Here is a 57,671-nt window from a genome sequence, read left to right on the forward strand (position 1 = left end):
ACGCTCAAACTTTTCTTTTGCCATGACGACCTCGGTGCGGGCACCCAACGAAGGAGTGCGGTTATAACGGTTTGGTGCTCATGGGCAGGATCGAACTGCCGACCTCTCCCTTACCAAGGGAGTGCTCTACCACTGAGCCACATGAGCAACTTTCTATTAAAGCCTGGAGCGGGTGAAGGGAATCGAACCCTCGTCTTAAGCTTGGAAGGCTTCAGCTCTACCATTGAGCTACACCCGCACACCTTGTACACCCCTTTTCAGAGGCGCACTCGGTTAAACTGCTTGAATTCTTGGTGGAGAGAGTTGGATTCGAACCAACGTAGGCGTAAGCCAACAGATTTACAGTCTGCCCCCTTTAGCCACTCGGGCATCTCTCCAAAAGAGAACCCCGGATTATGGATGCTTTTTTAAATAACGTCAACACCTCATGCCCCCTTTCCGTCTTATTTGTATATTAATTCTTGGTTTTTCGAGCGGACTGCCCCTTGCTTTGACAGGAAGCACCCTGCAGGCGTGGCTTGCGGTTGAAAATGTGGACATCAAAACCATTGGTTTGTACGCGGTGGTGGGATTTCCTTACACCTACAAGTTTTTGTGGTCGCCCTTTCTTGATTATTTGAAACCTGGCTTTTTTGACCAAAGGCGTGGCTGGATTGCACTCATGCAATTGGCCTGTGCCGGATTGATTGCGGCCATGGCATTTGTTGATGCGCATTCTGCCTGGACAGTGGCTGCGGTTGCGGTGGCAATCGCCTTTTGCTCATCCACCCAGGACATGGCCATAGATGCTTACCGCACCGACTTGCTGCCCGCTACTGAACGCGGCCTCGGGGCGGCCTACTATGTGACTGGCTATCGAGTGGCCATGCTGGTTTCCGGCGGACTGGCACTGATACTGGCCGGCGAGTACTTGGGCTGGACCGGTACCTACCTGCTGATGGCTGGGTTAATTGCCGCCTGTGCGGTGATAACAGCCTTGAGCCCCACAGCTGACACCCCCGAGGACCTCGCCAGGCGTGAAGCAAAACGGAAGCTGTTTGACATTGTTAAAGAATCAACGCGCAACTTCTTGAGCAAGGAAGCGGCAATCTGGATTTTGGTGCTGATTGTGCTTTACAAGGTGGGAGATGCGTTTGCGGGATCTTTGACCACCGCATTTCTACTCAAGGGACTGGGCTTTACCCTGACTGAAGTTGGCGCCGTGAATAAGACAGTGAGCCTGATCGCGACATTGCTGGGTGCATTTTTGGGAGGCGCCCTGATGACACGGATGGGGCTGTATGGATCGCTGATGCTATTTGGTATTTTTCAAGCGGTGTCCAATTTGTCATTTTGGGTGCTGTCTGTGATGGAGCCAAGCATTTGGGCAATGGGCGGTGCGGTGTTTGTTGAAAACCTGTGCGGTGGCATGGGCACAGCTGCGTTTGTGGGTTTGTTGACCAGCCTGTGCAGCAAGGAGTTCTCAGCCACCCAATACGCTCTGCTGTCCTCGCTGGCGGCCATGGGGCGTGTTTACCTGGCCGCGCCTGCAGGGTATGTGGTGGCAGCTTACGGATGGAGCGACTTTTTTGTGTTTTCGACTGCAGCAGCAATTCCCGGGCTAGTGGCGCTCTATCTGCTTCGATCGAGCATCCAGAAACTGGCGAGGTGAGCAGTTGTGCCATTTCTGAAAGGCGTGGATAAAAGCCGAGGGCGATGAATAGCCCAACCGGGCCGAAACCTCGGACACGCTGAGCCCGGTGGAACTGAGCAGTTCTTCGGCCATGGTCTGGCGGACCTCCGCCAGGAGGTCGCGATAACTGGTGCCTTCATCGGTGAGGCGCCTGCGCAAAGTGCGCTCGGTCATGAAGTGATCCGTGGCAATTTGCGCAAGGCTTGGAGACGAGGACAGGTCAGCCAACAATTTATTGCGCAACCAAGCCGACACGCCGCCCCGCTGCATGCGGCGTGACAGCAAATTTTCAAGTTGGGTTTCACAAAAACGGGCGCTGTGCTCGTTGGCTTTGGGCAGAGGCAAGTTAAGCCACTGTTCATCAAATGTGGCCCTGTTGACGGAGGCATTGAACTGCGGAATGCAACCGAACATGGCTTCGTATTGAGCCATGGGTGCATTGGGTGCGAAGGCAAATTCAACAACGCGCAACGGCAAACTGACACCAAACAATTCTCGCTGCAAAACCTGAATGGCAGAACAATCGCGCTCAGCCACGAACGAACGCACTGCCGGGGGCAAATGATCGACAGACAAGATCATGGACGCCAACCCGTTGCCCAAGGCCAATTCAACTTTGGAGAAAGCAAATGTAAGGTCGAGATACCTCAAGCCCAGCTCGACGGCTTGCCGGAAGGTGGGGCTGGTAATGAGTGCATAACCCCAAATTCCGTAGGTGGTGAGGTGATACTCGGAACCAGCCATCAGCCCAAGCCCGGGTACTTTGCCATGCAGGCGCACCAGGTTGTGAATCACCTGCAGCTCTTGATCAGGATCAATTTCGAGATGAGGGTCATCAAGCTGGGCCGGCAAGATCGAGGAGCCCGTGAGCAGCGCGCTGCGGGTTGAGCCGAGCCTTATGCCCAGTTCACAGAGGATTTTCACGCTGACAACAGTTCGACGAGCTGGCATAGGAGTGCTGGATTTGTCCGGAAATATCAACCACCATTGATTGTAATCAAGTTCGCGCGCGGCGTGGGGCTTCTACACTGTCATGAATAAAACCCTGGGAGACATCGATTGAGTGGATTATTGAATGAGTTTGGATGGGCAGGCCCGGACAGGAATACGCTGATCGAGAAACATGCGCTGCCAACATCGATGTTTCTGGAGTGCATGGGTCTGAAAGTGCACGTGAGCATCGAGGGCAGCGGACCCGATGTAGTCATGATTCACGGCTTTGCTGCCAGCCTGCATACATGGAGTGATGTCTGTGCGCAGATGAGCAAGCAATTCCGGATCATTCGGTTCGATTTGCCACCATTTGGTTTGACGGGGCCGGCACTCGACGAACAAGGGCAAGTTCGAAAAATGGACGTTGCTTTTTATCAGCAGTTTGTAGATGCCGTTCTGGACGAATTGCAGATTAAAAAATGTGTGATGATCGGCAATTCATTTGGAGGATTCTTGAGCTGGGATCAGGCGCAAAGGCATCCAGAGCGCGTGCGTGGCTTGATCATTTCTGATGCGGTGGGGTATCAGCAACCGCTGCCGATTTACATCACGCTGTTTACGATTAAACCGATTGCCTGGATGACTCGACATGCAGTACCGGCATTTTTACTGCGAATGGCGGTGCGTGATGTGTATGGTGACAAACGCAAATTAAAGAAAGAAGTGCTGGACAGGTACCTCGAGTTGTTTATGCACAAACCAAATCGAAGCGCAGTGGGTCAGATGGTCGGTGTATTTACCGATGGAGAACTGGGTTCGGAACGTTTGCCTGAAATTCAGTGCAAGACGTTGATTGTATGGGGCGGGGATGACCGATGGGTGAGCATTGAAATGGCGGGCCGATTCAACCGGGATATTCCAAATTCGGAACTGAAGGTGTATCGAGGGGTGGGTCACATTCCGATGGAGGAGACACCCGAACGTTTCGCCGGAGATTGCATCTCTTTCATTGAAAATCTTTGATCTCAATTCTGGAATAGATTATGAAAAATAAAGTGGTATTCATTACTGGCGGCGCAAGGGGCCTTGGTGCTGGATTGGCAGCAAAAGTGCTCGGAAAAGGCGGGAACGCTTTTATTGTGGACTTGAACGCAGAGGCGGTGTTTGAGCAAGTTGAAACACTGGGCGGAGAACGTATTGCTGGCTGTCAGGCCAATGTGTGTAAACCCGCAGACCTTGAACTTGCCATGGCGGAATGCAAAGAGCGCTTTGGCAAAATTGACGTGGTAGTTGTGAATGCGGGAATTCTGAAAATGGGCTCAATCGAGCATATGAATCCGGCTGACTTTGACGCAGTGATGCAGGTGAATGTACACGGTGCATTCAATACTATTCGCGCTGGTATTCCTTACCTGCGCGAAACAAAAGGTTACCTACAAGTTATTTCCTCATTGGCAGCAGCAATTCATACGCCACTGATGGGTCACTATGCAGCCTCCAAGGCGGCAGTTGAGGCGTTGGCGGATGTGGCCCGGCAGGAGCTCGCGCTGGACGGGATTGATGTGGGTTGTGTGCACCCCACCTTCACCAACACTGCAATGATCAAGGAAGTGAATGCTGGTGTGCTGTGGGGAGGGCACAAGGGCGCCTTTGCTGCGGTGGAACCTGAACAGGTAATCGATGCGATGTTCCGTGGCATCGAGAAGCGTCAGCGTAAAATTATTGCGCCCAAAACCATTGCACCTTTGATACTGGCACCCGGCTTGTTTCACCGGGTGGCTGAGGGACTGGGGCGACTGCAGGGCTCAGAGCAGGCCCTGAAAAAATTCAAGGCTGAAGAGGCAGAATCGCTTACTCGACGGTGACCGACTTGGCAAGGTTACGGGGTTTGTCCACATCCGTACCCTTGACCAAAGCCACGTGATAAGACAACAACTGCAAAGGCAAGGTGTGCAAGATGGGAGACAAGTGCCCGGCGTGATCAAGCAAGTTGATAACGTGCACACCATCGGCTTTTTCGATCTTGGTGTCACGATCTGCGAAAATATACAGCTCGCCACCCCGTGCACGGACTTCCTGCAAATTCGACTTCAACTTTTCAATTAAGGTGTCTTTGGGTGCGACGGCAACCACTGGCATGTCCGCATCCACAAGCGCCAAGGGACCGTGCTTTAACTCCCCAGCCGCATAGGCTTCAGCGTGGATGTAGCTGATTTCCTTGAGTTTCAATGCACCTTCCATAGCAATGGGGTAATGTACGCCTCGCCCTAAAAACAAGGCGTGGCGCTTCTCGGCAAAACTGAGGGCCAGTTCCTTGATTTCCGGCTCGAGCGCCAGAATATTCTGCATGGCCGAGGGAAGATGACGCAGTTGCGTGAGCAAGGTTTTTTCTTGTTCAACTGTGAGTTTTCCGCGCAACTTGGCCATGACCAGCGTGAAAGTGAAAAGCGCAGCCAGTTGCGTTGTAAATGCCTTGGTTGAAGCCACTCCGATTTCGGGACCTGCACGCGTTAAAAATTTCAGGTTACTTGCACGTATGAGTGCGGACTCTGGCACGTTGCATATGGACAGCGCATTGACCATGCCTTGTGACTTGGCGTGCTCAAGTGCAGCCAGGGTATCGGCAGTTTCGCCGGATTGTGAAATAGTGATGACCAGTGTGTTGGGCAGGCTGACGCTGGTGCGATAGCGATACTCACTTGCAATTTCGACGTTGGTGGGGAGCGCTGCAATCGACTCAAGCCAATAGCGCGCCACGGATGCGGCGTGGTAGCTAGTGCCACATGCCAGAATAAGCACTTGCTGAATGCCGGGAAGAATATTGCCCGCTTCCGCACCAAACAATTCGGGTTTGACCGCCGATGCATTGCTGACCATTTCCAGCGTGGCAGCAATAGCACCAGGTTGTTCGTAAATTTCCTTTTGCATGTAGTGGGCGTAAGGGCCCAGTTCAACCGCATCGGCTGACAGCTGACTTTCAATAATGGGCCGATCAACCTGAAGGCCCTCACCGTCAAAAAATGAAACCCCGGTAGTTTGAAGTTCGACGACATCGTTTTCTTCAAGGTAGGTAATTTGTTTTGTGTAGGCCACCAGTGCGGAAGCATCGGAGGCCAAAAAGTATTCCCCCTCGCCGTGGCCCACCAAAAGCGGCGCACCTTTCTTGGACGCCAGCAAGGTAAGCGCCGCCGTGTTGCAAATCACTGCGATGGCAAAAGCACCTTCCAGCTTTTTCACTGTGGCCTGAACGGCAGCTCGCAACTCGAGACCCTGAACCAAATGCTTGTGGGTGAGGTGTGCAATGACTTCTGTATCGGTGTCGGATTGAAAAACATAGCCTTCCGCGGTGAGCGCTTTTCGGATTTCTTCGTGATTTTCAATGATGCCGTTATGCACCACGCTCACTGAGACGCCCTGCCCTTCACTAATGTGAGGGTGTGCATTGCGCTCACTGGGCACGCCATGAGTGGCCCAGCGCGTGTGAGCGATGCCCATGCGTGCACTGAGGGTTTTGGTGCTGGAGTCAAGTTCAACCACACGCCCCACGCTGCGCGCACGGTGGATCGATTGGTCGGTATCAGACTGAATGGCCAGTCCTGCCGAGTCGTATCCGCGGTATTCGAGTTTCTTCAGGCCATCGATCAACACTGGCACGCTGTTGGTTTTGGAGAGTACGCCGACGATTCCGCACATGGTGTGAGGTATTCCTTTATTTTTTGGTTGATTTGACCGGGCGTTTCCAGCCCGTGATCGTAATTTGTTTGGCACGCGAGACGGTGAGTGCGTTCTCTGGCGCGTCTTTGGTGAGAGTTGTTCCCGCACCAAGTGTGGCGCCCTTCTTCACGGTCACGGGCGCTACCAATTGGGTGTCTGAGCCGATGAAAACATCGTCCTCAATGATGGTGAGGTGCTTGTTGGCACCATCATAATTACAGGTAATGGTGCCTGCTCCCACATTCACCCGCTCACCAATTTGCGCGTCACCAATGTAGGCCAGGTGATTGGCTTTGGATTGATTTGCAATGCTGGCGTTTTTAACTTCAACAAAATTGCCAATGTGCACTTCATTGCCCAATTTTGCACCGGGGCGCAAACGCGCATAGGGGCCGATGACGGCCTTTTCGCCCACAGTGGCGTCAGTTAGATGGGAATAAGCTTCGATGCGGGTACCCGCGGCAATAGTGACGTTGTTAAGCACACAGTAAGGGCCGATGGACACTCCGTCACCCAAGGTGACCTCACCTTGAAAAACACAGCCCACATCGATGGATACATCTGCGCCACAGCGCAGCGTGCCACGCACATCGATTCGGGCGGGATCGAGCAGCTGCACACCTTCGATCATTAATTTTTCAGCCTGATGAAGTTGCCAGATACGCTCAAGCTCGGCCTGTTGAACTCGGGAATTGACGCCCGACACTTCCCAACTGTGCGTGGGCTGACAGGTGCGCACCAGCAGCCCATCTTCATGTGCCATCGCGATGATGTCGGTGAGGTAATACTCACCTTGCGCGTTGTTGTTACTCAGTTTGCCTACCCAGTTTTTTAACTGCGCGGTGGGGCAAGCAAGAATGCCGGTGTTGACTTCGGTGATGGTGAGCTGCGAGGGAGTCGCGTCTTTTTGTTCGACAATGCCAACCACGGCCCCCTCGATATCGCGAAGTATGCGGCCGTAACCATGCGGATTGGACATGTTCAGGGTCATCAATCCCATTTGACCAGCCAGCGCGGCTTGAACCAAGGGTTGCAAAGATTCAAATTGAATGAGAGGGACGTCGCCATACAGAATTAGGGTGACCGGATGATCAGCCAAGGCCGAGCTTGCACACTGAACCGCATGACCCGTGCCCAGTTGCTCTGACTGAGTGGCAAACCGAATACCAGGCTGGGAGGACAAATGATGCTGAACCGCCTGGGCACCGTGCCCGACCACCACCACTACATGCGGGTTTTCAAACTGCAAAGCTGTACCCACCACACGGCCCAGCATTGATTGACCGCCCACAGGATGCAGCACCTTGGGCAGGGCGGACTTCATGCGAGTACCCTTGCCTGCTGCGAGTATCAAAATATTCATGTCAATAATCAAATTTAAAAAAATAAGGCCAGGACACCGGTGTAACCGTACAGGGCTCCACGGAAAATTTCACCGTTTGCTGAGAAACCTATAAGAGGAATGTCCCCCAATTGTTCTCGGACAATTTGCTGTTCGACGCCCTGCAGTCCGAACAATGCGGCACCCCGCCCATTGCAAGCAATGTACACTGCGCCACGAGGTTTGCGCTGAGAATGGATTCCAGAAAAACCGGCAGCCTGAAGTTCATTGAGTTTGGGTGCAGGTGCATCCAGATCTTCGCGCAGTTCAGCGCACATTCGCGTCAAGTCGACCCGAGCGGAATTCTCATCGCGGGTGCAGAAAGACAGGCGATCACCTAACTTGAAGTCTTCAGCTACAGCCAAGGATTTTTTGTTCGGATCCATGCCGACCACAGGACGTACTTTCAACTGATGCGCCTCGGAGCGGCCAGCCGTATAACCTTTTAACGCAATAGATTCGGCAAGTGCCCGGTCTGTTAACCCCACAAACAGGCCATGTGCAAAACGTTTGGCCAACACCTCGGCGGCCTGGCTTGCGGGATCGCCTTCGTCCGAATCGGGCTGTAGACCCAAATCTGCGAGCAACACATCTAGCGCGGGCAAACCATCAAGTTCTTCGACAAAATTACCTCGAAGCCCAGTAATTTCATGCTCGACGCCCACCACTTGAACGCCCTGAGTCATGCGTACCTCGATGGGTAAACCACTGGCAAACACCACACCTGACACACCACCGGAAAGCGGTTCAAGCGCAATGTGGGTATTGGCTGTACCAGCGCAGACCAGACCACCAAAAATTTGGCGAGTACTGACTTTGAGCGACAGATCATCAAGCAGATCGTCAATGTCCTCAGTCAGCGGATCGATGTGGATTAGCGCGGAGTGCATGGCGTCCCGCCCCGAAGCGGTAACTGTACCTGGCTTGGGCAATGGCAATTTGCCTGAAAAAACGCGCGCAGAATCGGCAGGGAACTCCATCAACATGACGGCCAGTGCCGGCTCTTGGTAATACTCAACACCACTGCTGCACACACCGGGCGCCAACCCGCCAACCCATTCTTTGATACCCGTTCTCTGGCGCAACCCATGAAGAATTTGCGGCATGCTCTCGGCGAAGGCTTCTGTGGCGTAAATCAAACCCAGCTTTTGTGGCCGGGAAATGTCGCTTGCGAACTGCTCCAGTTGCATTTGGCCTTCGAGTTGCACCAACACGAGTTCAAGTGCTTCTCTCCAGTTGGGGTGTGTGGCGTGGCCAAAACGAAACATCTAGGTCCTTGTGCGCGCGGGGCGGGTGCTGCTTGAAGTTTTCTTGCGAGGCGTAGCCGCGCGCTTGGCTTTGGGTTTAACTGGTTTTTTGGATGGTTCAGCATCATCGGGGCTAACATCAGCCCCAGAACCTGTCATGGCTGCGGTGGCAACCACTTTGTTGAATTGGTCTTGAAGCAGACCCCACCAGGCAGTGGCATTTGAAACAATGGCCTTTGAGGACTCCTGGGCCGCTGCATCGCTTGGTGTGGTAGCTGCTGGCTCAGGATCGGGAATTTTGGGCGCAACCGGCTCAACACGAGGTACGGGTGGCGGAGCCACCGCAGCCTGCATGGCATTTCGGATGATTTCCTCGTTCACGGCTTGATTAACATCGCTGGCCCGGTCACCACCCAGACCAAGATTCGAACTGAAGGACTTTATGGTGGCGATGGTGCCGCGCTGCACTTCCAGCCCCTGGATGGTGGCCCGAAGCATACTGAGGTTGACATTCAACCACTGTTCAACAGCTTTAAGATCGGAGATGCGCTTGTCGAGCTCATCGAGATCGGTGGTTGGATTCATCACGCTGGGGATAGGCAAACTTCCCCAGATTTTTTTTACAAAATCAAATCCATCGGTGACCGACAAATTGGATATTCTTTTGTTCGACATGCTTCCCCCTGCGTTTGGCGCGGATTGCCCTGCTGAGCAGCTCAGTAAACGGGAACTCAGTGACTACGAATCATGGTGCCCACGCCCTGGTCTGTCAGAATTTCAAGCAGAAGGCAGTGAGGAACACGGCCATCTACCACGTGAACTGAGTTTACTCCGCTTTTCGCTGCCTCAATCGCAGAAGACAACTTGGGCAGCATTCCGCCCGAAATGGTGCCATCTTCGAACAATTCATCAATTCGTTTGGCGGTCAGGCCTGTGAGCAACTTACCATCTTTGTCCAAAACCCCTGGGGTATTCGTCATCATGATGAGCTTTTCAGCCTTCAGGATTTCGGCAATTTTACCGGCCACGAGGTCGGCATTGATGTTGTAGGCCATGCCGTCTTCACCAAAGCCAATCGGTGAGATGACAGGAATAAAGGCGTCGTCTTGCAAGGCCTTCACAATGGCAGGGTCGATGGATGCGATTTCGCCCACGAAGCCAATGTCGTGGAACTTGCCTGGTTCGCTTTTGTCCGCCAGCTTCATTTTGCGAGCCTGAATCAGCCCACCGTCCTTGCCCGTCAGGCCCACTGCCTTGCCGCCATGCTCGTTAATCATCATGACGATGTCTTGCTGTACCTGACCACCCAAAACCCACTCCACCACTTCCATGGTTTCTTCGTCGGTAACACGCATGCCTTGAATGAAGGTGCCTTGTTTGCCAATGCGGCGCAAGGCTTCATCAATTTGGGGACCACCCCCATGCACTACAATGGGATTGATACCCACCAGCTTGAGCAAGACGACATCGTGAGCGAAGGATTTTTGCAGATTCACATCAGTCATCGCGTTGCCGCCGTACTTGACCACCACTGTTTTGCCATGAAAGCGGCGGATGTAGGGCAAGGCCTCGGACAGAACTTTGGCTTTGATTGCGGAGGTTAGATTGTCTGTGGTCATGAGTTGTCCGGGTAGAAACAGGGCACAAAATGCATTTTAAAGCGAATCTACCCGGACAACGGTGGCGAGAATGCCGATCGACGGATTCTAGAGAATGAATTGGGCAAGATCCTCGGATTTGGCCGCCTCGCCGAGACGGGAGTCGACAAACTCGGCTGTGATTTTCACTGGTCTGGGTTGACCATCGGCCTCGAATGCCACCTCTTCGAGAAGACGCTCCATGACGGTGTACAAGCGACGCGCTCCGATATTCTCGGTTTTCTCGTTCACGGTGAATGCGATTTCGGCCAACCTGCGAACGCCTTCGTCGGTGAACTCGAGCTCGACGCCATCCGTCGCCAACAGGGCTTTGTACTGCTCGGTAAGACAAGCATCGGTGCTTGTCAGGATTCGTTTGAAATCATCAACGGTCAATGACTCCAGTTCAACCCGAATCGGGAAGCGCCCCTGCAGCTCAGGAATGAGATCGGAAGGACGCGACAAGTGGAAGGCGCCACTGGCCACAAAGAGGATGTGATCTGTCTTAATCATGCCGTACTTGGTGTTGACCGTGGTGCCCTCCACCAGCGGCAGCAAATCGCGCTGAACGCCCTGGCGTGAAACATCGGTGCCTCGCCCATCGGCCTTGGTCGCAATCTTGTCGATTTCATCGAGAAATACGATTCCGTCCTGTTCTACCCTGGCTATTGCCTTGGCTCGCACTTCTTCCTCATTCACGCGCTTGGCGGCCTCTTCATCCTGAATCGCCTTGAGCGCCTCGGCCACTTTCATTTTCCGCAGCTTTTTCTTGCCGCCAGAAATATTCTGAAACATGGACTGTAATTGCCCGGTGAGTTCTTCCATGCCGGGCGGGCCGACGACATCTAGCGAAGGTGACGCTGCAGCCACCTCAATCTCGATTTCCTTGTCGTCAAGTTCGCCAGCGAACAACTTCTCGCGAAAACGAATTCGAGTGCGGTTCTCATCGGGCTCAGGGGCTTTCTCGGTGAAACCGAAATCGCGCGCAGGGGGCAGCAGCGCATCCAGCACCCGATCAAACGCAGCAGACTTGGCTTCTTCGACCACGCCAAGCTGCGCCTCTTCCCGAACCTGTTTCAAGGCTATTTCAATCAGGTCACGAATGATGGTGTCTACATCGCGCCCCACATAACCCACTTCAGTGAATTTGGTGGCTTCAATCTTGATGAAAGGCGCGTTGGCCAACTTGGCCAGGCGACGTGCGATTTCTGTTTTACCCACGCCGGTTGGGCCGATCATCAGAATGTTTTTGGGTGTAATTTCCTGACGCAGGGGCATGGGCACCTGCATGCGACGCCAGCGGTTGCGAAGTGCAACCGCGACAGCTCGCTTGGCGGCATCTTGGCCAACGATGTTCTTGTTGAGTTCTTCAACAATATTTGAAGGTGTAAGTTGAGTCATGTTGTTAACCTTTGCTGCCAGATGCTTCGGGAGCACCCAACACTTCAATGGTGTGATGTTGATTGGTGTAAATACAGAGTTCGCCCGCAATGGTCAGGGATTTCTTGACAATTTCTTCAGGCAACAGCTCGGTGTTTTCCAGCAAGGCTTTCGCAGCAGAATGCGCATAGGCGCCCCCGCTGCCGATCGCAACCAGCCCTTGTTCGGGCTCGAGTACGTCGCCGTTACCGGTGATAATCAGGGAATGATTTTCGTCGGCAACCGCCAGCATGGCCTCAAGCCTGCGAAGCATACGGTCAGTGCGCCATTCTTTGGCAAGCTCGACTGCGGCACGCAACAAATGCCCCTGATGCTTCTCTAGTTGAGCTTCAAAATGCTCAAACAGCGTGAACGCGTCAGCCGTACCGCCGGCGAAACCCGCCAGAATTTTGTTGTGATGAAGACGCCGGACTTTGCGGGCCGAACCTTTGACCACGATATGCCCGAGTGTTACTTGCCCATCGCCACCCAGCGCGACGTGCTTTCCTCTGCGTACTGACAATATGGTGGTGCCGTGATATTGCTCCATGCCTTTCCTTTAATTGGGGGTTGCGCTTGGTGCGCCGATGTCCCGATATGGGGGCAATCAGGGCAGGATCAAGTCTTGTTTGATAACCGGCTGAACCTGTACAAAGGCGCTAAGTTCGATTGCGGCCTCGTTGGCTTGATCAATACTGCTGAATGGGCCCACCAAAACGCGGTGAACCCCCGATTCAGAAAGGATCTGGCTGACTTTGCCAAACGCCTCGTGATTGGAGGACACTTGCGACACCAAGGCCTCTGCATTGTTTTTGTTGCCGAAAGCACCAATTTGAAGATACAAGGGTGTTCGATGGACAGGCACGAGTGTGGAGGCGTTGTTAAGCGCAACCTGTTCTACCTGCACACCATTCTTGCCCACCACCGCGCCATTTTTTTCAGCATGGTACTGAGCGATTGCATCCGGTGTCATTTTCTCGACCAGCACCTCAGCGCTGCCCTGCTTGATGTAATCGAGCTGATAGGCAGCCGCGTAGCTGAGATCAATAATTCGGCCACGCAAAAAAGGCCCACGGTCGTTAACGCGAACAATGACTGACTTGCCGTTGGCCAGATTGGTGACTTTGGCATAACTGGGCAAAGGCAAGGTTGGGTGCGCAGCTGTCATTTGGTGCATGTCGTAAATTTCACCATTGGCGGTTTTCGCGCCATGGAACTTCTTGCCATACCAACTGGCCCGCCCTTTCTGACTGTAGGGCTCTTCAAGTGATGTTTGTGGTGTAAAACTTTGCCCCATCACGGTGTAGGGCCGGGTGTTGCGGATTGCAATGGGTTCAAGCTGTGGGGTGGCCGATGGTAAGTTATCCAGATTGGCTGGACGCAAATCGCCCGGGCCATCGTCCAGGTAGTAACCACCGCCCTGAGGTGCCGGCTCCCAGTTTTCATGTTTAACAGGGGGCGGTGCGGATGGCTTGGCCACCGTTTTTGCCGGCGGCGGCGAAACGGGTTTGTCCAGAGGAACACTGGAGCAAGCGGCAAGAATCAATGACAGTGACGCATACGCAATAAACCGGATCACACCACTGTGCATAGAGGCCTCCTTCATTGTTCCCCCAGCAGTTTAGGCTTGACGCTGTCGTCGAATCAAGGCTTCGGCAACACGAATTGCATTGTCTTCGGAACCCGCGATGGATGCGGAGGTGAAGAATTTTCCATCAATCCCCAACGTTGGAACACCGTCGGCACCGTACGCTTCGAAAATCGTTTTGGCTTGGGCACATTTTGCGTTGACGCCAAATGACTTGAATACATTGGCGAATTCTTCGCGTTTCAAACCAATCGATTCGGCAAAATCGAAAATTTGTTCGTCGTTGGCCAACTGCTTTTTGTCTTTGTGCATGGCTTCGAACACTTTGCTGTGTGCCATGTCGAGCTTACCCATGGCTTCGAGTGTGTAGTACAGGCGCTGATGCCCCTGGAAGTTGACACGCTGGCTTTGGTAAGCGATCGGGATTTTCGTGAATACGACGTCACTGGGCAGCTTTTTGTACCAAGCATTGACCTTGGGCTCAAAGTTGTAGCAGTGAATGCAGCCGTACCAGAAAAATTCGACCACATCGATTTTGCCCGGAGTAGAACGGGGGACTTCCCGACGGACTTTTCGGAACGCGCCGGCATCTTGGGCAAAGGCTGGGGATACACCACCGAAAGCACTCGCCAGGCCCAGGGCCACGGCACTTTGAATCAATTCACGACGCTTCATTTTTTTACTCCTTAACCACAGTTGCCTCGAATCCGCCTTTCGTCAGGGGGATTCGAGCCTGGTAGGCTTCGTTCGCACTGCCAAATGGCCCCACACGAACGCGGTTTACAACATTGCCGTTGACCTCGCCCACGGCAATTTCGGATTCAGTGCCCACAAACGCAAGTTGAGCCCGCAATTGTTCAGCGTCTTCACGATTGCGAAAACTGCCCAATTGCAGAAAGTAAATGGTTTGGGCCACAGGTTCAATTTGATCAGTTTGAGTGGCGTCACCGGCCTGAGGTTCCGTACCTTGCTGAAAAGGATCGATGGTGACCACATTGCCTTGGTTGACATTGGCTTTGCCGTAAATAGCGCTGTTAGGATCAGGCGGGCTATTGCCTGGACCGGGCGACACATTGGGCACCGCACCCTGGGTTTCAGCACCGGAGAATGGCAGTTGGGACTTGCTCACAAACAAAGCAACACCCAACGCAATCAAAAGCCCGAACACCATACCGAACACAAAAGCGGGAATGGTATTGCCAAGAGATTTTCTAACTTGAGGTTTCGCTTTGGATTTTGATGATTTTGTAGATGCCATTGGGGGTTTGAACCTGTCCTTGAGAAACTGAGCCTAAATTATGCCCGAAGGCGACCTGCAGATGCGACCCAAACGCGCAAGCCGGCTTTTGGGATTGCCCTCATGCTGTAAAGTGTAGCCTTCATGGGCAAAAGCTCGAAATTTGCTTAAAAATCTGCAATAAATAGGTGCTTTGTGGGTCTTGACTATCTAAAACGCATACTGACTGCCAAGGTTTACGACGTGGCCATTGAAACGCCATTGGAACGCGCCCACTCCCTGTCCGTTCGCACTGCCAATGAGGTGCTGCTCAAACGTGAAGACATGCAAGAGGTGTTCAGTTTCAAGCTGCGTGGTGCCTACAACAAGATGGCCCACCTTAGCCCGATACAACTGGAACATGGCGTGATTGCTGCCTCCGCTGGCAACCATGCCCAGGGCGTTGCGCTTTCTGCGGCCAAAATGAAATGCCTGGCCACCATTGTCATGCCTACCACCACGCCAGCGCTGAAAATTGATGCCGTGAAACGTTTTGGTGGCGACTGGGTGAATGTGGTGCTGTTTGGCGACAGCTACAGCGATGCAGCCGGGCATGCCGCCGAACTTGCACAAGCAAAAAACCTGACCTTTGTACACCCCTTTGACGACCCTGATGTAATTGCGGGCCAAGGCACCGTGGGCATGGAAATTTTGCGTCAGCATCAAGGCCCGATACACGCCATTTTCATCGCGATCGGCGGGGGTGGACTGGCAGCTGGCGTAGGTGCCTATGTGAAACAGTTGCGCCCGGACATCAAAATTATTGGTGTACAAACCGTGGACTCTGACGCGATGGCGCAGAGCATGGAACAGCACAAACGAGTCACCTTGGCGGAAGTGGGTTTGTTTTCGGATGGCACCGCAGTGAAACTGGTGGGAGAAGAAACATTCCGGCTGTGCGAAAAATATGTGGACGGCATTGTGCGGGTGACCACCGACGAGGCCTGTGCTGCAATCAAAGATGTTTTTCAGGACACGCGCAGTATTCTTGAACCCGCAGGTGCACTGGCTGTGGCTGGCTTGAAACAGTACGCTGCGGAAATGGGTTTGCAAAACCAAACACTGGTCGCAATTTCTTGCGGCGCCAACATGAATTTCGATCGCCTTCGCTTTGTGGCAGAACGCGCAGAGGTCGGCGAGCAACGCGAGGCGATTTTTGCGATCACTGTGCCGGAAGAACGCGGCAGCTTCCGGAAGTTTTGCGACTTGCTGGGCCCCACCAATGTGACGGAGTTCAACTACAGAATGTCAGACTCCACGAAAGCCAATATTTTCGTGGGCATTCAGATTGGAAACCGGGCACAGGCCGATGAATTGCAGCAACGCTTTATCGCATCGGGTTTTGATGCACTGAACCTGACTGACGATGAAATGGCGAAGCTGCATTTGCGCCACATGGTGGGCGGGCGTTCAAACCTGGCTGACCATGAACTGGTGTATCGCTTTGAATTTCCGGAACGCCCAGGCGCACTGACAAAATTTTTAACTGCCTTGAACCCGGGCTGGAACATCAGCCTGTTTCACTACAGAAACCATGGCGCTGACTATGGCCGTATCTTGGTAGGCATTCAGGTTCCACCTGCTGACCACGCTGAATTCGACAAGTTTGTGAAACAACTTGGCTACCCGGCGGTGAATGAAACCGAGAACCCGGCGTACAAACTGTTTTTGAAGTAAAACCGAGCGCCAGTGCGAAGTAGTTGCGATGAAGGTGCTTGCTTAGCTTAGCACTCGTCATCTGCATCAAACGCCTTGTCGCCGGCACCGTCTTCCAGTACCGCGCCGGGGCGAATGGTTTCAAACGGAAACAGCTTGCGATCCATGAGGTGCGAGGGCACCACAGTGGACAGCGAAGTGAACAGGTTTGCGATCCAGCGCGGGTTGTGTTTTTCCCACTGCTTGAGCAACGCAGCCATTTCCTTTCGCTTCAGGTTTTCCTGACTGCCGCACAGGTTGCACGGAATAATCGGGAAGCTCTTTTCCTCAGCGTATCGCGCCAAATCGCTTTCTCGGCAATAGGCCAGGGGGCGAATGATGGTGTGCTCTCCGTTGTCGCTGACCAGTTTGGGCGGCATGCCTTTCATGCGACCGCCGTAAAACAGGTTCAGCAACAAGGTTTGCAAGATATCGTCCTTGTGATGACCCAAAGCCACTTTGGTAGCACCAAGTTCAGACGCCACGCGGTACAAAATACCGCGACGCAAACGCGAGCACAGGGAACAGGTAGTTTTACCCTCAGGAATGACGCGTTTCACAATTGAATAGGTGTCTTGTTCCTCAATGTGGAATGGCACATTGATGCTGCGCAAATAATTGGGCAAAACTTCTTCGGGAAAGCCTGGCTGTTTCTGATCGAGGTTCACGGCGACGATATCAAAGTTGATAGGCGCACGTTGACGCAGCAGCAACAAAATATCGAGCAAACCATAGCTGTCTTTGCCACCTGATACACACACCATGACCTTGTCACCTTCTTCAATCATATTGAAGTCGGCTATGGCCTGGCCCACTTGTTTGGTGAGACGTTTTTCGAGCTTGTTGAATTCGAAGGCTTCTTTTTGTTCGGCCTTGTTGGGAAAAATCGTGATGGTTTGCATGATTAAAACGGCTTTCTAGGATTTGAAGCGGAATACCTCGACGCCTGCGGATTCGCAGTCGGGGTAAACCTCGGATTTTTCAGCGCGGACACGGGCGGCCACCACCTTGGGATGCTCAAGCACCAGCGCCAGGGTTTTGTCGACCAAGGTTTCAAGCAGGCCGATATGTCCAGACTGAATGAGCCCATGAATTCCGGGGCGCACGAAGTCGTAATCGACCACATCGACCAGCAAATCGCGCTCGGATGGTGTGGACGCGCATTTCACCCAGAAGTCGATATTGATGCGCACGGCCTGCGTGCGACCCAATTCCTGGGGAAATACGCCAATGGCGGCAGACACGTCGAAATCGCGTATGAATACGCGCCGGCAGTCGGCAAGGCGGGGATCAAAAAACCAGTCTGTCATGGTGTCATCATGCTGAAATCGCGCGCCATGGGCACCAAATGCTGCCCACCGTCCACAAGAATGGTGGTGCCAGTAATTGCGCGGCTTTGCACCAGAAACAGCACCGTGTTGGCGATGTCCTGGGGCTCGGAAGATTTGTTCAAGGGCGAAATTCGGTGGGTACTCTCGAATTGCGCATCAGTTTGCAGGTGTGAAATCAAGGTAAGACCGGGGGCCACACCCACCACGCGCACTTTCGGGGCCAATTCCATGGCCAGCATGGTTGTGGCTGTTTCAAGCCCGGCTTTGGTCAGCGTGTAGCTGAGAAAGTCAGGATTCAGGTTCTTTAGTTTCTGATCCAGCAAATTCACCACCACCGCCTGTTCATTGTCGGGCACATGCTGATACAAACGCTTGGCCAACTGAATGGGTGCAGCAAGGTTGGAAGCCATGTGTCGGTGAAATAGCTCGGGCTGAAAAGTTTCGCCAGAGTCAAATTCAAACAACGAGGCGTTATTGACAACACACCGAATTGGGCCCGCTTTTTCAGCGGCGTCAAACAGCGTTTCAACTTCGCCGGGCTTTTCAAGATCGGCCTGAAACACCACGCACTGCACGCCCAGCGCTTCAATTTGAGCCGCGGTGTCACGAGCCTCTGCCAGTGATGAACGGCAATGCAGCACAATAGACCAACCGGCGCGCGCCAGTTCAAGCGAGATGGCTTTGCCCAGTCGCTTGGCTCCCCCGGTTACCAGGGCATATTGTGGATTGGCATGTGTCATTCGTGCGCCATCGGTTAGAATCTGAAAAAATCAGTAGCAAACTACCATCAAGCAAACAAGGGTTTACTTCAAGGCTTTGATTTTTATAAGAAGAACCCGCTATTCTAAACCAGACCCGCCTCATGCTGTCGAATTTTAATCAAGCCACTCGCTTTGACGAGTTCATGCGATTTGCGCTGTATGACCCCCAACATGGCTACTACGCCAGAGGCGAGCAGATTTTTGGTCGTCAAGGCGATTTTATTACCGCCCCGGAATTGAGCCCGCTGTTTGGACAAACACTGGGCAAGGCCCTGCGGGAGGTGCTGCCACGGTGCAACGGCGTGGTGTATGAATTTGGAGCCGGAACCGGGCAACTGGCTTGTGACATTCTTCAAACGGCTGGCGATTTAATTACCCAATACAACATTGTGGATGTGTCGGCCGGATTGAAGCCTGTGCAATTGGCCAAGTTAAAAGCACTGCATGGCCCGCAAGTGGAACAAAAAGTACGGTGGCTGGGACAATTGCCCACAGAGCTCGGTGGGGTAGTTTTGGGCAATGAGGTGCTGGACGCCACTCCGGTTCGTCGATTCAAATGGCAGAAAGACAACCCGCAAGAAGCATGGGTACAACACCTGAACGGTGAACTGCGTTGGGTATGGAAGCCTGCCGACCCGGTGTTCGCCACCACTATTTCGAATTTACAGGCCGCGCACGGGCCATGGCCTGAGGACTACGAATCGGAAATTGCGGAGCAAAGCACTGCATGGGTCAAAACAATCACAGAGCGCCTGAACGGTCTGGCGCTGATGATTGATTATGGTTTTCATGAAGCCCTGTACTACCACCCGACACGCAACAAGGGCACTTTGCGCGCGACAAGCCGCCACACGGCACATGATGATTTCTTGGTGAAGGTTGGGGAGCAGGATCTGACTGCCCATGTCAACTTCAGCGCGATCTATGACGCAATGACTGACTGCGGCGGCGATCTTGAAGGGTACTCGCACCAAGGCGAGTTTTTATTGGCACACGGGATTCTTGAATTGGCGCAAAAACAACCTGAATTCACGCACCCGACTCGTGGCGCATTGATGCGCCAGAATTTGAATACCCTGCTCAATGAAGCCGACATGGGCGAGGCATTCAAGGTCATTTGCTGGAGCAAAGGAGTGAACGCCGAAGGAACGCGGTTGGCCCAGGTGTTTTTGGACAAGGACCGAAGCGGAGACCTTTGAGTCAGGCGCCTGCTGACGACTCACAAGACTTTAGCTCGCCCTTTCTGTTCAACTCAAACACAGAACGCACGGTTTCGATTTGCGGAGCATTGCCGCGGAGCTCAAAAAACACGCGCACTGGACCCAGCCGCTCCCGAATCTGGACTCCCTCAACACCACGCCTCGCCAGGTCTGCCTTTTGAGCATTTGCCCTTTCCAGATCTCGAAACAAGCCCAATGAAATCGTCCCTTGCAACGGCCCGGGCGTGGTGATGTAGAACATGTCAGTAATACCCTTGCCCGACAGTTGATCAATACCCACACCACTGTTAACGATATCTTGAGGCAGGTAAACCACATAGCCCACAGGTACTTGGCGCTCGAGCCGATCCGTCTCGCCGCCCCAATTCAACAATGCCTCTTGGACGCGTGCAGACTCGCTTTGCAACAAGGGGCCCCACAACAAACATTCCTGATTGCTTTTTGGATTCTCGAACACCTGTTTGCTCGCGTTTTCAATGGCAGTATCGAGCTGGGCCTGCCCTTGCTTCAAATCAATTTTAGGGGCGACTGGCGCCGGCGCACGAATCACTTCCACAGGCTGATCCCAAGGGCGTTCTACACCAACCCACTCAGCGCGCAAGCCAGGAGAGTCAATCACTTTTTGCGCATTGTTGTTTGTAAAAATACCTAACCCCAACAAAGCCAAATTGCCAAGCAGCAACAGTGCAAGCAAAAACCGCCAACCATTCATGCTTCAGTGCCCTTTTTTGCCAAACGATAATCAAGCACCAAGCCTTTGAATACCGCATGTTCAAGTAGCGAGGAGTTGGGCAAATGGACTTTCATGGCTGGTGCAAAGCCACCTGTCAACCAGATGGCCGGGGGCACGCCGTGTTCATCCTGTAACTGGGCAGCAACAGAATCAACCATGGCTTTTTGCATACGCCCTACACCTTGACCAATGGCCTGCTGCGTGCTGACAGGCCAAGCTTTTTCACTGAAGCCCCCCAATTGCACCTTGGGCAATTCAGCCGTGTTGAAATGCAGGCTGTGCAACATGGTTTCAACCCCCGGTACGATAAACCCACCCAAGTGCTGCCAATGGGTACTCTTGATCACTACATCCAGCGTGGTGGCTGTGCCAAAACTAACCAGCAAATTGACCTTGGCCTGACTCACCTCGGTTAACGCCATGCATGCCGACCAGCGGTCCTTACCCAGGGCAGCCGGGTTCTCATAAGCCGACTGAACCGCAGCATGCCTGTTCACAGCCAGCACATGCAGGGGTACGCCAGCGCCTTCACACATTGCGCGCACGGCCTGTTCAAAATCGGGACCCAATACATTACTCAGCAACACCGCCTGCACGGCACTCGCCGAATTCAAACTGGGCGCCAAGTGTTCTTGCACTGGGCCGAATGCATCAGAAAAAGGCTTGAAGTCTGCCGTAGCGCGACTAAAAAAAGCCGAGGGCTGCTCAAACCGCACATTCGCACCAACGTGCAAACACCACTTCACCAAAGTGTTTCCCGCATCGATGCACATCAAACTGTCAGGTTTGCTCACGGCCTTGCCCTCAATGACAAGTCACCGGCATGAACGGCACGCAAGCCCTGGTCAGTGTTAACCAAATAAGAACCTTGACGGTCAATGCCCATGGCCTCCCCCGCAAAACACACCACGCCCTGATCCTCGACTTGCACGTGGCTGTGCAACCACGCATCCCGTTGAGTGAATTCGGTAAATATTGCATCGATGCCCTGAACCCGGGCGGCATCAATTCGAGCCAGAACCGAGGACACTACCGCCTCGGCAACCTCACGCGGAGAAGGCAAATCGGGAGTTGACAAATAATTCGACAAACTTGCAGCACCTCGGCCGGACAGAGCCTCGGGAACATCGATCGCATGAATGTTCAGCCCCACACCCACCACCGTGACGGCACCCTGCCCAGTTTGAAAGGACTCGCACAACACTCCGCCCAGTTTCCGCTGATCCGCCAGTAAGTCATTGGGCCACTTCAACTGTACAGGCACCCTCCACTGCTCCAGCACCTGCGCCACGGCGACGCCCACACACAAGGGCAAATAAGGCATTTGCTGACCGGCCAAGGGCAAACCCAGGGACAGGCATAAACCTGCCCCGGGCTGCGCCAGCCATTGCCGCCCAGCTCGCCCCCTGCCAGCAGTTTGCATGTGCGCCACCACGGCAGCAGGGCCCGATATCCGCCCCTGCTGGTAAGCGCGGGCCAGGTAATCATTTGTTGAGTCGACTGAATCGAGTTCGATCCAGTGCACATCGGCTTGGGTTAACATCGAATGAAGGTCACTTCGGGCTTGTTGCGAAATTTTGCTCATCTTAACCTCCGAACGGGACACAAAACCAAGGAGTAGCTCCAACCCCATGCCACCAATCCATTCCAGCTTACTGAAACGAACCCCCTACACGGGGATTCTGATGTTTGCCAGCCTGTATGCGTGCGTGGTGATCCACCTCAGCCTTTTTCCCTACAGCGATTGGCGCCATATTGGGATTGGGCCCTTTGAGTTTTTATTTGGCCCATGGATCCCGGTGCATCAAAAAGTATTGTGGACCGATGTGTTTATCAATATTGGGGGCTACATTCCGCTGGGCTTCCTGATGCTGCTGGGCCTGAACAGGCAGCCGCGTACTTTTGACAAAATACTGGTAGTGCTGGTGTGCGCGCTTGTCTCGCTCGCGCTTGAATCGATGCAGACATTTTTGCCAAGCCGCGTGCCCTCCAAAATGGACCTAGCCACCAACACGATTGGGGGTGTCTTGGGTGTGTTGGCAGGCATTTATGTGACCGCACACCACCGGATAGCGCCACTGCTGAACCGCAGAATCGAGCATTGGCTAATTCAGCGCGCGTGGATAGGCATGGGCTTGCTCAGCCTGTGGTTTCTGAGCATTTTGCCGCCACAGAATCCCACTTTCAGCACCGGGCTTTGGCTGGGGAACCTGCTGGAAATACCGGGCCCATTGCAGCACAGCACACCATTTGGAATACCGCTGGAAGTTTTACTGAAAATTGAAACCATCGCGCCGACATTCATTAACTATTGTTTTTTAATGTGCGCCTGGATGATTGGGCTTGCACAGACCCAGGCAGGCTCGCCACGGACACGCCTGCTGATTGTGCTGATTGCATTGACCCTGCTGATTCGGCTGCTTGACTATCTGGTGTTGGCACCAATGTCGGCCTGGACTTACTTGGGTCAGCGGTGGTTTGAAGCCAACAGCCTGGGCGTGCTGATTGCGTTTGTAGTTGCACTGACCATTTCAATGATGCAAGTACTGCCCCACCACATGGCCCGCATTGGGCTGTTGCATCTGCTGGGCGGTTGGTTGATTACTTTGCTGTTGCCTGGCGTATACGACCCTGATCTGGGCAACCCCGGCAGCGGTATTCTGGCAATTTTTCGAAGCCTGCAAGAGGCAGGGCGCTGGGTGAGCGAATTGTGGCCAATTCTGGCACTGACCGTTTTGACCTTTTTGAGCCTGCCCGAGCGACGTTTTCGGCGATAATAGGGCCATACCCTGAGCATTCAAGTGGATTCACCCAGCCATGAGCTACTTCGAGAAACATGTTTTCTTTTGTACCAACCAACGCCCCAACAACGAGAGCTGCTGTGCAGATTGCCATGCCTCTGCTGCGCACGCGCATGCCAAGGAACGCATCAAGAAACTGGGCCTGAATGGGCAGGGAAAAATCCGGATGAACAAGGCTGGCTGCCTTGATCGCTGTGATGAAGGCCCCGTGATGGTGGTGTACCCGGAAGGCGTTTGGTACACCTATGTGGACATTTCAGACGTCGACGAAATCATTGACTCTCATTTGGTGGGCGGCGAGGTTGTGGAACGCCTTCGATTGCCATGAACCCGAAAACCCGACACGAATTGTGGACTGGCCAGGCCGGCCCGATCGAGGTGTCGATCGACGAACCTGCGACCCCGCTACGCGGGCTGGCAGTGATTGCACACCCCCACCCATTATTCGGCGGCACCAAAGACAACAAAGTCGTACAAACACTGGCCCGTGCATTTCTTCAAATGGGTTACACAACCCTGCGTTTTAACTTCAGGGGTGTGGGCCAAAGTGCTGGATTGCACGACAACGGACAAGGCGAGGCAGACGACCTGGTTCAGTTGACAGAATTGGCACGCACCACACTGCTACCGGCTGAACTACATAACGAGCCGATTGCAATGGCTGGCTTTTCGTTCGGTGCCTTTGTGACCAGCCACGGCGCGCAACGATTGCGCGAGGCTGGAACGAATATCGGCAAGTTGGTGCTGGTGGGCACTGCCACAAGCCGCTTTAAAGTAGCTGCAGTGCCAGACAACACACTGGTAATTCATGGTGAAGTCGATGACACAGTGCCGCTTGTAGATGTTTTACGCTGGGCCGGTGAACAAAACCTGCCGGTGATGGTCATGCCAGGAGTGGAACATTTTTTTCACGGCAAACTGCCTCAACTCAAAGAGCTGGTTGTGCGTTATTACCCAAGCTGAACGCTATCCAGTTTCCTCACCCATTTCTAGTACAGGAGCTTTTTACTTGTTTAATTCAGGAATTTCCCGATTCAAACGCCATGTGGGTCAACTCTCGTTGGTTCTGGGTCTAGGTATCGGAGTTGCCACGCAGGCGGCTGCCCAATCCAGTGTGATGCCACCTCCACCGGAAATCGGTGCAAAAGGCTACATGCTGCTCGATCTGACCACTGGTCAGACTCTGGCCGAATTCAACAGCCGCGAACGCCTCGACCCCGCATCACTGACCAAACTGATGACCGCCTACATGGCTTTTGCTGCACTTGAAAGCAAACAAATTCGCATGGATCAGCAAGTACCAGTGTCACCCTATGCCTGGAAGGCCGAAGGCTCGCGCATGTTTATCGAGCCAAACAAGCCTGTGACAGTTGAAGAGCTGCTATATGGTGTCATTGTGCAATCAGGCAACGATGCAAGCCGTGCGATTGCAGAACTGCTGGCTGGTGATGAAAACAATTTTGCAACGCTGATGAACCAGCAAGCCAAGCGACTGGGCTTGACTGACACGAATTTCAAAAACTCCACGGGTTTGCCCGACCCACAGCACTACACCACGGCACGAGATTTGGGCATTCTGGCCAAGCGAATCATCACCGACTTCCCCGAGTACTACAAGAAAATGTATTCCACCAAGGAATACACGTACAACGGCATTCGCCAACCGAACCGCAACCGCCTGCTGTGGATTGACCCATCCGTAGACGGTATGAAAACCGGCCACACTGAATCAGCTGGCTATTGCTTGGTCAGCTCGGCCAATCGCACATTGCCCAACGGGGTGAATCGTCGCCTGCTGTCGGTGGTGCTGGGCACCACATCAGACCAGGCGCGCACCCAGGAAAGCCTGAAGTTGATGAATTATGGCTATCAGATGTTCGAAACAGTGAAGCTGTATTCAGCCAAACAAGCCATCAGCACCAGCGAAGTTTACAAAGGACAAGCCAAGGAAGTGAAGCTGGGCGTGAACAAAGACCTGTTGATCAACGTGCCACGCGGCATGGCCAAACAATTGAAAGCCACAGTTGAGAAAAAAGGCACCCTGATCGCCCCAATTCCAGCTGGAACCGAACTGGGAAAGTTGAAGCTGACACTAAACGGCGAAACGATTGGTACAGTTCCATTGCTGGCCTTGTCTACGGTTGAAGAGGCTGGCTTGTTTGGCCGCATGGTGGACTCCGCCAAATTGTGGTTTGAAGAGTAAACAATGAACACAGCAACACCCGGTGACGACAAAAAAAGCTTGATTGAATTTCCGACACATTTCCCCATCAAGGTGATGGGAAAGAATGTGCCGGAGTTTTCTCAAGTCATTTGTGATTTGTTGCTCAGCATGAGCCCAGGATTTGATGTGGCAGGCGTGGACATGCGCCCCAGCAGCAAAGGCAACTACTTGAGCCTAACCTGTAATGTTTATGTGAACAACCAAGACGAACTGGACAATATTTACCGCGCTCTGTCTGGGCATGAATTGGTTTCAGTCGTTTTGTAAGTTGATTTGATTTGTAAAAAAGCCGCACCGGTTATTCAATGGTGCGGCTTTTTTTGTGTGTGGCCTTACACGCCGTAACGGCTGCGATATTCCTTCACTTTCTCGTACCAGCCGGCAAGGCGAACATTAGCCGCCTGGCGGGTAAGCAAGTAGCGCAACAGGTCTTGCAGATTGGCAATGGCCAACACCGGGATCCCGTACAGTTGTTCCACTTCCTGAACGGCGGAATGCTGGGTGTCTTGCCCGTCACGCATGCCTTTCTCCATACGATCCAGAGCGATCAAGACCGCCGCAGGTTCGGCGCCATTGGCACGAATGATCTCAACCGACTCGCGCACCGATGTTCCTGCCGAAATAACGTCATCGACAATAACAACCCGACCTTCCAGCGGCGCACCCACAAGGGAGCCACCTTCACCATGGTCTTTGGCTTCCTTGCGATTGAAGGCATAAGGTACGTCGCGACCACGGCGGGCCATTTCCATGGTGGTACCCGCCACCAAAGGAATGCCTTTGTAGGCAGGGCCAAACAACATGTCGAACTGAATTCCCCGCTCAGCGGTTTGTTCGAGCAAGGTTTGTGCGTAAAATTCACTTAGCTTTTGCAACGAAGAACCCGTGTTGAACAAACCCGCATTGAAAAAATACGGCGACATTCTTCCCGCCTTGGTTTTGAATTCGCCAAAGCGCAACACCTGCTTTTCGACCGCAAACTGCAAAAACTGGTCGGAAAGAACCTGCAAATTTTGATTTGAATCGACCACGATCAATCCCTAAAAAACTGACTGCACACAATGACCCGCATTATCTCAGCAAATCTGAATGGAATTCGTTCTGCCCACACAAAAGGGTTTTTCGACTGGATGAACCAAAGCCAGGCCGACGTGGTGTGCGTGCAAGAGATTAAGGCCCACTTGGCTGATCTTGGTCCCGAGCATTTGCAACCCGGTGCGTACAAAGGCTACTTTCAGGCTGCGGAGAAAAAAGGTTACAGCGGCGTGGGACTTTACTGCAAAGTAGAACCAATTGACGTGATTTATGGCCTGAATAACGCCGAATTCGATGCAGAAGGACGCATGGTCACAGCAGAATTCGAGAACATGATTGTTTCGTCGATCTACTTTCCGTCCGGCAGCAGCTCAGAAGAGAGGCAAGAGGCAAAATTCAGGTTTTTAGAGCATTTTGCTGAAATTTTCGACGAATTTGAAAGCAAGAAGAAACCTGTTGTTCTGTGTGGTGACTGGAATATTGCCCACCAGGAAATTGATCTGAAAAACTGGAAGGGCAATCTGAAAAACAGTGGTTTTACGCCAGAGGAACGTGCCTGGATCGGTGACGTGATCAACAAGCGCGGCTGGATCGACGCTTACCGCGTGTTGTATCCCGAAGAAACCGACGGCTGCTACACCTGGTGGAGCAACCGAGGGCAGGCGTATGCCAAGAATGTGGGGTGGCGAATTGATTACCAGATGGTCAGCCCCGCGCTGCGCGATTCGATTCGGGAAGTGAGCGTGTACAAGGGCCAGAAGTTTTCAGACCATGCGCCGTTGATTGCGGATTACGACCACCCGTTGTAACAAGACCGATCAATAGGACTGATGATTCAGGCAAACCCACTGCCGAGTTGACTGAAAACTCAGACACTCAACTTCGCTTTCAGAATCTCATTCACCTGCGCCGGGTTGGCCTTACCACGCGCTGCCCGCATGATCTGGCCCACCAGGAAGTTAAATGACGCCTCCTTACCAGCCTTGTACTCGGCCACTGGCCCAGGATGCGCGGCCAACACGTCGTCGATCATTTTTTCAACAGCACCCGAGTCGGAAATTTGTTCCAAACCCTCGCCTTTGATACATGCATCCACGTCGCTATATTTGCCTTCCCACAAGGCGGCAAACACCACTTTCGCAGTTTTGTTGTTCAAAGTGCCGTCCACCACGCGCTTCACCAAAGCCGCCATCAACACCGGTGTAATCGGCGACTCGGCTGGTGTTTTGTCGTCGCGATTCAAATTGGCTGAGAACTCGCCCAGCAACCAGTTGGCCAAGGGCTTGGCTTTGTCATTGCCTGCGGCAACCAGCGCTGCCTCGAAAAAATTGGTCATTGCGCGGCTGCCTGTAAGCGTAACCGCATCGTATTCACTCAAACCCAAGTCAGCGGTGTAACGCGCCTGCTTTTGGCCTGGTAATTCGGGCATTTCGGCACGAACTTGCTCTACCCATTCCGGCGAAATCACCAAGGGAGGCAGGTCGGGATCTGGGAAATAACGGTAGTCTTCCGAATCTTCCTTGCTGCGCATGGACCGGGTTTCGTTACGATCCGGGTCGTAAAGTCGGGTTTCCTGCTTGATCACACCACCATCTTCGATGATTTCGATTTGGCGCTGCGCTTCATACAGAATGGCGGCTTGCAAAAACTTGAAGCTGTTCAGGTTTTTGATTTCACAACGGGTGCCCAGCTTGCTTTCGCCTTTTGGGCGAACCGACACGTTGGCGTCGCAGCGGAAGCTGCCTTCCTGCATATTGCCATCGCAAATACCAAGCCACGTAACCAGTGTGTGCAAGGTTTTGGCGTAGGCAACTGCTTCTTCGGCCGAACGCATGTCAGGTTCAGTCACAATTTCAAGCAAGGGCGTGCCTGCGCGGTTCAAGTCGATCCCGGATTGGCCGGCGAAATCTTCGTGCAGGCTTTTGCCCGCGTCTTCTTCAAGATGCGCACGAACAAGGCGCACTGTTTTCATTTGGTCGCCCAGCAAAAAGCTGACCGTACCGCCCTGCACCACTGGAATTTCAAACTGACTGATTTGATAGCCCTTGGGCAAATCGGGATAGAAATAGTTTTTGCGGGCGAACACGGAATGCTCGGCCACCTTGGCGCCCACCGCGAGACCAAACTGAATGGCGCGCTGAACTGCCGCTTTGTTCATCACGGGCAACACACCAGGCAGTGCCAAATCCACAGCACAGGCTTGGGCATTGGGCTCGGCTCCAAATGCAGTGCTGGCGCCGGAGAAAATTTTCGATTCAGTTGTTAACTGGGTGTGGGTTTCAAGACCCACCACAATTTCCCATTGCATGGTGCGATCCTTTTAAGATGGAGTACGAAGGTGCCAATCGGTGGCGGTTTGGTAATGGTCAGCCAAGGCCAGCAATTCCCCTTCCTTGAAATAGTTGCCAATCAGCTGCATGCCCACGGGGCGATTTTTATCGCCAAAGCCCACTGGCACGCTCATGCCGGGCAAGCCAGCCAAACTTGTGCTCAGCGTGTAAATATCGGCAAGGTACATCTGCACCGGATCGGCAGATTTCTCGCCCAGATTCCAAGCCACCGTTGGGCTTACTGGGCCAGCAATGAAATCGCACTGTTGGAAAGCAGCCTGAAAATCTTGAGCGATCAAGCGGCGAATTTTCTGGGCCTGCAGGTAATACGCATCGTAATAACCATGTGAGAGCACATACGCACCCACCATGATGCGCCGCTGCACTTCAAGACCGAAGCCTTCACTGCGAGAATTCTCGTACATGGATTTCAGATCGGTGTAGTCGGCCGCGCGGTGACCATATCGCACCCCATCAAAACGAGACAGGTTTGAACTGGCTTCGGCAGGCGCAATCACGTAATAAGCTGGAATGGACAATTCAGTGCGAGGCAAGCTGATGGTCACCAGTGTGGCGCCCATGGATTCGAGCTGCTTTAATGCCGCATCGATTGGGGCACGCACATCGGGGGCTAAACCCTCACCAAAAAACTCTGTGGGTAAACCTACGCGCACGCCTGCCAGCGGCTTTGCAGCATCACCGGTGCGAAGGGGCTTTCCAAAGCCAACGGTGAAGTCTTCATTCACGCCTTGAGAAACTGCGGGGCGCTGCACGCTGGTGCTGTCTTTCGCGTCGAAACCCACCATGGCGTTGAGCACCAAAGCGCAATCGCGGGCACTGTGGGCCATGGGGCCGGCCTGGTCCAGGCTGCTTGCGTAAGCAATCATGCCGAAGCGACTGCAACTGCCGTAGGTGGGCTTGATGCCGGTGATGCCACACAGTGACGCAGGCTGGCGAATTGAGCCACCGGTGTCGGTACCTGTTGAGAATGGCACTACACCTGCAGCCACCGCCACAGCTGAACCGCCAGACGAACCACCGGGCACAGCCAGAGTGTCCCAAGGGTTCAGGCAAGGACCATAGGCACTTTTTTCATTCGATGAACCCATGGCGAATTCATCGCAGTTCAGTTTGCCGATGCTCACCGTACCTGCGGCATTCAAGCGCGACACCACCTCCGCGTCAAAGGGACTTTGGTAACCCGCCAGCATTTTCGAGCCTGCTGTGCTGGTCCAGCCCTTGGTCACGAAAATGTCTTTGTGCGCTGTGGGAATGCCCAGCAAGGCGCTTGTTTCACCTGCAGCCAAACGCGCATCCGCGGCCTTGGCTTGTTCAAGGGTGAGGTCATCGCGAATATCCACGAATGCGTTCAACCTGGATTGCTGGCCCGCTTCGCGCAGGGCTTCTTGGGCCAGTTCAGTGGCACTCGCCTTTCTCTCGTCAAGCAAGGTGCGAAGCGTGGAAATACTTTGAAGTTTGGAAGACATGCTTAAAACCACATTCCAATGTCAGATTTGCAAAATTAGGGGGTACAACTTTTCAATGAACAACTACTCAATTACCTTGGGCACCAAAAACAAACCTTTCTCGGCCGCTGGCGCGTTGGCCATATTGGCGGCGCGGTTGTCAGCTTCAGTTACGGCATCTTCGCGCAAACGCAATGCGATGGGCTGAATCAGTGAGATGGGATGCGCCAAGGGCTCTACGCCTTCGGTGTTTTCACTGCTCAAACGATCGGCCAGTTGCATGATGTTGTTCAATTGTTGCTCAAGGGCCTGGGCTTGCTCAGGCGCCACTTTCAAGCGCGACAAGGCCGCAATTTTTGCAATTTGTCCGGAATCAAGGGACATAAATTTTCTCCGCCGACCAGCAGGCCTGAGCATCGCTTCTAAATGATGCAAAAGCCGCTTGGTGAAAGTCTGTGTTGTTCAAAGTCTGCTTATTTTATAGGTTATCATCGGTAGCTACGCCACTTGACAAGTGAAGTCCCATAAATAGTGGCGAACCGGACAACTTCTAGACAACTTTGAGCTTCGCGGGCTTGGCAGCTCTCCAACTACACAACACAGGTTAGAACATCACCATGTTTGGGTTTCTACGCAGCTACTTATCAAACGATTTGGCCATTGATTTGGGCACGGCCAACACGCTAATTTACGCCCGCACCAAAGGCATCGTTCTCGACGAGCCCTCTGTGGTTGCCATTCGTCAGGAAGGCGGCCCCAACGGTAAAAAAACCATCACCGCGGTTGGCCTGGAAGCCAAACAAATGTTGGGCAAAGTACCGGGTAACATCGAGGCCATTCGCCCCATGAAAGACGGCGTGATCGCCGACTTCACCGTGACTGAGCAAATGCTCAAGCAATTTATCAAGATGGTTCACGAAAGCCGTCTGTTTTCACCCAGCCCCAGAATAATCATTTGCGTGCCCTGCGGGTCTACGCAAGTTGAACGCCGCGCCATTCGTGAAAGCGCATTGGGTGCAGGAGCGTCCCAGGTTTACCTGATTGAAGAACCCATGGCGGCTGCAATCGGTGCTGGCTTGCCGGTGTCTGAGGCATCAGGCTCCATGGTCGTCGACATTGGAGGCGGCACCACCGAGGTGGGCATTATTTCCCTGGGCGGCATGGTGTACGCCGGCAGCGTGCGTGTGGGTGGCGACAAGTTTGACGAGGCCATTATCAGTTACATTCGCCGCAACTACGGCATGATGATCGGCGAACCCACTGCTGAAGCGATCAAGAAACAAATTGGTTCAGCCTTCCCCGGCTCTGAAGTGAAAGACATGGAAGTGACTGGCCGCAACTTGTCCGAGGGCATTCCTCGCCGCTTCACGATTTCATCGAATGAAATTCTGGAAGCTCTGACCGAACCACTGAATGCGATTGTGTCCGCAGTTAAATCTGCACTTGAACAAACACCCCCCGAGCTGGGTGCTGACATTGCAGAACGCGGCATGATGCTTACCGGTGGTGGCGCCTTGTTGCGCGACCTGGACCGCCTGCTGATGGAAGAAACCGGCCTGCCAGTGCATGTGGCTGAAGACCCACTGACTTGCGTGGTTCGCGGTTGTGGCCTGGCTCTGGAACGCATGGACAAATTGGGCACCATTTTCACCAGTGAGTAAGTAACGTAAAACGGTTCGAACTCCGGCTTGTTAAATAGCCCTGCATTGAACCGGCTAAAAGCCTATGGAGTACACACCACCACCGCTGTTCAAACAAGGCCCATCCGCACGCGTGCGGCTGGCCTTTTTTGTCGCGCTCTCGGTGGGTTTGTTGTTTCTCGATTCACGATTTGCTGCCATGGAAGTGGTGCGCAAAGCAGTGGGTACCGTGCTTTACCCCCTGCAAAAAATAGCCAGCCTGCCCATCGAATGGAGCCAGGCTGGCGTTGATTATGCGTCTTCACTTGACACCCTTCAATCTGAAAACAAAACCCTGATTCTCGAGCAACTGCAAGACAAGCAACGCCTGCATGAACTGGAAACCCTGCGCCAGGAAAACGAGAAGCTGCGCAAGCTAATGAATGTGGGCAACACCCTGAAAGTAAAACGCTCCATTCTCAGCGAAATCGTCAGCGACGCGCGCGACCCATTCTCCCGCAAAATAATTATTGGGAAAGGTTTGATTCAGGGTGTGAAAGAAGGCATGCCGGTGATTGATGAACTGGGCCTGCTGGGCCAGGTTACCCGCGCATTTCCAAGCCGAGCCGAAGTCAGCCTGATCACTGACAAAGAACAGATTATTCCAGTTGAAAACCTGCGCAACGGTATCCGCAGTGTGGCCTATGGCGGGCTGGACGGTGGATTGATCGAACTCCGCTTCATGGCGGCGAATGCCGACATTGAAAACAACGATCTTTTGGTGACATCCGGACTGGACGGGGTGTACCCCCGCGGCATTCCGGTGGCCAGAGTCATTCGAGTAGAACGAAATTCGCGTTATGCCTTTGCCAGCATTTTTTGTGAACCCATTGCTGGCGTAGAACGCCACCGTTTTGTGCTGGTGCTTGACACCTTTCGCGAGAAGATTGTTACGGACGCTCAACCTGGCGCGAGCGCACCAACGCCCAGTGGCACCGCCCCCACAACGACAATACCGACAACAAGCCCGCCTGCTGCGAACGTAGCGCCAGCCACCACACCTACCCCCCCAAACACAACGGAGGCTGGCAGTGGCAATTAATCCATTTGGCAACTCCGAAATTTTGCGCCCGGTGAACCCCTGGTTCATTGCATTCTCCTTGCTGGCAGCCCTGCTGTTCAAATTCATACCCATCGACCGAAATTGGGTCACACCCGATCTTTTGGCATTGGTACTGGTGTTCTGGAATATTCGGCAGCCACGACGAATTGGTATTGGCGTGGCCTGGTGCTTCGGCGCAGCAGTGGATGTGCATTCGGCCAGCGTGTTCGGTGAGCATGCACTGGCTTACACCCTGCTTTCCTACTTCGCAATCACCATTCATCGCCGGGTGATGTGGTTTTCTCCAATGATGCAAGCGGCCCACATTTTTCCCTTGCTGCTGGCCGCGCAAGCGATCACAGTTGCTATTCGGGTCATGTTCGGCGGCACATTTCCCGGTGCCTGGATATTTTCGGAAAGCGTGCTGACAGCCGCTTTGTGGCCGCTCACACAGTTCTTGCTGCTCGCGCCACAAAAACTTCCAGAAAACCGTGACAACGACCGTCCGATATGACCGAGTTTAATCACCCAGAACAAGCCATCAAACAGTTCCGGTTTCGGTTGTTTCTGGCCGGGCTCTTTGTGGTGCTGTTGTTCCTCGTGTTGGTGGCGCGCTTGCTGTGGTTGCAGGTGATCAGCTACGACAAATATCAATCCAAAGCCGAAGACAATCGAATTACCATTGTTCCGCTGGTTCCAAACCGCGGGCTGATTCTGGATCGCAATGGTGTGGTGCTTGCCAACAATTACTCTGCTTACACGCTCGAAATTACGCCCTCGAAAATCGACAATCTCAACGAAATGATCGATGAGCTGGGCAAGATTGTTGAAATTTCAGCACTGGATCGCAGACGATTCAAAAAACTGCGGGCTGAATCAAAACGATTCGAGTCGATTCCGATTCGCACACGCCTCACCGATGAAGAAGTGGCGCGTTTCGCGGTACAAAGCTTCCGCTTCCCCGGCGTGGAAATTCGTGCACGCCTGTTTCGCCAGTACCCCTACGGCCCCCATGCAGCGCACCTGCTGGGCTACATCGGTCGAATTTCTGCACGAGACCAGGAACGGATCGAAGAACTGGACCAAACCAACAACTATCGAGGCACCGCCTATATTGGCAAAGACGGCCTGGAAAAGCGCTATGAAACCCAACTCCATGGGCGTACCGGTTTTGAAGAAGTAGAAACCTCGGCGGGTGGCCGTGCGGTGCGTGTTCTGTCGCGATCACCCGCAGTGCCAGGTGAAAACCTGATGTTGTCTATCGATATTCGCCTGCAAGAGGCGGCCGAGAAAGCGCTGGAAGGCAAACGAGGGGCTTTGGTGGCGATCGACCCGCGCAACGGCGACATTCTAGCCATGGTGAGTGCGCCAAGCTTTGATCCCAATCTGTTCGTGGAAGGCATTGATTCCGAAAACTGGAAGCTGCTAAATGAAAGCATCGACCGCCCCTTGCTGAACCGCCCTTTGGCGGGCACCTACCCGCCTGGCTCTACATTCAAACCCTTTATGGCCCTGGCCGCACTGGAACGAGGCTTTCGCACCGCATCAAGCACGCTGCGCGACCCCGGCTACTTTGATTTTGGTTCACGCCGGTTCATGGATGACAAAATTGGTGGGCACGGCATGGTGGACATGTACAAGTCGATTGCCGAGTCTTGCAACACCTACTACTACATGCTGGGCAGCGAGATGGGCATCGACATTATTTCGGAGTTCATGGGGCGTTTTGGTTTTGGATCGCGCACTGGCATCGACCTGGACGGCGAGCGCACAGGCGTGCTGCCCTCTCGGGAATGGAAAGCGGGTGCATTCAAAAAAGCCGAAGCACAACGCTGGTACTCGGGTGAAACCATTTCTGTGGCCATTGGGCAAGGCTACAACAATTACACACCATTGCAATTGGCCCATGCCACAGCGGTGCTGGCCAGTGGCGGCATGAATGCGACACCCCGGCTGGTTCGGGCCTTCCAGAACCCGGTCAGCGGCCAGGTGACCGAAAAACCGTTGGAAGCTTTTAAACAGCTAAACTTGCAACAACGCCATGTTGATTCAGTCAAGCTGGGTATGCGGGGAGCCGTACTCGAAGGCACGGCCCGGGGTGTTTTCAAGGACGTAAGCTATGAAGTGGCGGGCAAAACAGGAACTGCGCAGGTGTTTGGACTAAAACAAGGCGAAACCTACAAAGACCGAGCGGCCTCGGCAGAACGGCTGCGCGACCACGGTTGGTTTATTGCCTTTTCGCCCATGGAGCAACCACGCATTGCCTTGGCTGCAATCGTAGAGAACGGTGGATTTGGCAGTCAGTCGGCCGCGCCAGCCATTAAGAAAGTGCTAGACACCTACTGGCAAATTGAAGCGGAGAACGACCCCTCAATTGGATTGCCCACCCCCCAGGTGTCTGAGCAAACTGCCAACCCAACGACCAGCAGGGAGTCCCGGCCGTGAACCGAACCCGCGCTATTCAACGCGAGCCCATTTGGCCACGCATCAAACCATTCCTGACTGTGTTTGACCCGGTGCTCAGCACCATTTTGCTGTCGCTTGTCGTGTTCGCCCTGATCACCCAGTACAGCGCTGCATTTGATTTCGAGGGTCGATTTATCGATCATTCGCGCAACTTGTTGATTGCATTTTTGGTGATGTGGGTAACCGCCAACCTGAAACCCCAGTTTTTGATGCGAATCGCCGTGCCGCTTTACGTGGTGGGTGTCGTTTTACTGGTTGCTGTTGAATTGTTTGGTGACATATCAAAAGGCGCGCAACGTTGGCTGAATCTCGGCTTTGTCCGGATTCAACCCTCTGAGATCATGAAGATTGCCATGCCACTGATGCTGGCCTGGTTTTTCCAGCAGCGGGAGAATGTATCAGGCTGGCGAGAATTCGCCGTGGCATCCATTATTTTGGCCATACCCGGTGTTTTGATTTTGAAACAACCTGACCTAGGCACTGCCTTGCTGGTGCTGGGCTCAGGCTTCTTTGTCATTTTTTTTGCAGGTTTGTCATGGAAAGTGATGGCCTGGCTCACTGGATTGTTTCTGGCCAGCCTACCCCTATTCTGGACACTGATGCACGACTATCAGCGCCAGCGGGTGCTCACCTTGCTAGACCCCACACAAGACCCACTTGGCAAGGGTTTTCATATTATTCAATCCACAGTGGCCGTGGGCTCGGGTGGATTTACCGGCAAAGGTTTTTTGCAGGGCACCCAAACACACCTTGAGTTTATTCCCGAACGTACCACCGACTTTATTTTTGCGGTGCTTGCTGAGGAGTTTGGCCTGCTCGGCTGCCTGGTGCTATTGACGCTTTACACCTGCCTGATTGTGCGAGGCCTGGTCATTGCAGGGAATGCCCCCACTCTGTTTTCTCGTCTAATGGCTGGTGCCATGGCCTTGATTTTCTTCACGTATGCGTTTGTCAATATTGGCATGGTCAGTGGTATTTTACCCGTGGTAGGCGTGCCCCTGCCCCTGATGAGTTACGGGGGTACCGCCATGGTGACTTTGGGCATGGGTGCCGGTATTTTGATGAGCATTCAAAACACCAAAAAATTGATTCAAACCTGAAGGCCTTGCCATGATTAACGCAAGCAAAGCCTGGTTGCAAAACGCCTTGCCAGTGCAGTTCCAACCCTTCATCAACCGCTGGCGCGACAATACCAGCGCACCCGCCCACCAATTTACCCCGTGGCTGCTCAATGGCGAGCACCTGGGCTATTGGGACAAGCAACACCAACAAACCCTCGAGAATGTATTCAATGCTGCGGGCCTGAGCTGCACGGGTACCCACCACGGAATTGAGTGCACCCACACCACTGGGCCGCAGGTACTGAGTGCCAAGCTGGCCACCGCTGGCAACATGCTACAGGCCTTGGGCCTGGTGCATGGCTGGCGGCATGAAGAGCAGCTGGTGATGAATTCGCAGGGTGAAGTAGTGGCCACCGCAGAGCGGGCCTTGTTCAAAACGCTGGGTTTTCGCAGCCGCGCCGTGCATGTTCACGTGAAAAACCACAAAGGCTGTGTTTGGACGGGTGTGCGCTCCATGAGCAAGCATGAAAACCCCGGCATGCTGGACAACCTGGCAGCAGGCGGCATTGCCAGCGCCGAAAGTGTCGACAGCACACTGTGGCGTGAACTGTACGAGGAAGCCGGGCTGAATTCAGACGATTTTGCCTGGATTGAACCTTTACCCCCGCATGAACTGGTGTTAAGCCGCCCCTTGCTGTATGGTGGCTGGCATCACGAAACAGTCATTTTGTTTCATGGCCAATTAAAGCCGGGGCGACGCCCCAAAAACCGCGATGGCGAGGTCGGCGCATTCCAGTTAATGACGCCCAATGCCTGCGTTGAAGCCATCAACGCCTGGCAATTCACCCCCGATGCAGCCCTGTGCTGTGCACTGGGCCTGGCCACCGCCAAATAAACACGAAAGGAATAAACATGTTGTTGGGTTTAAAAGCCGCCACGTACCGGATTGGTACGACGGTGCTGCTGGATCAGGTTGATTTTTCAATTGAAGAACGTGAGCGCGTTGCCCTGGTAGGCCGCAACGGCACCGGGAAAAGTACACTGTTTCGCATTCTGACGGGCGAAACCACGCCTGAAGATGGCCTGGTGATCAAGCAGGACGGTTTGCGCATGACTTGCCTTGAGCAGGCCGTACCCCAAGAACACGACGACACCATTTTTGATGTAGTAGCGCAAGGCTTTGGCGCTTTGGGCAAGCACATCAGCATTAGCCGCACACTGGGCCCGCTGGATCATGATTCTTTGACACCCGCACAAGCCAAAGTGCTTGAAGAAGCCCAACATGAATTGAGCGAACACCACGGCTGGCACCTGGAAAGTGAAGTGGATCAAATGCTGAGCCGCATGAAGTTGCCTGCGGATTTGCCCTTTGCCAAGTTGTCGGGCGGAATGAAGCGCAAGGTGATGCTGGCCAAGGCCATGGTCAGCAATCCCGATGTGCTGTTGCTGGATGAACCAACCAACCACCTGGACATTCCCAGCATTGAATTGCTGGAAGAGCAGATTCGCCAATTCAAAGGTGCAGTCATTTTTGTCAGCCACGACCGTTCATTCATGCGCAAGCTGGCCACAAGGGTGTGCGACCTGGACCGCGGCATGCTAAAAAGCTGGTCGGGCGGTTACGAAGGTTTCTTGAAGGGCAAAGCTGAATTCATGCACGCGCAGGAAAAGGCCCATGCGCTGTTCGATAAAAAACTGGCTGAAGAAGAAGTGTGGATTCGCCGTGGTATTGAGGCGCGACGCACCCGCAACGAAGGCCGCGTGCGCGCCCTGATGGAAATGCGCAAGCAGTTTTCTGACCGCCGCAATGTCGTGGGTACTGCAAAAGTGCAGGTGCAGGAAGCGGAGCGCAGCGGCAAAGTGGTCGCTGAATTAACCGACATCAATAAGCAGCTGAGTGACTTGCCAATTTTGCGCAACTTCACCAACACCATTTTACGCGGCGAAAAAATCGGTTTTCTGGGCCCCAACGGCATAGGCAAAACCACGGCACTGAAAGTACTACTGGGGCAGTTGCCACCCGATTCAGGCCACATCAAGTTGGGCACAAAACTGGAAATTGCCTACTTCGACCAGTTGCGCAGCCAGTTCAATGAAGAAGACACTGCAGTTGAAATTATTGGTGCTGGCAAGGAATTCATCACGATTGACGGTCAGGCCAAGCACGTGATCGGCTATTTGCAAGACTTTTTGTTCACGCCCGACCGTGCCCGCCAACCCGTGCGCAGTTTGTCGGGTGGTGAGCGCGCCAGGCTGATTTTGGCGCAGTTGTTTTCAACGCCCTCGAACGTGATGGTGCTGGACGAACCCACCAACGACCTGGACATTGAAACGCTGGAATTGCTGGAAGAAAAACTGATGGCTTACCAGGGCACGCTGATTTTGGTGAGTCACGACCGGGAGTTTTTGAACCAGATCGTGACCCGCTGCCTGGTGTTTGAGGGCAATGGTGTGGTCGGCGATTACGTGGGGGGTTATGACGACTGGTTGCGCCAGCGCACCACTGACCCATGGACCAATGTGGGCAAAGAACGTTTTGAGGTGAAGGCTGAACCTGCAGCCCCCGCAGTGGCCGCGCCCGCGACACCTGCAAAGAAAACCAAAAAACTGGGCTACAAAGAACAACGCGAGCTGGAAATGCTGCCCGCCCTGATCGAGAAACTGGAAACGGAACAGGAAGCACTGGTGGCAAAAATTGGCGACCCCAATTTTTATCAACAAGAAGCCAGCGTGGTCACTCAAGCTCAAGCCCGCATGGTTGAACTGGAAAATGAACTGCTGGCAGCGTATGCCCGTTGGGAAGAACTGGACGGCTAAGGACGAATTCGGCTGGGTTGACCTTGCGTGGTCAATTCCATGCCCAAAGATTCCCACACCTCATTGGCTTCCTTGAAGGCTTTGGCCAGTTGCAGGCGCATGCCGTAAAACAACTTCGCCTCGGGCATGGTGCCCGCTGTGTCTGGCACCCGTGCCTCCAGCAGGCTGCGTGCAGTTTCTTCACTGGCAATGTGAAAACTGCCACTGACCACGCGGCCACCGGTCAAGCGCCGTACTTCCCAAGTGAAACTTTGACCCCACTCGAATTTGGCAGCAGGCGGCAAGCTCACATACTCGCTCTCCAGAGGCTCCACCCAAAATCGCTTGCCTTTTGAATCAAATAACATCAAGTTGCCTTCCCGAGGCAAGTCGCCCTGAAATACAAATTCCGGGTTACGGGTCAATAGCAGCGATCCGTCAATGGGTCGCAAAACACGAAGGGACTTGTCTTCGGTCGCTTCAGCTTTCTCACCTTTAACCGGCAACACACCGCGCGGGCGGGCATACAGGTTGATCCATTGATCAATCAAATCCAGATGCGCTTGTTCGACTGGAAACACTTTTACAGCAGGCCCACTGAGCACGCGAACAGTGTCGGCAATCACCTTGAGTTGGGCAGGGCCGTTGTACACCCGGCGGTTGCCGGTGTTCAACACCAGCACTGAAAAACGTTGCCCCTTGGGCACTGCAACTGTATGACCATGCAACAGGCGCTGGGTGGGAAGGGCGCTGTATTGCTGACCTTTTGGATTGGAAACGACCACTTTGTCGGAGGCGGCCAGCACAAAAACAACAGGCTCATTGGCCTGTGCCACCCCAGCAAACAACAGGCCGGCAACAAAGGCACGCTTTAACCACACTTTCAATACCACCCCACCAATGACAAACCCACACCCAAATAATCGGATTTGTAATTGTAATCAATCAGGCTTTCGCCATAGCCAGTGAAGTATTGCAAATGGCCACGCAAATTACTGGTCAGGGGGAAAGCCCAGTCGAACTGAACCGCCCCCCGAGACTCATCGCCACCTCGAAAATTATGCCGGGTCAGTAGCGAATATTCATGGCCATTGTGCTTGTGGACCAGCAGCATGTCGCCACGACCCATGAAGTCGCTGATGTCAGGGTTGTCATCTTCAGCGGCATCTTCGGCAATGCGTAACCAGGGCCGAAATTGAACCATGGTGTTCTCGCGCTCAAACCCGACCATGCCGATCAAGCGATTCCAGGATCGCGACAGCGGCAAAGCCCGTCCGTTGGACTGATGGTTCAGACTCAAGCCCAGCAAGCGTGGCTCCCAACCCGTGGCTTCCCTGAACTCGCTCCAGCTGGAACGCCAGGTGAAAATCAGTTCTGGTTCGTAGTTGGTTTCCCGGAATGGGCGGGAGATGTCCTGATTCATGACCTGCCAACGACTGGATTGCGTGTAGCCGAACCACAAGTCGCCATTGTCACCAAACATGTTTTCCATCACTTTGGTTTTCAGGCTAAGCTGGAACTTCAACTCGTTGCGGTCCAGATTCTCGGGTGCGTCTCCCGGCTGCACTGTGTTGGCGGGGTTCGGGCTGGTGGGGCGAATGTTCGGTGATTTGTTGTGATACACCGGCAACAGGTAAACCGGCTGGTAAGGGCGAATGGAGAAGGTACCCCGTTTGGCTGAAGGGGCAAGCTCCCAACGGCGATCCAGCCAGCTCAAGGTGGTGTCTTCGCTGCGTTTGTACAACAACAGCCCGCCATCAATGGCTGCAGCTGCTTCAGGAGCGGAACCATCTTTGACCACCAGGCTTCTGCCTGTGGCATCATCAAAGCAACGCAGGCGAAGTTGGTCGTCCTCAAGAAAAAGGCAAGCCCGGAGTGCTTCTTCATCCAGGGTTTTATTTTGAATGTCCTGGGCGTTGGCCCAGCCGCCCAAGCCGAAAAGGCCCAGCGCTACAAGTAGGGATTTATTCATAATCGCGTACTGCATCAAGCTTGGTTGGCTAGATACTCTCACATTTGGTTACAATTCTTAAATGGTTTCATTCCGCTTCAAAAAATCGTCGGCAAACAAAGACACTTCCACCAGTGGGCAGGGTCGCGAGTTCACCATTGACGAACTGGCGCGCACCGCCAATACGACAGTGCGCAATGTGCGCGCCTATCAAGACCGGGGTTTGTTGGCCCCGCCCGAGAAACGTGGGCGCGTGGGTTTTTACAACGAAGACCACTTGTCACGGCTCAAGCTTATTGGGCAAATGTTGGGGCGCGGTTACACCCTGAGCAACATTCAGGAAATGCTGGACGCCATTGACAAGGGTTACGACCTACGCCAGCTGCTGGGTTTAACGCATGCGATTACCAGCCCGTGGACAGACGAAATTCCGAAGAACTACAACCCCGTGCATTTGGCCACCATGTTTGGTACCAGCCTTAGCCGTGGCGCCTTGGCCAAAACAATTGAGTTGGGTTTGCTAGAACCCGATGGTTTGCGTTACCGTGCGCCAAGCCCGAAAATTTTGCATGCCGGTGCTGAAATGGCCAGTGTAGGTTTGCCCTTGCTCGACCTGCTGGATTTGATTGCATCGCTGCGTGGGCACCTTGAAAGTTTTTGCGACCAAGCGGTTTCGCTGTTTGTAAAAGAACTGGATCAATACGGCGACAACCTGCCACCCAAAGAAGAATTGCCCAGGCTTGCGCAACTGATCTGGAAGATTCGCCCGCTGGCCATGACCGCCATCGAATCGGAAGTGTCACGGGCTCTGCAAAAGTCCGCCAGCAAGTTTGTGGATGAACGAATTGTGGGTTTGATCGATAAAATGGCTGAGGAAATGCCCAGCAATCCTGCGCTTCAACCCACCGGCTGGATACCACCGGACACCCCCGCCACAGGCGAAGACAAGAAATAAACCTGCAGGTTTACAGCAACAAAAGCAAGCGATTGCCGTGCTGATTCTGTTTGGCCTGGTACACGAAGCGTTGTGACACCATGCGCATGAAGGCCAGACCCATGCCACCTTCGGGCAAGTCGCCCAAACTCAGATCGTCTTGAAATGAGTGCTCGTGGTGCATCGTGTCAAGCACATGGGCGGGAATGCAACTGCCATGATCTTCAATCAACACACCCACCCCGTGCTGAAACGCAAGCACAGTGAGCTGTGCAGGATCGGGGCGTTTGTCTTTAAAACCATGCAACATGACGTTGGTCAAGGCCTCCGACACCACCAGATCCGTGTTGTAACAAACCTCCTCGGTGTAGGCCAGTTCTTCGACAAAGGCCCGCACGGCTCGGCTTAATACACCAATATTGACGGTATCCGCCACGGCAGTAAATGCGGTGTAATTCAGAAACTCACCCAGCTTGAATGCTTGCTCGTGCGATGAAAACTCGTCTTGCAGAGCCAGGCCGACTTGCACGAACTCATCGACCAATTCAGAGACACGCGCAGACTGCAAGGTGATGCGCTGGACTTCAAAACTTTCACGCCACTGAATACCCAGCAATGAAAGGTCGCCCTGGATGCTCTCTTCTTTCCGTCCAGAATCGAGTAGGCGCGAAAACTCGCGGGTTAGAACATGCCCCTGTGTGTCATCGAGCAATACAGATTGTTGCCAAACTTGTGCGTTGGGTACGCCCAAGGTTTTGGCACACTCGCGCGGATAAAAATAAAGACGACTGCCAGGCACGATCACACCTTGGTAAATAACATGCCCCGCTCCGGAAGCTTGCGCTGGTTCGCCCTGTGTACCCAAAAACGCAGGGGCCAAGCCGGGCTGCGCCATGACCATGGCCCACTCGCCAATGCCCGCGACCAGCAGGGTGCCTTGATCAAGATTGATCAAACCGTACAACAAATCAAATTGTGGCGGCTCGTCTTTCAGAGACGGCGAAATGCTTGAGAGTTGGGCCAATACCTGCTCGGGGCTGGCCAGGTAACGCCGAATTTTTGAACTGGTTTCTTCCACGGGAAACAGCACTCGTGTGGCCCGCGCCATTGAGAACCACCGAGCCAATGCCATGGTTTGCAAGGCTGTGGCTGTGTCCTGGCCGGCCATGTTCAACATGAAAAAACCATGCTCGTTGGCTTGGGTTTCAAGCAAGCCCATTTGTTTGCCGCATACATAGCCTTGCGGCTGATAAATGGTTTGAATCGCGAACGGCCAGGGATCTTGTTTGCTTTTGGGCAACAAGGCCCGCTGGATGCGGGACACCTCACGCATGTCGCGTTGCAAGGCTTCATACAGCTGGCTAAGTTCAGTGTGCCTGCGCTCGAGCCCCATGTGCAAATCTGCAATTCGCTCGGCAGTTTTCAGGCGCACTTTCAACTCGCCAGGGTTGACTGGCTTGGTCATGAAGTCGTCTGCGCCCACACGCAAGCTGTTCAAAAGGTCGTCGCGACTGGCGTAGCCCGTGATCATGATGATGTAAGTGTAGGCATTTTGCTTTTGGGCGCGCACTTGCTCACACAATTCAATGCCGCTCATGCCAGGCATGTCCCAATCGGTCAGCACAAAGTCGGGCTGGTGTTTTTCAATCAGAGCCAGCGCTTCATGGCCATTCTTGGCGGAATGCACGGTGTAACCCCAACTGTGCAACATGGCCTCGAAAATTCTCAAAAAGCTGCGAGAATCGTCGACGATGACAATCGATTTTCCCACCTGTTCCGGCCGCGATGCAGGCCGACGTTCCTGAATTTCCTGAAGTCGAAACACCAGTTCGGGCACCTGCCGATCGGTATCCACCACATCGCATTGATCCAGAACACCAGGGCGTGGGGCGAGCATCAGGATAGATACATCATCCTCGAAACCTTTTTGCGCAATGACCGAGCCACCCCAATGCTGAACACGCATTTGAATACGTTCGGGCAAATCGGACCAGCGGCCCTGAGTGCTTTGCTGATTGACAAACTCAAGCAGGCGTTCTTCACCAAACGCCTCGGAGCTGGCAGACAACACTTCGGTCACACCATCGGAATACAGAATCAGGGAGTCGTCATCACCCAGCGTCAGCTCAATGTCTTCGAAGTCATCAAAGTCAAACAATCCGACAGGGTACCCACCACTGCCCAGCACTTCGGCCTGTTTTCCGGCCGACAACAGCAAGGGGGAGGGGTGGCCAGCCTGGCACAGGGACACCCGTCGATTGGCGGTGTTGAACACACCGTAAATCATGGTGAAATAGGAAAGATCAGATTCGGTTTGCTGAAACAAACGGTTCAGGCGCGCCACTACGTCGCGAGGACGCGAGACCAAACGTTGACCATCTGAACCAAACCGTCCTTCAAACACAATGCTGGTGGCGGAGCGATCTGCAAACATTTGTACCAGTTGCATGGACTTGACTGCGGCAGGTATGCCATGGCCGGACACGTCGAGCAGGTAAAAACCATACACATCGCGTTGCAGCTCGAACACCTGAAGGTGATCGCCCGATACATACTTGGACGGCACAGACAGCCACTGGTAGTTCAAGCCCTGAAAGGGACTTTGCGCCTCAGGCAGAAAACTGCGTTGAAGGCCGGACACCGCACGGAGGTCTTGCGCAATTACATCGTGGGCTCGCACCAGTTCACCGGTTTTGCGAGCCAGCCGTGCCTGAAGTTCAATTCGACGAACTGCCGACTGCAGGCGCGCTTCCAGCTCATTGCCATCCACTGGTTTGGTAAGCACGTCGTCTGCGCCGGCATCGAGTGCCTTGATGAGAAACTCTTCATCATTTTGAGCCGACATCAAAATGATGTAGGTGTACTGCCCCAAATCCAATTGGCGCAAAGCCACACACAACTCGGTGCCCTGCATGCCGGGCATCTGCCAATCGGCCAACACCAATTGGAAGCGATCACGCTCCACCAGTTCAATGGCTTCTTGACCGCTTGCCGCAAACTCAACCGGATAACCCCACTTGGCCACCATGTGAACGAAGAGATTTCGCTCAACCACAGAATCATCAACAACCAGAATTCGAGGCAACAGTTTGTTGGGGTCGTGGTCCGTCACAATCAATTAAGCCTGCTGCAGAAAGGCAACGGCCTTGGGCATGTCGTCCAGCAGGGAAAACTGTCGGTCCATGCGCGACAGCTCAAACATCATTCGCACTGATTTGTTCATGCCAACCAAGGCCAGCTTGCCTTGATGATTGGTGATGTTTTTCAGCAAAGCCACCAGGGAACCCAAACCACCTGAGTCCACCAGTTTGACGGCCCCAATGTCCAAAGCGAATTTTCGTGTGGCGTCCAGCTTGGACACCACCGAATTGCGAATGATGGTTCCCACTGCACTGTCCAGTCGAACTGCGTCTACACGCAGCACGAAAATATCCCCCACCTCTTCTGTCGAAACCATGTTGTTCGCCCTAAACTGTTAATTCTCTTTTCTTAAAGTGTGCTCTTTTAGACACTTCGCGCAATAATTGGTTAAAACAAGCTCTAGAAAATGAGCATATACAAAAACAATAGGATAGCGTGTGAACCTATGCTGCATACTTTTTAAAAGATTGACAAATATTGTTCAATTATTTTCAAGTGCAGTAATTTAGGCAGGCCATTATTGAAAACCTGTTCTTATATTCAAGTCGACCAGCGAACCAATTTATGCGACACCTACTACCCCTAGCCTTATTCCTATTTTGCCTGACTGGGTTCACACAAGAAAGCGGAGCACCCACAACAGCGTCCGCCAATGTAGAAACTGCACCGGCCGTTGAACGAACCCGCACACTGACCTTTGCCCAAATGGGGCAACCAAACGGGGTTCGGTTGAGCGGGGTCAACCGCTTTGTGGACTTGAATTCAGGCATACGCTTGGACGAATTGGTGACACGCGCCAACCTTAGCTTGCGAGTGTTGTACCCGCAGGGCATGCGCCATGACCAATCTTTTGTACGCGTGTATGTGAACAACCAGCTTTCGGGTATATCGCAGCTGAGTGTGGCACGGGCTGGTGTACCGCACACCGTGGAAATTGACCTGGACCCACTGTTGTTTTCTGATTTTGCGACCATTCGCGTTGAATACGACGGCACCTACGACAGTGAATGTGTGGACCCGGGCAACCCAACCCTGCGTTTTGACATTCGCCCTGAGAGCACCTTAACGATTGGATCCACACCACTGAATCTGGTGAACGACCTTGCCCTGTTGCCAGCGCCATTTTTCGATCCCCGTGACAATCGGAAACTGCGACTTCCACTCGTGCTGCCCCTGGAGCAAACCGAAGCCAGCATGAAAGCCGCGGGTATTCTGGCCTCGTGGATGGGTGCCCAAGCCTTTTACCGGCAAGCTGAATTTGAGCTACTCGATGCTGCATCGCCAACGCGTCACACCATTATTCTGACCAAGGGTAAAAAAATGCCCGAGGGAATGAGCGAGGCGGACATTGAAGGCCCCTCATTGATGATTGTGAGTGCCAAAGAAAACCCCTGGATAAAGCACCTGTATGTGATGGGCCGCACCGACGAGGAGCTGCTACAAGCGGTGTATGGGTTGGTGATTGAAGGACAGGTGCTGAGCGGCCAGAAGGCCTTGGTGAAAAAAGTAGACTTGGGCGCACCACGCAAGCCTTACGATGCGCCACGCTATGTGCCCACCAACCGCCCTGTACGCTTTGGTGAACTGATTGATTTTCCGGGACAGCTGGAGGTCAGTTCTGAAAAGCCACGCGCCAGCATCAATTTGCGCCTTCCACCCGATTTGTTCAGTTGGGCAGGTCGCAACATTCCGATGGATTTGAAGTACCGTTACACCGCACCCTCCCGTTGGAATGATTCGCTGCTGAACATTGAAATCAACAACTCGTTGATTCAATCCTTCCGTCTGGCACCACGCTCGGAACAGGTACAAAACAAAATCAACATTGACTTGCTGGGCCAGGCCGAATTGACCAGTGAAGAAGCGTTGCAAATTCCGGCTTTCCGCGTGGGTGGCAACAACGAACTGGCCTTTGCATTTGGTTTTATGGCGGAGGGTGGCGGCTCTTGCACACGGGTATCGCAAGTTGCAAGGGGATCTATCGATCCGGAATCAACCCTGGATTTCTCGAACCTGCCTCACTACACCCGCATGCCGAACCTGACCGCGTTTGCCAACGGCGGTTACCCCTTCAGCATCATGGCAGACCTCTCGGATACAGCCATTGTGCTACCCGCCAACCCCACACCATTGGAAATTCGGTCCTATCTAAACGTGATGGGTCTGTTTGGTCAATGGACCGGGTTGCCCGCCACACGCACCAGTTTGATTGTTTCTGACAAGCCCGAGACGATTGGCAGCAAAAACTGGCTGGCCCTGGGCACCAGCGATCGCTTGGGCTGGTTAAATACAGCCAACATGAACTTGCCGATGGTGCTGAACGCCACGGAACGCAGCATGGGTCTTCCACCCGCCATTCAATGGTTGAAGGGCTTGTGGCAAAGCGACACCGAATTACAACCCAGCGACAGCGCCCGTGCATTGATTCAAACTGCGGGTTCACTGGGTGCAATTATGGGATTCGAGTCGCACCTTGCACCCAAAAAGGCGGGGCTGGTCGTGACCGGTACAGATCAAGACAGCTTTGAGCGCGCCGTGGCTGCACTGTCAGATTATGGCGATGTGGCAAAAATCAAAGGCAGTGTGAGCCTGATCCGCGGCGATGATATTCAAAGCTACAGCTTGGGCGAAACCTACATCAGCGGCGCACTGCCCTGGTGGCTGCGTTTGCGCATTGCGTTTTCCGAATACCCGGCCTTGATCGCGGTGGGTGGTGCGCTGGCTGGGGTTATTTTGGCGATCCTTGCATTTGGCTGGCTCTCTGGCCGGGCATCGCGCCGCACAAAAGGCAATTGAACATGGTCTTCTGGCGTCATTGTTTACAACGCCTTGGGCAGGTGACTGTGTTGCTTGCCGCCACCACCGCCTGTAGCGCTACGCCTGCACAAGCCTGGCCCGCATGGGACGGTTTCAAGAGTGCCTTTGTGAGCGACGATGGGCGAGTGATTGACCGCAGCCAGGAAGACCTGCGCACGGTGTCGGAGGGGCAGTCCTACGCCCTGTTTTTTGCCCTGGTGGCGCAAGACAAAAAAGCATTTGACGCCGTATTGCAATGGACTGAGAACAACCTGAGCGCGGGCGACCTGGGCAAACAGTTGCCCGCCTGGATTTGGGGAAAAAAGGGTGAAAGCTGGGGCGTAATTGATGCCAACAGCGCATCAGATGCTGACCTGTGGATTGCGTACGCTCTGCTTGAAGCAAGCCGGGTGTGGTGCAACCCAAACTATGCCGACAAGGCGCGTGCGCTCGGCGATTTAATTTTGAATCAGGAAAGTATGGAGGTCAGCGGCCTCGGTTTGAGTATATTGCCGGGCCACACTGGTTTTGTGCTGGACAACGGCGCAGTGAAACTGAACCCCAGTTACCTGCCACCTTTCATGATGGCCCGATTTGCCAATGCTTGGGCAGACGACACCCGTTGGGCGCAAGTTTACCTGGCCAGCCAGAAGTTGCTGCTGGACACCGGCCGAACAGGGCAGTATCCAGACTGGGTGCTGTACAACAACGGTGAAATGAGCTTACCCGAGGACGAACAACGCGGCGATTACGATGCCATACGCACTTATTTGTGGATTGCGATGAGCAGTGAAAGTGACCCCACCACAGCGCCTTTGCTGAGGCAACTGTCGCCCTTAACAGCCCTGCTGCTGAAACGCCAGAACATGCCCGAATGGTTTGAACCACAGAGTGGAAAGTTTTCCGCGACACGCGGGCCTGCTGGTTTTCAAGCCGCCATGGCACCCTTGCTTCAAACCATGGGCATGCCCGAACTTGCGAAAAAATTTCATGCTCAAAGCCTGAAGACGCCTGACAAAGAAGCGTGGCTTAAATATGGTTATTACAACGGCGCCTTGAGCCTGTTTGCTCAAGGATATATGGACAAGTTTTATCGATTCAATTCGCTGGGCGAACTGCTGCCCCGTGGCAAAGAGGTTAAAAGCTGTGGCTAAGCGCAAACACAATTCTGACCTGCGGGCCTGCACACTTGCGTTGGCGATTCAAGCCAGCTTTGTGGCGATACCCTTGGTATTGCCAGCGCAGGCCTTTGCCAATGTGAATGCACAGCAAACCAATATTCGCGCACTCAGTGAAAAGGGCGTGTATTGGTACGAACGTTTCCGATTCGACCTTGCGGCACAGTCTTTCAACAAAATACTGTTGATTGAACCTACCAATGCCTCTGCCCTGCGCTGGCAGGGTTTGATTGACCTTGCGCGAGGCGATGTGCAAGCGGCCAATGTGTGGCTGGGCAAACTGCAACTGGTGCATGGCAATAACCCGTTTTCCATTGAATTGCAGCAAGCCATTGCATTGGCCTCTGACAAGCGACAACAGTTTGCCGAGTTGCGCTATTTGGCCGACAGCGAACAAACACCCGCCAACCTGCCCCAACGACTTCGTCAGTTGTTTCCCCAGCCACCTTTGGGTGAAGCCGCAGTGCAAATTTATCGCTTGATGAACCGCACACCGGAGGGGCGCACATATGCCCGTGGGCAAGTGACCGAATTGGCGAAACAGTACCCGGACGACCGGCGTTACAGAACCCTGCTGGCCGAATTGGGTGGCGCAGGTGCCAGCACGCTTGCACAAACACCTGGCTCGGCACAAGCCACCCGTCGCCCGGCCAATGCAAACCGCACGAAACCTGCACCAGCAGTTCAAGCCCAGCCGACAACACCCGACATTGCCGCGAACCCGCCTGCCTCACCTGAAGCGCCAGCAGCCCCGGTTCTTTCCGACTTCGAGCAAGGACAACAACTGGCTGACCGCGCACAAAAGCAGATCGATCAAGGCAACAAAACCGAAGCAGCCAAGCTGCTGCAAAACGCAGTGGACCTGAACCCGAGCTACCCATGGTTCCGCTACGACCTGGCCACCTTGCTGGATGACCAAGGCGATGCGGGCAGCAAACAGGCTGCACGGCGAGTCATGGATGAAGGCCTGGCGCTGGACAAAGGGCAAGAAATGCGATTTGCGGCAGCACTGCTGGCCGCCCGCCAAGACCGTGGCAACGATGCCGTTGCCCTGATTGATGCCGTACCCCGTGAGAACTGGACGGAAGGCATGACTGCACTGGAAAAGCGGGTGCAATATGGGCAGTACCTGGATGGTTTGCGCGCGCAGGAAAGAAATGGCGAGTTCAATGCATTGGCCAGTTCAATCAGCGCCACACCCAAGTGGCGAGCTGAACCCGAAGTGCGGGCGCTGGAGCAAAACCTTCAGCGCAAACGACAGGTGCGTTTGCGCATGTCATATGAAAACGCAATTATCGATGGCGATGAAGGTGTATCCCGAATCGACAGCGACGAAATTCCATTGCAACTGGATTTGCCACTCGACTTTGAGCGCACTCTGTTTTTGCGCGCTGACACACTGAATGCAAATTCGGGCCGGGTGAACCCCGCCACCGCCAGTAACTTTGCAAAACTGGGCACCACCTTGCCCACTGACCCTGCCATCGCCAGCAATCGACTGGATCAAAATTACAAAGGTCATGTGGTGGGTGTTGGCGTGCAAACCGAACAGTACCGTGTTGATGTAGGTACCACGGTGGGCGACTATCCGGTCAATGATTGGGTCGGTGGTGTGCAATGGCGCACCAGCCTGGGCGAAGGTTCACTGCGGCTTGAGGTGGCGCGGAGAATGGTCAACGGCAGCGTGTTGTCGACCACAGGTGCAATCGATCCATTGACAGGCGAAACCTGGGGCGGTGCGCGGCGTAACGGTGTCAGCGCGGTGTATTACCAGGCATTTAACCCCACGCTCGACTTTGTAGGCATTGCACGCGCCAACCTGATTACCGGCAAAAACATACCTGACAACACCGAGTACAACCTGCAAGGCATTGTGGGTAAAACCGTGTTTCAGCGCCCAGGGCATGACGTCGAAATTGGCGCGTCACTGTTTTTGTGGTCATTCGAGAAAAACCTGCGCTTTTACACCTTCGGGCAAGGCGGCTATTACAGCCCACAGGCTTTTGGTTCACTCACCTTCCCAATTACCTGGACCGGCAATATGAACGGCTGGTCCTGGCAGGCCCAAGCCCGCGTGGGTGCCAGTGAATCACGCGAAGATGACACCGCGCTTTATCCGCTGAACCCTGAGCTTGCTGCGGCAGCCGCTGCACAAAGAAACCCAACCTTGCAAATTGGCGGTCCCGGTGGCGGCACCAGCACTGGTTTGCGCCTTGCACTTGAACGCCAGGTACTGAAAAACTTTGTGGTGGGCGGTTATTTTGAGATTGATCGATCTGAAGGTTACAACCCTGACAGATTACAACTTTATTTGAAATATTCATTTGGCGACTTTTTCGAATTGAGTGTGCCGCCTGAAGGTGTTGCACCCTACTCGAGGTTTTGAATGATTGACTTGCCCAAGCCCGGAGCCTATGTTGTGCGCGCCCCCCATGCGAATCATTTTTCGCAGGGATTGGTTCAACACTGGCTGGACTCGCAAGAAGAAACGCCGTTCAGATCTTGCCTGTGGCTGACCGCCAGCCCCAAGAACGAAGTACGCAGTTTGCTGGAGCCATACCTGCTCAAACGCGCTGGTGCCCCCAAAGGCCTGGATGTGGTCTCGGTGAGAAACCTGTGGGCCAAGGGGCATGCCAAGAACGGCATTCGCCAACTTTGCCGCTCCTTGAATACGCTGTGCGTATTAAAGCCTGCACTGGTCATCATTGAACATGCTGAGTTGTGGTTTGATGACAGCGACGAGCCCTTGAACCGGCAAAACCCATTGGCGCAAATGCGTCTGCTGCATCAATGGGCGCACCATGCACAAGCCCATGTGGTGACCACCGTACAAGGTGATTTGCCCGAATGGAGTACATTCGCCGATGGTCTGGCCGATGTCAGCGATCTTGGCGAGTTTGAATTCCGCCCTTGGTGGCCAAGCCAGTGGGGCCTGCAAACAAACCTGTGGAATAACCCCACCGAACTGTCAAAACTGCCCACGCACCATGTGCTGGACAGTGAACTATTGGGTAGCCTGAAACAACTGGCACAAATCTGTCACAGCCTTCGGTATGACACCGACCAGCAACACGGAATTCACGTGCAGGCACACGGAGAAATGACAGCGCAAGACGCATCGGTGTTGCTGCGCATGGGTGCTGACACCGTGTGGCTACACGACGAAAGCATTGAAACCTGGTTGGGTCTGAGCACAGCCCAGGTTAACAAACCCACGATCAAGCTGGCAGCTCCGGACAATCACCAGAACACCTTCGCGCGTGACCTGCACGAAGTGTTCATGCCGGGCCTGCTGACCGTGGTGGCCAACCCCACATTTGCTGCGCAGGGGTTGATGATGCTGCAACTGGCCAAACAATGGTCCATGCATTGCACGCTAACCCGTCTTTCACTGATGCGCCACATGACCGCACAAACCGCGTTGCGCCTTGCCAATTGGTCGCAAGCCACCTGTGTATTTACAGCCACCCGTGAAGCGATTTATTTGCTGAAGGTTTGGGTCAGTGAGCCCGACGAGGCCAGCTATCGCAGCTGGCTTGAATCGTGTTTCCGGGAAAAACTGCCTGTGCTTTTCAGTGGCGACATCCAGTTTTTGGGTGAGGAAACCCAAAGTGAATTGCTCGCAGATCTGCATGAAGAACTGGAACCTTTGTCGGTGCAAGACCTGATGGGTGCTGACCAGACTGAACCCGTGAAACTGGCCGAGCTTTGGGATGAAGCCCCCGAGGCGCTGAACCAGAACCGCCCATGGACACAACGCCTGAACGCACTACTGAGCGAGGATGCAAAATGATCGTGTTTGCACTGATCGTGAGTGGTTTGTTGCTGGGTGTTTTACTCACCATTTTGTTGGTGGGGAAAATGATGAAAAACCCGACAACCCGCATTTGGTTGAGTGACTGGGTGAACTGGAGCAACAACCAGTTGCCCGACGACTGCTATCAGTTGGTGCGGCATGGCAAGTGGATTGCCAGCCCCGACGACAAAGAGGACGCATGATCATTATTGCTTTGGTGTCCCCCACAGGGGGTGCAGGACGAACCAGCCTTGCAATTGCTGCAGCCACTCAGCTCAGCATGCTGGGGCGCAATGTCACGCTGGTGCAGGCTGACCCCAGTAACAATATTGAATTTCAATTGGGTTGTGCCAGCCGCAGCACGCGTGGTCTTGGGCACGTTATCTTGCAAGGTGAGTCACTGGAGCAGGTCATGAACACCAGCAGCGCCGGTTTCAAGTTACTGCCTTTTGGTGAAGTGTCTATTGCACAGCAATTGGCAATTGACCGCGTCTTGATGGAGCAACCTCAACGCCTGACCGAGCTGTTTCAGAAAGACGATTTTGCTGAAGATGCAGTGGTCATTATCGACTTGCCGCGCTGGCCGGCCCCTTGGTGCCAAAAAGTAATGGCGTTGTCTGACCTGAACCTGATTACCCTGATCCCGGACTCTGCGTCGATTTTGGGTATCGACGCACTGCTGCCACATTTGCTGGAAAGCCGGGGCGCATCGTACTTTCTCATGAATCGTTTTGACTCAGCCAAGGTGCTGCATCTCGATTTGTGGACTTTGTGCAAAATGAAGCTGAGCCACCGCTTGCTGCCATTTTATTTGCATGAAGACCAGGCCCTTGCGGAAAGCCTGGCGGCAGGCCTGCCCTTGGCCGACTATGCGCCACGCTCACAGTTGGTCGAAGACCAGCAAAAGCTGTGCAACTGGATTGACGCGGAGATCGGATGAGCACCTCATCAAGCTGGATCAACCGACTGGAGCGCTTGCTGGACCTGCGCGAGTTTCCAAACCTGAAAACCCGGGTGCGTTTGTTGCGCCTTTTTCAGGCGCTTTGGCTGCGCCCCAACAGTTTGAACAGTGCGCTTGAAGCATCCAGTGGCCGACAAGGCCGAAGCTTGCCCGGCTTCGTGTTTCATATTATTGCCGTGGCCTTGCACGATTTGCTAAGCCCAGTGGCTTATGTGTTCAAACTACTGATTCAACGCCCTTACCGGGCTGTACGTGCCCTGTTCAGCAGGCTCACCGACTATGCCGTGCGCGCAGCGCGGCTTGAACAACGCATCGAGAATGCAAGCCAGCTGGTGGTGCGCTTCAAGTGGCTGCGCTGGGTGTTGGGCCTTTCTGCCCTGACCTTGTTTCTGTTTACTGCACAAGCCTCATTGCCCCTGGCTGGGCAGTGGGTTTTTATTGTTGTTTGCTATCTGTTTGCCATGCTGTTCAAGCGTTTGCCTGAGCGTTTCGCCAACCTGTGCCTGATGGCACTGACCATGTTGCTACTGGCGCGTTATGTGTTCTGGCGATTCACCAGCTCGCTTGATCTTGAAACCGGCACAGAAATTTTTCTGGGCTACACCTTGGTTGCCGCCGAGGCCTACACCTGGATTATTCTGATTTTCGGTTTTATCCAGACCGCCTGGCCTTTAAAACGCAAACCCATGCCACTGGAACTGAACCTGAATGACTGGCCCACAGTAGACGTATTCATTCCCAGTTACAACGAACCTTTGTCGGTGGTGCGCCCCACTGTTTACGCCGCCAAGGGGCTGGACTGGCCACTTGAAAAAATCACGGTGTATATTCTGGACGATGGTCACCGCCCCGCTTTTGAAGAGTTCGCAAAACAAGCGGGGGTCGAGTACATTTCCCGCCCAGACAATTCACACGCCAAAGCGGGCAACATCAACTACGCCTTGAAGCACACGCATGGCCAATACATCGCGATCTTTGATTGCGACCACATACCCACCCGCTCGTTTTTGCAAACCAGCATGGGTTGGTTCAGCCGTGACCCCAAGTGCGTGCTGGTGCAAACACCGCACCATTTTTTCTCAGCTGATCCGTTCGAGCGCAACTTCAATTCATTTCGGCAAATGCCCAATGAAGGCTCTCTGTTTTATGGTCTGATTCAAGATGGTAACGACTACTGGAACGCCTCATTTTTCTGCGGCAGCTGCGCGGTGATTGAACGCAAAGCTTTGCTGGAGGTGGGTGGCATTGCAGTGGAAACCGTGACTGAAGATGCACACACTGCATTGAAACTGCACAGCCTGGGCTACAACAGCGTGTACCTGAATAATATTCAGGCTGCAGGCTTGGCCACAGAAACCTTGGCAGGCCACATTGGTCAGCGAATTCGCTGGGCACGCGGTATGGCGCAAATTTTCCGCACAGACAACCCGATGTTCAAAAAAGGTTTAAACCTTTTTCAGCGTGTTTGTTATTCCAATGCCATGTTGCATTTTTTCTATGGCATACCGCGCATGATCTTTTTGGTCATGCCCATGGCTTATCTGTTTTTTGAACAGCACTTGATCAATGCTGCAGCGGTGACCATTCTTAGTTATGCCTTGCCGCAGCTAATGATTTCCAGCTATACCAACTCGGTGATTCAGGGCAAATACCGGCGATCGTTCTGGTCTGAGGTGTATGAAACTGTGCTGTCCTGGTACATTATTTTGCCGACTACATTGGCTTTCATTAACCCGAAACTGGGCAAGTTCAACGTCACATCGAAAGGCGGCTTGATCGAGAAAAGTTATTTCGATGCCAACATTGCAAAGCCTTATCTGATCTTGCTCCTGATCAATGTACTTGGTTTTTCCGTGGGCCTGCTTCGCCTGTTTGTGTTCAACACACATGAAACAGGCACCGTGTTGATGAACCTGCTGTGGTGCGGTTTCAACCTCGCCATTCTGGGTGCTGCGGTGGGTGTTGCAACCGAGTCGGTTCAAAAACATGTTCACCACCGCGTGCGCATGGTGATGCCCGCATTTTTGAAACTGCCCGGTGGGTACACCGTAAGTTGCTATACCGAAGAGTACTCGGCAGCGGGGCTGACATTGGCTGTGGCCGACACCACGGGTATCAGCGAGTTTAGCCAGGTGCAAGTGGGCCTGCACCGCGGGGATCGCGAATTTCTATTTCCAGCGAAAATTCACTTCACCGAAACCGGGCATGTCGAGGCCCTGTTTACCAACCTGACCCCGGAGCAGGAAACACAATTGATTCAATGTACCTTCGGCCGCGCAGACGCGTGGCTGAACTGGCAGGAAGACCAAACCCGCGACCGCGCATTGGGTGGCCTGAAAGACGTGTTTGCAAAAGGCATGATTGGTTACGTGCGCCTGTTTGCCTGGCTGAAAGGCGGCGCTGTAGATTTGGGCAACCGTTTAATGGGCAACAAGAACCAGACCGAAAAGTGGGAGAACTAGGGCCATGCTGTTGTGGAACCTTTATTTTCTCATCAAGTTTGGTCTGCACTTTTCCGGGCAACTGACACTGAGCCCTCTGTGGAATTTGGGTCTGTTCGCCTTGCTAATTGCCACCAACCCGGCAGCCTATCAAAACAAACAACTGATGAAGGTGCTGCGGTACCTCGTGTTTACCGGCCCAGCGATTGCACTGCTGCTGCACGAGCTGGGTTTGGTGGTGTCACTGGCGCTGGTGGATCAAATCAAGGCCCTGTTCGGCTTCTCGCTCGATTACCTGTGGGAGTTGCTCAAACGCACCATTCAACCCTGGATGCTGTGGGGAGCACTGTTGGGTTTTATGGTGGTACGGGTGCTCGACCGGTACATACGCATCAGCACCTGGGTTGGGTTCGGACTGGTGTGCATATTGGGTATTCAGGCATTGCCTTTTATTCAACAACAGACCCAAACCAATAAAACTGCCGCTTTGCTTGAACCTCAAGCACAAGCCCGTGAAAATTTGTCACCAGCCGAACTGCTGGCTTTGGGCCAGGTCGACTTCCAGAAACTGCGCGTGGCACGTGACCAGGAAAGTCAAACCAAACTCCGGGACAATGCCTATGAAGGGGCAGGCCCGGGAGCAGTGCTTGCCGGTTTTTTTGACCGACAACGAAACATTGCATTGGCACCGTTTTCACCGGTGGTCAGCCCTGATTTCGATGTGATTGTGCTGCAAATCTGCTCACTGTCGTGGGCCGACCTGCAATACGCCAAACAAAGCCAGCATCCCACCATTCGGCAAGCCGATTTTGTGTTCGAGAACTTCAACTCGGCAACCAGTTACTCGGGGCCAGCAGCCATTCGCCTGTTGCGCGGAAAATGTGGGCAAACACCGCACGATGCACTTTACAGCACACCCAACAACAGTTGCATGTTGTTTGAGCAGCTTCGAAATGTAGGCTTTGA

General features: G+C 53.7%; 52 protein-coding genes and 3 tRNA genes (1 of these 55 running past the window's edge). 27 read left to right on the top strand and 28 right to left on the bottom strand.

Features of this window, described 5'->3' with window-relative positions; translation table 11 throughout:
- Positions 1-72: 72 nt before the first annotated feature.
- The 3 genes from B4N58_RS13820 to B4N58_RS13830 all read right to left on the bottom strand — a co-directional run bounded on the left by B4N58_RS13820 (position 73) and on the right by B4N58_RS13830 (position 377).
- Positions 73-147, bottom strand: a tRNA-Thr gene (locus B4N58_RS13820).
- Positions 148-164: 17 nt separating this feature from the next.
- Positions 165-238 (bottom strand) — tRNA-Gly (locus tag B4N58_RS13825).
- Positions 239-291: 53 nt separating this feature from the next.
- Positions 292-377, bottom strand: a tRNA-Tyr gene (locus B4N58_RS13830).
- Between the two features lie 50 nt (positions 378-427).
- On the opposite strand from B4N58_RS13830, the gene B4N58_RS13835 reads away from it, so the two are divergent.
- Positions 428-1,651 (top strand): AmpG family muropeptide MFS transporter, encoded by a 1,224-nt coding sequence (locus tag B4N58_RS13835; protein WP_050771130.1) that lies wholly within the window; start codon positions 428-430, stop codon positions 1,649-1,651.
- Here the strand turns inward: B4N58_RS13835 and B4N58_RS13840 are convergent.
- Entirely contained in the window at positions 1,601-2,623 is a 1,023-nt protein-coding gene (locus B4N58_RS13840; protein WP_008248022.1) for an AraC family transcriptional regulator, read from the bottom strand. The genes B4N58_RS13835 and B4N58_RS13840 overlap by 51 nt on opposite strands.
- A 108-nt stretch (positions 2,624-2,731) precedes the next feature.
- Here B4N58_RS13840 and B4N58_RS13845 point away from each other — a divergent pair, with 108 nt between their 5' ends.
- Entirely contained in the window at positions 2,732-3,628 is an 897-nt protein-coding gene (locus B4N58_RS13845; RefSeq protein WP_156799511.1) for an alpha/beta fold hydrolase, read from the top strand.
- Positions 3,629-3,648: 20 nt separating this feature from the next.
- Entirely contained in the window at positions 3,649-4,470 is an 822-nt protein-coding gene (locus tag B4N58_RS13850) for an SDR family NAD(P)-dependent oxidoreductase (protein ID WP_291750418.1), read from the top strand.
- On the opposite strand, the gene glmS is transcribed toward B4N58_RS13850, so the two are convergent.
- From glmS to B4N58_RS13900, 10 genes are all read right to left on the bottom strand, one after another.
- Complete coding sequence (gene glmS, locus B4N58_RS13855) at positions 4,457-6,298, bottom strand: glutamine--fructose-6-phosphate transaminase (isomerizing) (RefSeq protein WP_008248028.1); 1,842 nt, start codon at positions 6,296-6,298, stop codon at positions 4,457-4,459. The genes B4N58_RS13850 and glmS overlap by 14 nt on opposite strands.
- Before the next feature lie 16 nt (positions 6,299-6,314).
- Entirely contained in the window at positions 6,315-7,682 is a 1,368-nt protein-coding gene (gene glmU / locus B4N58_RS13860; protein WP_291750419.1) for a bifunctional UDP-N-acetylglucosamine diphosphorylase/glucosamine-1-phosphate N-acetyltransferase GlmU, read from the bottom strand.
- 14 nt (positions 7,683-7,696) lie between these two features.
- Positions 7,697-8,968: an FIST signal transduction protein gene (locus B4N58_RS13865; RefSeq protein WP_008248032.1), complete on the bottom strand. Its 1,272-nt coding sequence runs from the start codon at positions 8,966-8,968 to the stop codon at positions 7,697-7,699.
- Positions 8,969-9,622, bottom strand: coding sequence for a PhaM family polyhydroxyalkanoate granule multifunctional regulatory protein (locus B4N58_RS13870; protein WP_291750420.1), 654 nt, complete (start codon positions 9,620-9,622; stop codon positions 8,969-8,971).
- A 56-nt stretch (positions 9,623-9,678) separates the two neighbouring features.
- Positions 9,679-10,566 (bottom strand): acetylglutamate kinase, encoded by an 888-nt coding sequence (argB, locus tag B4N58_RS13875; RefSeq protein WP_008248035.1) that lies wholly within the window; start codon positions 10,564-10,566, stop codon positions 9,679-9,681.
- A gap of 87 nt (positions 10,567-10,653) precedes the next feature.
- Positions 10,654-11,985 carry an ATP-dependent protease ATPase subunit HslU gene (hslU, locus tag B4N58_RS13880; RefSeq protein ID WP_008248036.1) on the bottom strand — a complete coding sequence of 444 codons (1,332 nt, stop codon included), beginning with the start codon at positions 11,983-11,985 and terminating at the stop codon, positions 10,654-10,656.
- 4 nt (positions 11,986-11,989) lie between these two features.
- Positions 11,990-12,553 carry an ATP-dependent protease subunit HslV gene (hslV, locus tag B4N58_RS13885; protein WP_008248037.1) on the bottom strand — a complete coding sequence of 188 codons (564 nt, stop codon included), beginning with the start codon at positions 12,551-12,553 and terminating at the stop codon, positions 11,990-11,992.
- A gap of 57 nt (positions 12,554-12,610) precedes the next feature.
- The gene (locus B4N58_RS13890; protein ID WP_008248038.1) at positions 12,611-13,609 is read right to left on the bottom strand and encodes a septal ring lytic transglycosylase RlpA family protein; all 999 of its coding nucleotides are present in this window, start codon (positions 13,607-13,609) and stop codon (positions 12,611-12,613) included.
- A gap of 15 nt (positions 13,610-13,624) precedes the next feature.
- Positions 13,625-14,266 carry a thiol:disulfide interchange protein DsbA/DsbL gene (locus B4N58_RS13895; protein ID WP_008248039.1) on the bottom strand — a complete coding sequence of 214 codons (642 nt, stop codon included), beginning with the start codon at positions 14,264-14,266 and terminating at the stop codon, positions 13,625-13,627.
- 4 nt (positions 14,267-14,270) lie between these two features.
- Entirely contained in the window at positions 14,271-14,849 is a 579-nt protein-coding gene (locus tag B4N58_RS13900; RefSeq protein ID WP_040512258.1) for an SPOR domain-containing protein, read from the bottom strand.
- A gap of 174 nt (positions 14,850-15,023) precedes the next feature.
- On the opposite strand from B4N58_RS13900, the gene ilvA reads away from it, so the two are divergent.
- Positions 15,024-16,544, top strand: coding sequence for a threonine ammonia-lyase, biosynthetic (ilvA, locus tag B4N58_RS13905; RefSeq protein WP_291750421.1), 1,521 nt, complete (start codon positions 15,024-15,026; stop codon positions 16,542-16,544).
- Between the two features lie 47 nt (positions 16,545-16,591).
- On the opposite strand, the gene ttcA is transcribed toward ilvA, so the two are convergent.
- The 3 genes from ttcA to B4N58_RS13920 are packed head-to-tail and all read right to left on the bottom strand — an operon-like array spanning position 16,592 to position 18,633.
- Positions 16,592-17,464, bottom strand: coding sequence for a tRNA 2-thiocytidine(32) synthetase TtcA (gene ttcA / locus B4N58_RS13910; protein ID WP_291750422.1), 873 nt, complete (start codon positions 17,462-17,464; stop codon positions 16,592-16,594).
- A 15-nt stretch (positions 17,465-17,479) separates the two neighbouring features.
- Complete coding sequence (locus B4N58_RS13915) at positions 17,480-17,872, bottom strand: dihydroneopterin aldolase (RefSeq protein ID WP_008248053.1); 393 nt, start codon at positions 17,870-17,872, stop codon at positions 17,480-17,482.
- Positions 17,869-18,633 (bottom strand): SDR family oxidoreductase, encoded by a 765-nt coding sequence (locus tag B4N58_RS13920; RefSeq protein ID WP_291750423.1) that lies wholly within the window; start codon positions 18,631-18,633, stop codon positions 17,869-17,871. Before B4N58_RS13920 ends, B4N58_RS13915 begins: the two co-directional genes overlap by 4 nt.
- A 122-nt stretch (positions 18,634-18,755) precedes the next feature.
- On the opposite strand from B4N58_RS13920, the gene B4N58_RS13925 reads away from it, so the two are divergent.
- Positions 18,756-19,853: a class I SAM-dependent methyltransferase gene (locus tag B4N58_RS13925; protein WP_008248057.1), complete on the top strand. Its 1,098-nt coding sequence runs from the start codon at positions 18,756-18,758 to the stop codon at positions 19,851-19,853.
- A 1-nt stretch (position 19,854) separates the two neighbouring features.
- On the opposite strand, the gene B4N58_RS13930 is transcribed toward B4N58_RS13925, so the two are convergent.
- The 3 genes from B4N58_RS13930 to B4N58_RS13940 are packed head-to-tail and all read right to left on the bottom strand — an operon-like array spanning position 19,855 to position 22,192.
- The gene (locus B4N58_RS13930; protein ID WP_008248059.1) at positions 19,855-20,586 is read right to left on the bottom strand and encodes a hypothetical protein; all 732 of its coding nucleotides are present in this window, start codon (positions 20,584-20,586) and stop codon (positions 19,855-19,857) included.
- On the bottom strand, positions 20,583-21,401 hold the full coding sequence (locus B4N58_RS13935) for a type III pantothenate kinase (protein WP_291750424.1): 819 nt from the start codon (positions 21,399-21,401) through the stop codon (positions 20,583-20,585). Before B4N58_RS13935 ends, B4N58_RS13930 begins: the two co-directional genes overlap by 4 nt.
- Positions 21,398-22,192 (bottom strand): biotin--[acetyl-CoA-carboxylase] ligase, encoded by a 795-nt coding sequence (locus B4N58_RS13940; protein ID WP_291750425.1) that lies wholly within the window; start codon positions 22,190-22,192, stop codon positions 21,398-21,400. The genes B4N58_RS13935 and B4N58_RS13940 overlap by 4 nt, the downstream gene beginning before the upstream one ends.
- Before the next feature lie 100 nt (positions 22,193-22,292).
- Between B4N58_RS13940 and B4N58_RS13945 the strand changes: the two genes are divergently transcribed.
- The 5 genes from B4N58_RS13945 to B4N58_RS13965 are packed head-to-tail and all read left to right on the top strand — an operon-like array spanning position 22,293 to position 25,899.
- Positions 22,293-23,384, top strand: a complete 1,092-nt coding sequence (locus B4N58_RS13945) for a VanZ family protein (RefSeq protein WP_008248063.1) — start codon at positions 22,293-22,295, stop codon at positions 23,382-23,384.
- Between the two features lie 40 nt (positions 23,385-23,424).
- A complete protein-coding gene (locus tag B4N58_RS13950; protein WP_008248065.1) occupies positions 23,425-23,736 on the top strand; it encodes a (2Fe-2S) ferredoxin domain-containing protein in 312 nt (103 codons plus the stop codon).
- Positions 23,733-24,371 (top strand): alpha/beta hydrolase, encoded by a 639-nt coding sequence (locus tag B4N58_RS13955; protein ID WP_291750426.1) that lies wholly within the window; start codon positions 23,733-23,735, stop codon positions 24,369-24,371. The genes B4N58_RS13950 and B4N58_RS13955 overlap by 4 nt, the downstream gene beginning before the upstream one ends.
- Positions 24,372-24,417: 46 nt before the next feature.
- Positions 24,418-25,611 (top strand): D-alanyl-D-alanine carboxypeptidase family protein, encoded by a 1,194-nt coding sequence (locus tag B4N58_RS13960; protein ID WP_291750427.1) that lies wholly within the window; start codon positions 24,418-24,420, stop codon positions 25,609-25,611.
- Between the two features lie 3 nt (positions 25,612-25,614).
- Positions 25,615-25,899 carry a YbeD family protein gene (locus B4N58_RS13965; RefSeq protein WP_008248072.1) on the top strand — a complete coding sequence of 95 codons (285 nt, stop codon included), beginning with the start codon at positions 25,615-25,617 and terminating at the stop codon, positions 25,897-25,899.
- 65 nt (positions 25,900-25,964) lie between these two features.
- Here the strand turns inward: B4N58_RS13965 and pyrE are convergent, their stop codons facing one another.
- On the bottom strand, positions 25,965-26,669 hold the full coding sequence (gene pyrE, locus B4N58_RS13970; RefSeq protein ID WP_008248074.1) for an orotate phosphoribosyltransferase: 705 nt from the start codon (positions 26,667-26,669) through the stop codon (positions 25,965-25,967).
- Between the two features lie 24 nt (positions 26,670-26,693).
- Here pyrE and B4N58_RS13975 point away from each other — a divergent pair, with 24 nt between their 5' ends.
- Positions 26,694-27,476, top strand: coding sequence for an exodeoxyribonuclease III (locus tag B4N58_RS13975; RefSeq protein ID WP_008248076.1), 783 nt, complete (start codon positions 26,694-26,696; stop codon positions 27,474-27,476).
- A 59-nt stretch (positions 27,477-27,535) separates the two neighbouring features.
- On the opposite strand, the gene gatB is transcribed toward B4N58_RS13975, so the two are convergent.
- The 3 genes from gatB to gatC form a co-directional block, all read right to left on the bottom strand.
- Entirely contained in the window at positions 27,536-28,975 is a 1,440-nt protein-coding gene (gene gatB, locus B4N58_RS13980; protein ID WP_291750428.1) for an Asp-tRNA(Asn)/Glu-tRNA(Gln) amidotransferase subunit GatB, read from the bottom strand.
- Between the two features lie 12 nt (positions 28,976-28,987).
- Positions 28,988-30,484: an Asp-tRNA(Asn)/Glu-tRNA(Gln) amidotransferase subunit GatA gene (gene gatA, locus B4N58_RS13985; RefSeq protein ID WP_291750429.1), complete on the bottom strand. Its 1,497-nt coding sequence runs from the start codon at positions 30,482-30,484 to the stop codon at positions 28,988-28,990.
- A gap of 63 nt (positions 30,485-30,547) precedes the next feature.
- The gene (gene gatC / locus B4N58_RS13990) at positions 30,548-30,847 is read right to left on the bottom strand and encodes an Asp-tRNA(Asn)/Glu-tRNA(Gln) amidotransferase subunit GatC (protein WP_008248079.1); all 300 of its coding nucleotides are present in this window, start codon (positions 30,845-30,847) and stop codon (positions 30,548-30,550) included.
- A gap of 233 nt (positions 30,848-31,080) precedes the next feature.
- On the opposite strand from gatC, the gene B4N58_RS13995 reads away from it, so the two are divergent.
- The 7 genes from B4N58_RS13995 (at position 31,081) to B4N58_RS14025 (ending at position 39,528) form a co-directional block, all read left to right on the top strand.
- A complete protein-coding gene (locus B4N58_RS13995; RefSeq protein WP_008248080.1) occupies positions 31,081-32,124 on the top strand; it encodes a rod shape-determining protein in 1,044 nt (347 codons plus the stop codon).
- 64 nt (positions 32,125-32,188) lie between these two features.
- Positions 32,189-33,184, top strand: coding sequence for a rod shape-determining protein MreC (gene mreC / locus B4N58_RS14000; protein ID WP_008248081.1), 996 nt, complete (start codon positions 32,189-32,191; stop codon positions 33,182-33,184).
- Positions 33,174-33,698: a rod shape-determining protein MreD gene (gene mreD, locus B4N58_RS14005; protein WP_008248082.1), complete on the top strand. Its 525-nt coding sequence runs from the start codon at positions 33,174-33,176 to the stop codon at positions 33,696-33,698. Before mreC ends, mreD begins: the two co-directional genes overlap by 11 nt.
- Positions 33,695-35,629 (top strand): penicillin-binding protein 2, encoded by a 1,935-nt coding sequence (gene mrdA, locus B4N58_RS14010; RefSeq protein WP_291750430.1) that lies wholly within the window; start codon positions 33,695-33,697, stop codon positions 35,627-35,629. The genes mreD and mrdA overlap by 4 nt, the downstream gene beginning before the upstream one ends.
- The gene (rodA, locus tag B4N58_RS14015) at positions 35,626-36,750 is read left to right on the top strand and encodes a rod shape-determining protein RodA (protein WP_291750431.1); all 1,125 of its coding nucleotides are present in this window, start codon (positions 35,626-35,628) and stop codon (positions 36,748-36,750) included. The genes mrdA and rodA overlap by 4 nt, the downstream gene beginning before the upstream one ends.
- A 10-nt stretch (positions 36,751-36,760) precedes the next feature.
- Positions 36,761-37,606 carry an NUDIX hydrolase gene (locus tag B4N58_RS14020; protein ID WP_291750432.1) on the top strand — a complete coding sequence of 282 codons (846 nt, stop codon included), beginning with the start codon at positions 36,761-36,763 and terminating at the stop codon, positions 37,604-37,606.
- A 17-nt stretch (positions 37,607-37,623) separates the two neighbouring features.
- Positions 37,624-39,528, top strand: a complete 1,905-nt coding sequence (locus tag B4N58_RS14025; protein ID WP_291750433.1) for an ATP-binding cassette domain-containing protein — start codon at positions 37,624-37,626, stop codon at positions 39,526-39,528.
- On the opposite strand, the gene B4N58_RS14030 is transcribed toward B4N58_RS14025, so the two are convergent.
- Positions 39,525-40,394 (bottom strand): hypothetical protein, encoded by an 870-nt coding sequence (locus B4N58_RS14030; protein ID WP_291750434.1) that lies wholly within the window; start codon positions 40,392-40,394, stop codon positions 39,525-39,527. The two genes, B4N58_RS14025 and B4N58_RS14030, sit on opposite strands and share 4 nt — an antisense overlap.
- Positions 40,391-41,479, bottom strand: coding sequence for a phospholipase A (locus B4N58_RS14035; RefSeq protein ID WP_291750435.1), 1,089 nt, complete (start codon positions 41,477-41,479; stop codon positions 40,391-40,393). The genes B4N58_RS14030 and B4N58_RS14035 overlap by 4 nt, the downstream gene beginning before the upstream one ends.
- Before the next feature lie 61 nt (positions 41,480-41,540).
- On the opposite strand from B4N58_RS14035, the gene B4N58_RS14040 reads away from it, so the two are divergent.
- Entirely contained in the window at positions 41,541-42,413 is an 873-nt protein-coding gene (locus B4N58_RS14040; protein WP_291750436.1) for a MerR family transcriptional regulator, read from the top strand.
- A 10-nt stretch (positions 42,414-42,423) separates the two neighbouring features.
- On the opposite strand, the gene B4N58_RS14045 is transcribed toward B4N58_RS14040, so the two are convergent.
- Both B4N58_RS14045 and B4N58_RS14050 read right to left on the bottom strand, forming a co-directional pair.
- On the bottom strand, positions 42,424-45,504 hold the full coding sequence (locus tag B4N58_RS14045) for a response regulator (RefSeq protein WP_291750462.1): 3,081 nt from the start codon (positions 45,502-45,504) through the stop codon (positions 42,424-42,426).
- Between the two features lie 6 nt (positions 45,505-45,510).
- Positions 45,511-45,849, bottom strand: a complete 339-nt coding sequence (locus B4N58_RS14050) for an STAS domain-containing protein (protein ID WP_291750437.1) — start codon at positions 45,847-45,849, stop codon at positions 45,511-45,513.
- Between the two features lie 248 nt (positions 45,850-46,097).
- On the opposite strand from B4N58_RS14050, the gene bcsB reads away from it, so the two are divergent.
- The 8 genes in view from bcsB to bcsG are tightly spaced (at most 4 nt apart) and all read left to right on the top strand, a layout consistent with a single transcriptional unit that may run on beyond the window.
- Entirely contained in the window at positions 46,098-48,329 is a 2,232-nt protein-coding gene (gene bcsB / locus B4N58_RS14055; protein ID WP_291750438.1) for a cellulose biosynthesis cyclic di-GMP-binding regulatory protein BcsB, read from the top strand.
- A gap of 2 nt (positions 48,330-48,331) precedes the next feature.
- The gene (gene bcsZ, locus B4N58_RS14060) at positions 48,332-49,483 is read left to right on the top strand and encodes a cellulose synthase complex periplasmic endoglucanase BcsZ (RefSeq protein ID WP_291750439.1); all 1,152 of its coding nucleotides are present in this window, start codon (positions 48,332-48,334) and stop codon (positions 49,481-49,483) included.
- Positions 49,476-51,893 carry a cellulose synthase subunit BcsC-related outer membrane protein gene (locus tag B4N58_RS14065; RefSeq protein WP_291750440.1) on the top strand — a complete coding sequence of 806 codons (2,418 nt, stop codon included), beginning with the start codon at positions 49,476-49,478 and terminating at the stop codon, positions 51,891-51,893. The genes bcsZ and B4N58_RS14065 overlap by 8 nt, the downstream gene beginning before the upstream one ends.
- Complete coding sequence (locus B4N58_RS14070; protein WP_291750441.1) at positions 51,894-53,300, top strand: hypothetical protein; 1,407 nt, start codon at positions 51,894-51,896, stop codon at positions 53,298-53,300.
- Positions 53,297-53,506, top strand: coding sequence for a hypothetical protein (locus tag B4N58_RS14075; RefSeq protein ID WP_008248096.1), 210 nt, complete (start codon positions 53,297-53,299; stop codon positions 53,504-53,506). The genes B4N58_RS14070 and B4N58_RS14075 overlap by 4 nt, the downstream gene beginning before the upstream one ends.
- Positions 53,503-54,243 carry a cellulose biosynthesis protein BcsQ gene (gene bcsQ / locus B4N58_RS14080; RefSeq protein ID WP_291750442.1) on the top strand — a complete coding sequence of 247 codons (741 nt, stop codon included), beginning with the start codon at positions 53,503-53,505 and terminating at the stop codon, positions 54,241-54,243. The genes B4N58_RS14075 and bcsQ overlap by 4 nt, the downstream gene beginning before the upstream one ends.
- The gene (gene bcsA, locus B4N58_RS14085; protein ID WP_008248098.1) at positions 54,240-56,726 is read left to right on the top strand and encodes a UDP-forming cellulose synthase catalytic subunit; all 2,487 of its coding nucleotides are present in this window, start codon (positions 54,240-54,242) and stop codon (positions 56,724-56,726) included. Before bcsQ ends, bcsA begins: the two co-directional genes overlap by 4 nt.
- Before the next feature lie 4 nt (positions 56,727-56,730).
- A protein-coding gene (bcsG, locus tag B4N58_RS14090) for a cellulose biosynthesis protein BcsG (RefSeq protein ID WP_291750443.1) crosses the window boundary here: on the top strand, positions 56,731-57,671 show its 5' portion. 763 nt of this gene lie beyond the right edge of the window; only the first 941 of its 1,704 coding nucleotides appear in the window; the start codon lies at positions 56,731-56,733; its stop codon lies off the right edge, out of view.

The organism is Limnobacter sp. UBA3528, from assembly GCF_002377005.1.
Classification (GTDB): domain Bacteria; phylum Pseudomonadota; class Gammaproteobacteria; order Burkholderiales; family Burkholderiaceae_B; genus Limnobacter.

Coding starts and splice junctions, on each gene's coding strand:
- B4N58_RS14035 (WP_291750435.1), bottom strand. CDS start 41,479: ATGAATAAATCCCTACTTGTAGCGCTGGGCCTTTTCGGCTTGGGCGGC.
- B4N58_RS13975 (WP_008248076.1), top strand. CDS start 26,694: ATGACCCGCATTATCTCAGCAAATCTGAATGGAATTCGTTCTGCCCAC.
- B4N58_RS13895 (WP_008248039.1), bottom strand. CDS start 14,266: ATGAAGCGTCGTGAATTGATTCAAAGTGCCGTGGCCCTGGGCCTGGCG.
- B4N58_RS13835 (WP_050771130.1), top strand. CDS start 428: ATGCCCCCTTTCCGTCTTATTTGTATATTAATTCTTGGTTTTTCGAGC.
- B4N58_RS13955 (WP_291750426.1), top strand. CDS start 23,733: ATGAACCCGAAAACCCGACACGAATTGTGGACTGGCCAGGCCGGCCCG.
- B4N58_RS14020 (WP_291750432.1), top strand. CDS start 36,761: ATGATTAACGCAAGCAAAGCCTGGTTGCAAAACGCCTTGCCAGTGCAG.
- B4N58_RS14040 (WP_291750436.1), top strand. CDS start 41,541: ATGGTTTCATTCCGCTTCAAAAAATCGTCGGCAAACAAAGACACTTCC.
- B4N58_RS13900 (WP_040512258.1), bottom strand. CDS start 14,849: ATGGCATCTACAAAATCATCAAAATCCAAAGCGAAACCTCAAGTTAGA.
- mrdA (WP_291750430.1), top strand. CDS start 33,695: ATGACCGAGTTTAATCACCCAGAACAAGCCATCAAACAGTTCCGGTTT.
- hslV (WP_008248037.1), bottom strand. CDS start 12,553: ATGGAGCAATATCACGGCACCACCATATTGTCAGTACGCAGAGGAAAG.
- bcsQ (WP_291750442.1), top strand. CDS start 53,503: ATGATCATTATTGCTTTGGTGTCCCCCACAGGGGGTGCAGGACGAACC.
- B4N58_RS14075 (WP_008248096.1), top strand. CDS start 53,297: ATGATCGTGTTTGCACTGATCGTGAGTGGTTTGTTGCTGGGTGTTTTA.
- B4N58_RS13870 (WP_291750420.1), bottom strand. CDS start 9,622: ATGTCGAACAAAAGAATATCCAATTTGTCGGTCACCGATGGATTTGAT.
- B4N58_RS13965 (WP_008248072.1), top strand. CDS start 25,615: ATGAACACAGCAACACCCGGTGACGACAAAAAAAGCTTGATTGAATTT.
- B4N58_RS13920 (WP_291750423.1), bottom strand. CDS start 18,633: ATGACACATGCCAATCCACAATATGCCCTGGTAACCGGGGGAGCCAAG.
- B4N58_RS13940 (WP_291750425.1), bottom strand. CDS start 22,192: ATGAGCAAAATTTCGCAACAAGCCCGAAGTGACCTTCATTCGATGTTA.
- hslU (WP_008248036.1), bottom strand. CDS start 11,985: ATGACTCAACTTACACCTTCAAATATTGTTGAAGAACTCAACAAGAAC.
- B4N58_RS14070 (WP_291750441.1), top strand. CDS start 51,894: ATGATTGACTTGCCCAAGCCCGGAGCCTATGTTGTGCGCGCCCCCCAT.
- gatC (WP_008248079.1), bottom strand. CDS start 30,847: ATGTCCCTTGATTCCGGACAAATTGCAAAAATTGCGGCCTTGTCGCGC.
- B4N58_RS13925 (WP_008248057.1), top strand. CDS start 18,756: ATGCTGTCGAATTTTAATCAAGCCACTCGCTTTGACGAGTTCATGCGA.
- B4N58_RS13930 (WP_008248059.1), bottom strand. CDS start 20,586: ATGAATGGTTGGCGGTTTTTGCTTGCACTGTTGCTGCTTGGCAATTTG.
- argB (WP_008248035.1), bottom strand. CDS start 10,566: ATGACCACAGACAATCTAACCTCCGCAATCAAAGCCAAAGTTCTGTCC.
- B4N58_RS13915 (WP_008248053.1), bottom strand. CDS start 17,872: ATGACAGACTGGTTTTTTGATCCCCGCCTTGCCGACTGCCGGCGCGTA.
- B4N58_RS13850 (WP_291750418.1), top strand. CDS start 3,649: ATGAAAAATAAAGTGGTATTCATTACTGGCGGCGCAAGGGGCCTTGGT.
- bcsB (WP_291750438.1), top strand. CDS start 46,098: ATGCGACACCTACTACCCCTAGCCTTATTCCTATTTTGCCTGACTGGG.
- glmU (WP_291750419.1), bottom strand. CDS start 7,682: ATGAATATTTTGATACTCGCAGCAGGCAAGGGTACTCGCATGAAGTCC.
- gatA (WP_291750429.1), bottom strand. CDS start 30,484: ATGTCTTCCAAACTTCAAAGTATTTCCACGCTTCGCACCTTGCTTGAC.
- B4N58_RS13995 (WP_008248080.1), top strand. CDS start 31,081: ATGTTTGGGTTTCTACGCAGCTACTTATCAAACGATTTGGCCATTGAT.
- B4N58_RS13840 (WP_008248022.1), bottom strand. CDS start 2,623: ATGCCAGCTCGTCGAACTGTTGTCAGCGTGAAAATCCTCTGTGAACTG.
- ttcA (WP_291750422.1), bottom strand. CDS start 17,464: ATGCAAACCATCACGATTTTTCCCAACAAGGCCGAACAAAAAGAAGCC.
- B4N58_RS14025 (WP_291750433.1), top strand. CDS start 37,624: ATGTTGTTGGGTTTAAAAGCCGCCACGTACCGGATTGGTACGACGGTG.
- B4N58_RS13890 (WP_008248038.1), bottom strand. CDS start 13,609: ATGAAGGAGGCCTCTATGCACAGTGGTGTGATCCGGTTTATTGCGTAT.
- gatB (WP_291750428.1), bottom strand. CDS start 28,975: ATGCAATGGGAAATTGTGGTGGGTCTTGAAACCCACACCCAGTTAACA.
- mreC (WP_008248081.1), top strand. CDS start 32,189: ATGGAGTACACACCACCACCGCTGTTCAAACAAGGCCCATCCGCACGC.
- glmS (WP_008248028.1), bottom strand. CDS start 6,298: ATGTGCGGAATCGTCGGCGTACTCTCCAAAACCAACAGCGTGCCAGTG.
- B4N58_RS14050 (WP_291750437.1), bottom strand. CDS start 45,849: ATGGTTTCGACAGAAGAGGTGGGGGATATTTTCGTGCTGCGTGTAGAC.
- B4N58_RS13865 (WP_008248032.1), bottom strand. CDS start 8,968: ATGTTTCGTTTTGGCCACGCCACACACCCCAACTGGAGAGAAGCACTT.
- B4N58_RS13945 (WP_008248063.1), top strand. CDS start 22,293: ATGTTTGCCAGCCTGTATGCGTGCGTGGTGATCCACCTCAGCCTTTTT.
- B4N58_RS13950 (WP_008248065.1), top strand. CDS start 23,425: ATGAGCTACTTCGAGAAACATGTTTTCTTTTGTACCAACCAACGCCCC.
- bcsZ (WP_291750439.1), top strand. CDS start 48,332: ATGGTCTTCTGGCGTCATTGTTTACAACGCCTTGGGCAGGTGACTGTG.
- bcsA (WP_008248098.1), top strand. CDS start 54,240: ATGAGCACCTCATCAAGCTGGATCAACCGACTGGAGCGCTTGCTGGAC.